The sequence below is a fragment of the Streptomyces sp. NPDC026377 genome (genome assembly GCF_055567715.1).
This window is the reverse complement of sequence record NZ_JBVHPV010000021.1, coordinates 1-56225: the sequence shown is the minus strand read 5'-3', so window position 1 is coordinate 56225 and position 56225 is coordinate 1. Positions and strand designations below refer to the sequence as shown.

Sequence of the window (56225 nt, the reverse complement as noted above, 5' to 3'; positions counted from 1 at the left end):
AGGCGCTCACAGTCCGTACTCCTTCCACCGTCGGGTCACCCGTTCGGAGGTCTCGGGGTCCGACTCGACCATGTGGGGCCAGCCGCCGTCGCGGGTGTAGCCCTCCTCGGGCCACTTCGCGGTCGCGTCGATGCCCGCCTTGCCGCCCCAGAACTGCTGGTACGAGGCGTGATCGAGGTGGTCGACCGGGCCCTCGACGACGGTGAGGTCACGGGCGTAGTCGGTGTTGCCGAGCGCACGCCAGGACACCTCGTGCAGATCGTGGACGTCGCAGTCGGCGTCGACGACGACGATCAGCTTGGTGAGCGACATCATGTGCGCCCCCCAGATCGCGTGCATCACCTTCTGCGCGTGCTTGGGGTACTTCTTCTCGATCGAGACGATCGCGCAGTTGTGGAAGCCGCCGGACTCCGGCAGGTGGTAGTCGACGATGTCCGGCACGATGATCTTCAGGAGCGGCAGGAAGAACCGCTCGGTGGCGCGGCCCAGCGGCCCGTCCTCGGTGGGCGGGCGGCCCACGACGATGGACTGGAGCAGCGGGCGCCGACGCATGGTCACGCAGTCGATGGTGAGCGCGGGGAACGGCTCCTGCGGCGTGTAGAAGCCGGTGTGGTCGCCGAACGGGCCCTCGGGCAGCATCTCGCCCGGCTCCAGCCACCCCTCGATGACGACCTCGGCGTTGGCCGGGACCTGGAGGGGCACGGTCTTGCAGTCGACCATCTCCACGCGCTTGCCCTGGATGAACCCGGCGAGCATGTACTCGTCCATGTCACCGGGCAGCGGCGCGGTCGAGGCGTAGGTCACGGCGGGCGGGCAGCCGAAGGCGATGGCGACGGGCAGCCGCTCGCCGCGCCGGGCGGCCACCGCGTAGTGGTTGCGGCTGTCCTTGTGGATCTGCCAGTGCATCCCGATGGTGCGCTTGTCGTGGCGCTGGAGGCGGTAGAGCCCGAGGTTGCGCACGCCCGTCTCGGGGTGCTTGGTGTGGGTGAGTCCGAGGTTGAAGAAGGACCCGCCGTCCTCCGGCCAGGTGAACAGGGCGGGCAACTGCTCCAGGTCGACGTCGTCGCCGGTGAGGACGACCTCCTGGACCGGGGCCTCCTTCACCTTCTTCGGCGGGACGTGGACCATCGAGCCGAGCTTGCCGAACGCCTCGCGCACGCCGACGAAGCCCTGCGGGAGTTCGGGCTTGAGCAGCCCGCCGATCTTCTCGCTGATCTCGTCGTACGAGGCGAGCCCGAGCGCCTTGAGCAGGCGCCGGTCGGTGCCGTACACGTTCATGGCGAGCGGCATGGCCGCGCCCTTGACGTTCTCGAAGAGGAGCGCGGGGCCCCCGGCCTTGTTGACGCGGTCGACGATCTCCCCGATCTCCAGGTACGGGTCGACTTCGGCCTTGATGCGGATGAGGTCGCCCTCACGCTCCAGCGCCCTCAGGAGCGAGCGAAGATCGTCGTAAGCCATGGGGTCAAGTATCGGGCACCGGTTACCCTGGGCCCGTCACCGGGGCTCCCGCGGGCCCCGCCGCCGATCCCCGGGGGGACCACCCGAACATGCTCAGGTATCTGCCGTTCCTGCTGGTCCTGGCGCTGTGGATCTACGCCTTCGTCGACTGCCTGAACACCCCCGAGGAGGAGGTCCGCGGCCTGCCGAAGGTGGTGTGGGTCATCGTGATCCTGCTCTTCGGCGAGGTGCTGCTGGGCCCCGTCGCCTGGCTCTTCGCGGGCCGCCCGCGCCGCGCGCCGGGCCACCGGGGCGGCTGGACGGCGCCGGACGACAACCCGGAGTTCCTGGCGGGCCTGAACCGTCCGAAGCCGAAGGAGGATCCGGACGGGCGGGGGTAGGTCCGTTTCCGGGGCGCGGGACGGTGGTGCCAGGTCCGCTTCCGCCTGCGGGCCGGTGGCGGGTCGCTCGCGCAGTTCCCCGCGCCGCTAAAAGCCTGTGGCTGAGCTGGGCTTTTCGGCTGCGGCGACGAGGGGCCCGGGTCGAGTCGGCGTCTCGGGCTGCGCCGACCCCCTGAGGGGCGCGGGGAACTGCGCGAGCAACCCCCACCGGCCCGCAGACGGTATCCGGACCCTGAAGGGGCGCGGGGAACTGCGCGACCAGCCCCCGCCGGGCCGCAGGTGAACCCCGGGGCCCAGTTCAGCGCAGCTCAGCCTCCGCGTACTCCTTGCGAAGCTCCACCCACCGCCCCGGCGACCACACCCCCCACTCCACGGGGCGCCCCCGCAAGGCCTCCCCCAGGAACTCCAAGTGGTTGTGCCACCCCGCCAGACAGTCCAGCCGCAGCGCGTCGTCCCCGGGGAACTCGTTGGTGAAGCGCAGCACCGTGTCCGAGGGCCCCACGGCCTCCAGGTGGAAGCGGATCCGGCCGTGCAGATCCACCGTGTACTCCGCGACCCGCTCCACGTCCCACGCCGTGACATGCCCGTGGTGCACCCCCTCCGGCCCCGCGTTCAGCCAGCGCAGCGTCACCGCGCCGCCGAGCCGGGGCTCCAGGACATCGGCCGCGCACAGCCACCCGGGCAGGCCCTCGGGGGTGGCCACGGCCGCCCAGACCCGTTCCGGCGGGTGGGGAAGAGAGAGCTCGTAGCGCAGCAGCCAGGCGCCGTCGTGGGGCTCACTGGTGCCATGAGGGATCACATCCGTCATGGCACCAGTGTCACTCGAACGGGCGCGCCGCGCCCGCGCACACCTGGTACGGGGGCTCAGGGGCTACACGCCCGCGTACGAGTGCTTGCCGTTCACGAAGATGTTGACTCCGTAGTAGTTGAAGAGCCAGCAGCCGAACGCCAGCAGCGCCAGCGTCGCCGCCTTGCGGCCCTTCCAGCCCGCCGTGGCGCGCGCGTGCAGGTAGCAGGCGTACGCGACCCAGGTGATGAAGGACCAGACCTCCTTGGGGTCCCAGCCCCAGTACCGGCCCCACGCGTCGCCCGCCCAGATCGCGCCCGCGATGATCGTGAACGTCCAGAGCGGGAAGACCGCCGCGTTGACCCGGTAGGCGAACTTGTCCAGCGAGGCCGCCGCGGGCAGCCGCTCCAGGACCGAGGTGGCGAAGCTGCCGGGCTTGCCGCCCTCGGCGAGCTTCGCCTCGTAGCGGTCGCGGAAGAGGTAGAGCACGGTGGCGACGGCGCCCACGTAGAACACCGCGCCGCAGAAGATCGCGGTGGAGACGTGGATCCACAGCCAGTACGAGTGCAGGGCCGGGACCAGCTGGTCGCTGGCGGTGTAGAGGACCGTGACCGCGAGACCGAGGTCGAGGAGGACCGAGGTGACCAGCGGCAGGCCGAGCCAGCGCACGTTCTTCTTCAGCGCGAGGAGCGTGACGTACACGCCCACGGCGACCGTGGAGAAGGTGATGTTGAACTCGTACATGTTGCCCCACGGCGCCCGCTGCACGGACAGCGCGCGGGTGAGCACCCCGGCGGCCTCGACGAGGAAGGCGAGGACCGTGAAGGACACGGCGATACGGCCGTAGAGGTCGCCCTTCACGTCGCCCGCCGCCGCGCCGGGCCCGTCCGGCACGTCACGGTTGCCCGCGGAGGAGCGGGTGACGACCTTGGGCCGCTCCAGGACGGCGGTGCCGCCGCCCTTCTTGGCGACCCGGACCTTCACCGTGCCCGCGCCGTCCTGCTCTGCGGCCCCGGCGGTGAGGGCCGCCGCGGTACGGGCGACCTTGCTGCGGCTGCCGAGGATCCACTCGGCCATGTGCGCGAAGAAGGCCAGCAGATAGACCGCCATCGCCGAATAGATCAGGTAGTTGCTGGTGTGCGCCAGGCTCTCGTTGGTCGTGGCGGCGAGGATCACTTCTCGGCCCCTTCGGCTTCGGCGGGTTCTGCCACCTGGTCCCCGGCGGGTTCAGGTGCGGGATCGGGCGCGGTCGGCGCCTGCGGGATGAGCGTGACCGCGAGATCGGCCAGCTCCTCGGGGAGCTTCGCGGACTCGCTCCGCCCAAGCCCCGCCATCTCGACGACGGTGACGCCGTCCTTACCGGGCACGGCGCGGACCCACACCCGGCGCCGCTGGATGAACAGCGACCCGGCCAGGCCCGCGATGGCCAGGACCGAGCCGGCCAGGGCCAGGTCGTTGCCCGGCTGCTGGGAGATCTGGAAGCTCGCCCACTGCTTGATGTCCTTGTCGAAGGTGATCGACCCGGCACCCTCGGGAAGGTCCAGCGTCTCGCCCGGCAGCAGGGTCTTCTTGAGGACCTTGCCCTGGTCGTCCTTGAACGGCTTCATCTTGTCGGTGTCGAGCTGGTACACGTTCTGCGGCAGCCCGGAGTTGACCCCGAGGCTGCCGTGGTACGCGCCGACGTTGAGTACGGGGAAGTCCAGCGCGGGGAACTGGGAGAACATCGTCCCGTTGCCCTTGCCGCCGTAGGTCGGCACGAAGAACGCGGCGAAGCCGAGCTGGTCCCACTTGCCCTTGGCGTCGGTGTAGCCGTCGTACACCTTGATCGCGCCGCTGGAGGAGATGTTGTTGTCGATGGGCAGCAGCGGCACCGCGCCGTGGAAGACGACCTTGCCGCGGCCGTCCTTGACGGTGACGGTCGGCGCGTAGCCGTGGGCCAGGAGGTAGACCTTGGAGCCGTCCACCACCAGCGGCTTGTTGACCTCGATGGCCTTCTTGCGCGGCTTGCCGTCGGCGCCCTCGGAGTAGGTGACGTGCGCGGTGAACTCGCGGGCGGTGCCGCGGTTGGGCCCGCTGCGCTCGTACGTGGCGTCGAAGCGGTCCAGGGTGAAGCTGAAGGGGGCGAGGTCGTCCGTCTTGAAGAGCGAGCCGGACTTGAAGTCGTCGTACTGGGTGAGCGTGTTGGAGAACCCGTCGCCCTGGACGATCAGCTTGCCGCCCTCGGACTTGAAGAGCTGGCCGACGGCGAACGCCACCAGGATCAGGATCAGCGAGACATGGAAGATCAGGTTCCCGGCCTCGCGGAGATAGCCCTTCTCCGCCGCGACCGCGTCGCCCACCACGTGCGTACGGAAGCGGCGCTTCTTCAGCATCGCCGCCGCGGCCGCGCGCACCTGCTCGGGCTCGGCCTCGGTGCGCCAAGTGGTGTACGCGGGCAGCCGGGTCAGCATCCGGGGCGCGGCCGGCGGCCGGCCGCGCAGCTGGCCGACGAACTGCCAGGTGCGCGGGACGATGCAGCCGATGAGGGAGACGAACAGCAGGATGTAGATCGCGGAGAACCACACCGAGCTGTACACGTGGAACATGCCGAGCTTCTCGTACAGCGGCGAGATCGTGTCGTGCCGCTTCTGGAAGTCGGCGACCTTCAGCTCGTCCACATTGGTCTGCGGGATCAGCGAGCCCGGGATCGAGCCGAGGGAGAGCAGGAGCAGCAGGACGAGGGCGACCCGCATCGAGGTCAGCTGGCGCCAGAACCAGCGCACCCAGCCGAGCACGCCGATGCCGACGGGGCCGCTGGAGAGGTCCTCGGCCGGGGCCGTGGAGAGCTGGGAGCCGGCCGCGCCGAGGTCCCGCTCGTCGGCGGAGCGTTCCGCCGCCGTGCGCGGCGCCCCTTCGGGGGCCGCTTCGGTCTTGCTCATGTTCAGACACCCACCTGGAAGCCGTTGGACCACACCTGCACCTGCTGGATGAGCTCCGCCCAGGCCCCGGTGAGCAGCAGCAGACCGGTCGCGATCATCATCACGCCTCCGGTGCGCATCACCCACGCGTAGTGCCGCTTCACCCAGCCGAAGGCGCCGAGGGCCTTGCGGAAGGCGACCGCCGCCAGCACGAACGGCAGTCCGAGACCGACGCAGTAGGCGACGGTCAGTATGGCCCCGCGGCCCGCGCTCGCCTGGTCCATCGCCAGCACGTTCACCGAGGTGAGCGTCGGCCCCAGACACGGCGTCCAGCCGACACCGAAGAGCGCGCCCAGCACCGGCGCCCCCGCGAGCCCGGTCACCGGCCGCTTGTGGAACCGGAACTCGCGCTGGGTGAGCCAGGGCATCAGGCCCATGAAGAAGACGCCCATCAGGATCATCAGCACGCCCAGGATCTTGGAGAGCGTGCCGTTGTAGTCCTGGAGCGTCTGGCCGAAGAAACCGAACAGGGCCCCGCCGGAGACGAAGACGGCGGTGAACCCGAGGACGAACAGGCTTGCCCCGGCGACCATCCGGCCGCGCCTGGCCTCCGCGAGATCGGTGCCGGTGACGCCGGTCACGTAACTGAGGTAGCCGGGCACCAGCGGCAGGACGCAGGGCGAGAAGAACGAGATCAGCCCGCCCAGCACGGCCACCGGAAGGGCGACGAGCAGGGCACCGCTGAGGACCGTGTCGTTCACGCCGGGCGTCGACTGGGCGGCGGCCAGAGCCGGGTGCGCGGCGGTTACGGTCAGGGTCGCGTCCACGACATCACTTCTCCGCGATCAGCGGGTCGATCATCTGGTGGAGCTTCTTGTCGTCGAGCGCCATCAGCGCCCGGGCCGCGATCTTCCCGTCCCTGTCGAGCACGATCGTCGACGGAATGGCCTGCGGATTCAGGCTTCCCTTGGGGAAGCGCAGAATCAGCTTGCCGATCGGGTCGTACAGGCTCGGGTAGTCCGCCTCGAATTGCTTCTCGAACGCGACAGCCGGGCCCTTGTCCGTGTCCCGGGTGTTTATCCCGACGAACTCGACGCCCTGGGCCCGGGTCTCCTTGGCGACCTTGCTGAGATAGGGCGCCTCGGCCCGGCAGGGCGCGCACCACGAGCCCCAGACGTTCAGCACGACGACCTTGCCCTTGAGGTCGGCCACGTCGAGCTGCTTGCCGTCGACGGTCTCGCCGGACAGCTTGGGCGCGGCGTGCCGGCCGCTCTTGGCGACGGTGGAGATGCCACCGGTGCCGGTGACGAACTTGGTGTCGCCCGAGCCGCCGGACGTACCGCCGGACCCGCACGAGGTGAGGGTCAGCGCACCGGCGGCCGCGACTGCCGTGACCAGCGGAAAGGCGCGGCGGCGTGGAAAGGCGGGACTCACGGACATGTGAAAAGTTTCGCATGACCGTTTGGGGGATCTTGGGCACCCCCCTGGGTGCCCGTAAAGACCCTTGTCAAGGCCGCCTAAAAAGCCGCCCCGCCGCGTCCTCACGCCTGCCGGAGGAACGTGTTCCAGCCGCCCGCCGGCTTCTCGCCGACGCCCAGCGTCCGCAGCTTGGCGAGGACCTTGGGGTCCTGGACGTCGAGCCAGTCGCAGTACTGCCGGAAGGAGACCAGGCGTACGTCCTTCTTCCCGGCCATCCCCTTGAGCGCCTCTTCGACGGCGTCCATGTAGATGCCGCCGTTCCACTGCTCGAAGTGGTTGCCTATGTAGAAGGGCGCGCGATTGGTCTCGTACGCGCGCGTGAATCCCTTGAGGTACGCCTGGGTGGCCTGCTTGCGCCAGCCCGGGTAGTTCGCCGGCGGCGCCTTGGTCGAGTTCTTCGACTGGTTGGCGAGGATGTTGTAGTCCATCGACAGCACCTCGAAGGAGTGCCCGGGGAACGGGATCGCCTGGAGCGGCAGGTCCCACAGGCCGTGGCGCTTGACCGGCCAGACCTGGGTGCCGCCGGGCGAGGAGGCGTCGTAGCGCCAGCCGAGCTTCTGCGCGGTGGGCAGCAGGTGGTCCTGGCCGCGCAGGCACGGGGTGCGGCCGCCGATGAGCTCGCGCTTGTAGTCGAAGGGCAGGGGGGCCTCGTCGGTCCAGCCGGTGTTCGTCTTCCAGTTGGTGACGAACGACATGGCCTGGTCGATCTCGCTCTGCCACTGGGCCGGGGTCCAGTTGGCCACGTCGCCGCGTCCGGCGCAGAAGTGCCCGTTGAAGTGCGTGCCTATCTCGTGGCCCTCGTTCCAGGCCCGGCGCACATTGGTCAGGGTCGCCTTGATGTGGTCGTCGCTGAGGTAGCCGATGTCCGAGGCGCCGACCTTGTTGTTCGGCGGGTGGTAGAGCCGCTTCTTGGACTCGGGCAGCAGATAGAGCCCGGAGAGGAAGAAGGTCATCGACGCGCCGTGGTCCTTGGCGAGGTCGAGGAAGCGCGGGAAGAGGCCGTTGCCGACCTCGCCGGCACCGTCCCAGGAGAAGACCACGAACTGCGGCGGGGTCTGACCGGGTTCGAGGGGGACGGGCCTGGGGGGCTGGTGCGGCTGCTTGCCGGTGTCGGCGGTGGAGCCGTCGCCGATGAGTTTGACGTCCGGCTTCTTGCCGGATCCCTGGGTGCCCTTGCCGCTGCCGGTACCGGCCTTGCCGCTGTCCGAACCGTCACCGCCGCCGCAACCGGCCACACCGACCGCTGCCGCGGCCCCCAGTCCCAGTCCGAGCATTCCCCTTCGGCTGATCCCACGCATACCGTTCGTCCCCATCGCATCGTCGTCCCCGGTGTCCACACCGGCCACAGCCCTGTGGACATCAGATGAGATGCCTGTGGGCCCGCGATGGTTCCGTACAGTCGCACAAAACTTCGCAAATCGTACGCGTCGTCAGTTTTGTTCTACGGAGAGCGACGAAGCGGTCGCGGGGGGGGGGGGGGCCCCCCCCCGCCGCCCCCCCCGCCCCCCCCCCCCGGCGGCCCCCCCCCCCCCCCCCCCCCCCCCCCCCCCCCCCCCCCCCCCCCCCCCGGCGGGGCCCTCAGGCCCCGAACGCCTTCGGCTTCCCCTTGGCCGGCTTGGCGCCCGCCAGCAGGTGCGCCGGGACCAGATCCCGCGCGGGCTCGCTGTACCCCACCGAGACGATCGCGTCGCCGCGGTACGTGAACGACGTCAGCGAGGCGAGCGTGCACTGCCGCTTGCGCGGGTCGTGCCACAGCCGCCGCCGCTCCACGAACGAGCGCACGGTCCAGATCGGCAGCTGATGGCTGACCAGCACCGCCTCATGGCCACGGGCCGCGTCGCGGGCCGCGTCCAGGGCGCCCATCATCCGGACGACCTGCTCGACGTACGGCTCGCCCCAGGACGGGCGGAACGGGTTGGTGAGGTGCTTCCAGTTGGCGGGCTTGCGCAGGGCGCCGTCGCCGACGCCGAAGGTCTTGCCCTCGAAGACGTTGCCCGCCTCGATCAGCCGCGCGTCGGTGCCGAGGTCGAGGCCGTGGGCCTTGGCGATCGGGGTGGCCGTCTCCTGGGCGCGCTCCAGCGGGGACGCGGCCACGTGCGTGATGTCCCGGGCCGCCAGGTGCTCCGCGACCCGGTCGGCCATCTGCCGGCCGAGCTCGGAGAGGTGGAAGCCGGAGCGGCGGCCGTAGAGCACGCCGTCGGGGTTGTGTACCTCGCCGTGGCGCATCAGGTGGACGACGGTGAACTCGCTGTCGTGGGTGCTGTCACTCATGCGGTGGCCTCCGCGGCGGCACGGGCGGCGGCGGGCAGCGCGGCCGCGACGCGCTCGATCGCGCGCTCGTCGTGGGCGGTCGAGACGAACCAGGACTCGAAGGCGGACGGCGGCAGGTAGACGCCGTTCGCCAGCATCGCGTGGAAGAAGGCGGTGAAGCGGAACGCTTCCTGCTTCTTCGCGTCCTCGTAGTCGCGGACCTCGTCGGGGGTGAAGAAGACGGAGAACATGTTGCTCGCCGTCTGGACCCGGTGGGCGACGCCCTCCTTGCCGAGCGCGTCCGAGACCAGCTGCTGGATCTGCGTCGACACCGCGTCGACCTTCTCGTACGCGGCGTCGTCGAGCAGCCGCAGCTGGGCGAGGCCCGCGGCGGTGGCGACCGGGTTCCCGGAGAGGGTGCCCGCCTGGTAGACGGGGCCGGCCGGGGCGAGGTGGGCCATCACGTCCGCGCGCCCGCCGAAGGCCGCGGCCGGGAAGCCGCCGCCCATGACCTTGCCGAAGGTCATCAGGTCCGGCCTGACGCCGTCGACGCCGTACCAGCCGGCCCTGCTGGTCCGGAAGCCGGTCATGACCTCGTCGGAGATGAAGAGCGCGCCGTTCTTGGCGCAGGCGGCCTTGAGCCCCGCGTTGAAGCCCTCGGCGGGCGGGACGACGCCCATGTTGCCGGGCGATGCCTCGGTGATCACACAGGCGATCTCGCCCGGGTGGGCGTGGAAGGCCGCGTGCACCGCGTCCAGGTCGTTGTAGGGCAGGACGATCGTGTCGCCGGCCTGGGCGCCGGTGACGCCCGGGGTGTCCGGCAGGGCGAACGTGGCGAGACCGGAACCGGCGGCGGCCAGCAGCGCGTCGACATGACCGTGGTAGCAACCGGCGAACTTGATGACCTTGGCGCGGCCGGTGAAGCCGCGGGCGAGCCGGATCGCGGACATGGTCGCCTCGGTGCCGGACGACACCAGACGGACCTGCTCGACGGGCTCGATCCGCTCGACGATCTCCTCGGCGAGCGCGACCTCGCCCTCACCCGGCGTACCGAAGGAGGTACCGCGCGCGACCGCCGCTTGGACGGCCCCGACCACCTCGGGGTGCGCGTGCCCGAGGATCATCGGTCCCCACGAACACACCAGGTCGACGTACTCGCGCCCGTCGGCGTCGGTCAGATAGGGCCCCGTACCCGACACCATGAACCGGGGCGTACCGCCCACGGCGCGGAAGGCACGGACGGGGGAGTTCACGCCGCCGGGCGTCACAAGGGACGCGCGGTCGAATAGCGTCTGCGAAACTGGGGCGTCGTATTCGTACGGATAGCTCACACAGCCATGGTGGCAGAGGCCCGGACGTTCTTGCGGACAGGTGTTTCACCGCACCCCGGTGGGGGAGGTCACTGACACGATGATCGGGTTGCGCGGCGGGGGTCGCGCCGTCTACAAAGCAGTCGGGCTACAAGCAATCGGGTGAAAGATATGCATCGCGGTGGCGGACTGGGCGAGGGGACCGATGACCGGGGTCCCGAACGCGCCCGTCGGCGGGGACGGCACCGGCGCGACGCGGAGGAACGGGTCGAACGGATCGAACGCATCGACCGCGTCACGAGTCCGGGAAACGGGAGTGGCCGAGTGGGGGTGACCTACAAGTACTTCGGCGCGCCCGATGGAGCCACCGCGGCCCGGGTGCCGATCTCGATGCGCCCCGAGGAGCTGGGCGGCGACGAGCTCGGCATGGGCGGCATGTTCACCAAGATCAAGCCGGAGACGGTCGCGGCGATGGTCCTCACGGGCATCCAGGGCATACCGCTGCACAGGGTCCCCCCGCTGGAACTGGTCGTCCTCCACCCCGACTACGCGGTGGTCAAGCTCCCGATGACGGTGGTGGACCCGCTGCGGGGCGTCGGCGAGGAGACGGTCGGCGCGGCGGCCTTCATCTGGTCCACGGTCCCGGACCGGGGCGGCCCGCGCGACGCCTTCAACGTCTACCAGCTGCTGCACGAGTGGCAGGACTTCTCGGTGCGGCTGCATGAGGCGGGGCATCAGCCTTATTGCTTGGTGTGGCCGTGAGCGGCCGCGCCGGCTCCCGCTAGTCCCTTTCCGCCTCAGCCCCTTCCCGCCTCAGCCCGCCCCCTCCTTCGGACGCCTTACGGCGGCGGGCGCGGCACGCCTTCGCACACCCCTGGAGCTTCCTCCACCCCCGGCCGCAGCTGCGATGTATATAACCCCAAAGCCTCTGTATGCGCGGCCTGAACTGGCCTATCTTGTCGCACATGCAGTCCTACACGATCGGCCAGGCCGCCCGCCTGCTCGGGGTCAGCCCCGACACCGCACGCCGCTGGGCGGACGCGGGGCGCGTCGCCACCCACCGCGACGACAGCGGGCGCCGTCTCATCGACGGCCGCGACCTGGCCGCGTTCTCCGTCGAGGTCGCCAAGAGCGGCACCGGCGAGGACGACGTTCCGTACACCTCCGCCCGCAACGCCTTCCCCGGGATCGTCACCGCCGTGAAGCTCGGTGACGTCGCCGCCCAGGTCGAGATCCAGGCCGGGCCCCACCGGCTCGTCTCGCTGCTCACCCGGGAGGCCGTCGAGGAGCTGGGGCTTGAGGTCGGCGTGCAGGCCACCGCCCGTGTGAAGTCGACCAGCGTGCACATCGATCGCGCTTAGCGGCCCGTTCGCTCGCTCGTCCATTCGCGTACGTCTCGTACCTCTCGTACGTCCGTCTTCCAGCGGCGTCGCCGTCACCGGCGCGGCTCGACACCGGAGGAGTTCGTCCCATGGCCCCCATGGCCCCCTTCCCCACCCGCCGCCGGGCCGCGGCCGCCGTCCTCGGCGCGGCCCTGCTCGTCCCCCTCGCCGCCTGCGGCAAGGACGACGACACGAGCGACCCGGGCGCCACCGAGGTATCGGCGGTGAAGCTGACCGTCCTCGCCGCCGCCTCGCTCACCGATGTGTTCAAGCAGGCGGGCGCCACGTACGAGAAGGAGCACCCCGGCACCCGGGTCACCTTCTCCTTTGCCGGGTCGCAGGAGCTCGCCGCTCAGGTCAGGCAGGGCGCCCCCGCCGACGCCCTGGTCACCGCCGACGCCAGGACCATGGACGGTCTGAAGGCGGACACCGGCGCCCCGACCGTCATCGCCAGGAACAGGCTGGTCATCGCGGTCGGCAAGGGCAACCCGAAGCAGGTGGGCGCGCTCAAGGACCTGGCCGACACCAAGCTGAAGGTCGTGCTCGCCGCGCCCGAGGTGCCGGTGGGCCGCTACAGCAAGAAGGTGCTGGACGCGCAGAAGATCACGGTCAGGCCGGTCTCGCTGGAGCCGAACGTACGGGCCGTCCTGACCAAGGTCGAGCTCGGTGAGGCCGACGCGGGCATCGTCTACAAGACGGATGCCGCCTCCGCCTCCGGCAGGGCCGACGCCGTGGAGATCCCGGACGCCCAGAACGCGGTCGCCCAGTACCCGGCCGCCACGCTGAAGTCCGCAAGGAACGCCGCCGAGGCAGACGCCTTCGTACGGTGGCTCAGCGGCCCCGAGGCGCAGAAGATCCTCAAGGACGCGGGCTTCCAGAAGCCGTGACGCCCCTGCGGGGGCGGCCCGTTGTTCACGGGGGCGCGACGGGCCGCCCCGCACTACCCCCAGGAAGCCGCGATGAAGAACAGCAGCCGGCCGCGCCGCTGGAACGGGCACGCCCGCCCCGGCGGTCTGCGGGCCCCCGTCACGCTCCTGGTGCCCGCACTGCTCGCCGTGGCGTTCCTGCTGATGCCGCTCGTCGGCATCCTGGCCCGCGCCTCGTGGGGCGACCTCGGTACGCATCTGGGCAGCCCGGGCGTCACCGAGGCGCTGAAGCTGTCGCTGCTCGTCTCGTTCTGGGCGCTCGGCCTCTCCCTCGTGCTGGGCGTGCCGCTGGCGTGGCTCCTCGCGCGCGTGGACTTCCCCGGCAAGGCGCTGGTGCGCTCGCTGGTGCTGCTGCCGATGGTGCTGCCGCCGACCGTCGGCGGGGTGGCGCTGCTGCTCTCCTTCGGGCGGCGCGGGCTGCTCGGGCCGTGGCTGGAGGACACGTTCGGCGTCACGCTGCCGTTCCACACCTCGGGCGCGGTGGTGGCCGCCACCTTCGTGGCCATGCCGTTCCTGGTCATCAGCCTGGAGGGCGCGCTCGGCGGGCTGCGCCCCGGCTACGAGGAGACGGCGGCCTCGCTCGGCGCGTCCCCGTTCCGGGTCTTCCTCACCGTCACGCTGCCGATGGTCGCGCCCGGACTGGCCGCCGGGGCCGCGCTGACGTGGGCGCGCGCGCTGGGCGAGTTCGGCGCCACGATCACCTTCGCGGGCAACCTCCCCGGCACCACCCAGACCCTCCCCCTCCAGGTGTATCTGCTGCTTCAGAACTCCCCCGAGGCCGCGACCTCCGTCTCCCTGCTGCTCCTCGCGATCGCGATGGCGGTGCTGGTCGCGCTGCGGGGCCGCTGGACGGGCGGGGGGGTGCGGTCCGGGGCGGGGCGTGCCGGGGGCGTACGTAGCGGGGCGGTGCGTTTCGGGGCCCACCGTTCCGCTTCCGGGCCTCCCGCCTCCGAGCCCCCCGCCCCCGGACTTCCCGCCTCCGGGCCTCCCGCCTCCGTACGGAGGGTGGACGAGGGCCGGGCGGGCGCGTACGCGTACGAGTCCGAGCAGCCCGTCGCCGCCGACGCCTCCACCCTCCCCGTCCCCTCGGCTGCGTGGCCGCTGCACGCCCAGGTAACCGGGTTCACCGAACTGACCCTGGACGCGGCCCCCGGCACCACCATCGCCGTCGTCGGCGAGAACGGCGCGGGCAAGACCACCCTCCTGCGCGCCCTCCTGGGTCTCACCCCACGCGCGCGTGCCGTACTGCGCCTGGGCGACCAGGACGTCACCGGCCTCCCGCCGCACCGGCGCGGGGTCGCCTGGGTCCCGCAGGACGGGGCGCTGTTCCCGCACATGACGGCCCTCGCCAACACGGCGTACGGGCTCCGGGCCCAGGGCGTCGCGCGCGCCGAGGCCCGGCGGCAGGCGCAGGCGTGGCTGGACCGGCTCGGCGTGGGCCACCTCGCCCAGCGCAGGCCCGGACAGCTCTCCGGCGGCCAGGCCCAGCGGGTCGCGCTGGCCCGGGCGCTCGCGGCCCGGCCCCGTCTGCTCCTGCTCGACGAACCGCTCGCGGCCCTCGACCAGACGACCCGCGCCCGCGTCCGGCACACCCTGCGCACCCATCTCGACGGTTTCGCCGGGGTCTGTCTGATCGTCACCCACGACCCGGTCGAGGCGGTGTCGCTGGCGGACCGCGTCCTCGTCCTGGACGCCGGCCGCGCCCTCCAGGACGCGCCGCCCGCCGAGGTGACCCGCCATCCGCGCTCCCCGTGGGTGGCCCGGATGCTGGGCCGCAACGCCTGGCCGGGCGAGGCCGGGGCGGACGGGCTCGCGCTGACCGGCGGCGGCCGGATCGTGGCGGCCGAGCAACTGCCCGCCGGAAGCCGCGCGTTGGCGATCATCGCGCCGGAGTCGGTCTCGGTCCACCGCGACCGGCCCGGCGGCAGCCCCCGCAACACCTGGCCCGGCACGGTCCGCGAGATCACCGCGTCCGGCAGCCGGCTGCGCGTCCTGATCGGCTCGCCGGACGCCCCCGACCTGGTCGCGGAGATCACCCCGGAGGCGGCGGCCGAGTTGCGCCTGTCGGAGGGGACGGCGGTCTGGTCGAGCGTGAAGGCGACGGAGGTCACGCTCGTCCCGCTGTAGCCCGGGGGCAGGGCCGAGGCCCAGGTCAGGGGCGGTGTCAGTGGCCGCCCCTAGACTGGCGGCCCGACTTCATTCGCGTACGTGACGTGATCGCGAGCGGGCGCGTACGGACCGTGCGCATGGCCCGTGCGCATGGACCATGTGTACGAACCATGTGTACGGACCGTACGTGCGGACAGGGCCACATCCGGGGGTCTGGCCGGTGACAGGGCCGGACGCGGTCATGGGCACGGACGCGGTCACGGGCGCGGACGCGGGCGCGGGTTTGGACACGGACATGGGCTTGGACATGGGCAGGGGCAGGAGGTGGCGGTGATGAAGCTGACCGGCTCGTCGGGCGAGGCGCCCGCCGATCCGTCCCCCGAGGTGCTCGGGGAGGCGGCCGGGGTCTTCGGGCTGCTCGCCTCGCCCGCGCGGCTGCACATCGTCTGGGCGCTCAGCCACGGTGAGTCGGACGTGACCGGGCTCGCCGAGCGCGTCGGCGGGGCGCTGCCCGCCGTCAGCCAGCACCTGGCGAAGCTCAAGCTCGCCGGGCTGGTCCGCTCCCGCCGCGAGGGCCGCCGGGTGGTCTACCTGGTGGCCGACCCCGAGGCGGCCGAGCTGGTGCGCTGGCTAGTGGCCCACCTGGGCGACCGGGTGGGGCCGGGAGTGCGGGCGACTCCGGGACTCGTCCGTGACCTGGGCGCCTGAGCGGCGGGACCCGCTACAGGCGGTGTGCGCGCCCGACTCCGGGCCGCGCGCTGCTGAACGCTGACGCCGACGCCCGCCTCGCGCGCGCCGACGAGAACGCGCTGCCCGCCCCGCGCACCCCCTCCCGGCCGCTCCTGGGGTCAGCCCCCGCCCCGCCCCTTCCCTAAACCCTCCGGGGGCCGAGGGCTGCGGCCCGGTGGGGGCTGCGCCTTCGGCATCTGGGTCACCTGTCGGCCGGTGGGGGCTGGTCGCGCAGTTCCCCGCGCCCCTGAAGCCCTGGGCCTCCGGCCCGGGCCCCTCCTGAACCGCGCCCTGAAGGGGCCCGGGGACCCCCCACCGCCCCGCAGACAAAACCGGGCCCCGAAGGGGCGCGGGGAACTGCGCGAGCAACTCCCACCGCCCCGCAGACAACCACCGGGCCCCGAAAGGGCGCGGGGAACTGCGCGAGCAACCCCCACCGGCCCGCAGACGAACCCCGGGCACAACAGGGGCGCGGGGAACTGCGCGGCCGGCCACCCCCAACCCGCAGACGAACCCCCGGCCCCAAGCCCCCCCCACCGCGACGCCGATGTCACCCCCGCCACCTACAGTCGACCCCATGGACACCCCCCTCTCCCCCATCACCCTCACCCCCTGGTCCCCCGACGACCTCCCCCTCCTCCACCACTCCAACTCCCCCGCCATGACCGCCCACACCGGCGGCCCGGAGGACGACGAGAAGCTGACGGCCCGCCAGCAGCGCTATGTCGCCCTCAGTGCGCGCGACGCCACCGAGGGCCGCATGTTCCGGATCTCGCTCACGGAGAGCGGCGAGGCCGTCGGATCCATCGGGTACTGGCCGCGCGAGTGGCAGGGCAAGGAGGTCTACGAGACGGGGTACGGGATCCTGCCCGAGTTCCAGGGGCGCGGGCTCGCCCTCGCCGCCCTGGTGGCCGTGGCCCAGGCCGCCCGCGAGGCCGGCGGCCCCAGGGAGCTGCACGCGTACCCGTCCGTGGACAACGCCGCCTCGAACGGCGTTCTGCGCAGGGCGGGCTTCCACCTGCTGGGCGAGGTCGAGTTCGAGTACCCGCCGGGCCACCTGATGAGGTCCCAGGACTGGTGCCTGGAACTGACGGCGCCCCGGGCGTGAAGCGCTACCCCTCCCTCACACGGAGCAGCCCCCCGAGCGGGAGGCGGTCACCCTCACACGGGACAGCCCCCCCGAGCGGGAAGCGGCACCCCGCCCCTCACCCCAGCGGCTTGTTGAAGTTGAACGCCGTGACCGCCATCCGCTCCCGGAAGTAGAAGCGGTGCGCGTCCGTCCGGTGCGTCCCGGAGTCCAGGTTCAGGGACGTGCACCCGGCGGCCCGCGCGATCGCCTCCAGATGGGCGAGGAGCGCGTGGCCGACCCCCCGGGACCGCGCCGCCTCGGCCGTCACCAGGTCGTCCACGTACAGCTTGCGCACCGCGACCGTGGTGGCGACGATCCGCCACCCGGCCGCGCCCACGCACACCCCGCCCTCGCCGTACGCCGGGGAGTACGCGGCGGAGAAGCGCAGCCCCTGCCCGTACCCCTCGGCGTAGATCTCGCGGAACAGGTCCTCCGTGAGGTGCGGACGCAGTTCGCGCAGGACGGGCAGCAGGTCGTCCGTCAGGCGCGGATCGCCGGGCTCAAGGTCGATGATCTCCATCAAGGCACTGTAGGCACACCGCTCGACGCGTGACCAGCGCCGCCCCGGGACCCCCTCACCGAGCCCCCGACCGAACGGGCCGCGCCCACATGATCGGCTCTTGTCCCACCGCCGGGCACGCCCTAGAGTCCTAGCGTCCTTGCGCCCTAATGGGAGTTCTGCGGACAAGCATTAGCCAAACGTCAGTCAGCCCAGGGGGGATTCCGTGCTGCTTGCCCAGATCAGCGATCTGCACCTCGACGGGGGCGCGCGAGCCGCCGAGCGCGCCGCGCGGGTTGTCACGTACATCAACGCGATGCACCGCCGCCCGGACGCCGTCCTCGTGACCGGCGACATCGCGGACCACGGCAGCGCGGCCGAGTACGCCGAGGCGGCCGAGCTGCTCGCCCGTATCGACGCGCCCGTCCTGACCTGCCCCGGCAACCACGACGACCGCGCCGCGTACCGCAAGGGCCTGCTCGACCTGCCGGGCGGGCCGGGCGGCACGGCCCAGGACCCGTACGCGCCGGTCAACCGCCTGCACCGAGTGGGCGGTTACGCGATCCTGATGTGCGACTCGACGATCCCCGGCGAGGACGGGGGCGTCCTGGAGGACACCACCCTGGAGTGGATCGCCCGGACGCTCGACGGGCTCGGCGACACCCCGGCGCTGATCGCCTTCCACCACCCGCCGACCGTGATCCACCACGAGTACCTGGACTCGATCGGCCTCGCCAACGCCGACCGGCTGGCCGAGATCCTGACGGAACGCGGCCAAGAACGCGGCGCCCAGGGGCACACCCCGGCGCCCGCCGCACCCGCCGCGCCCCCTGTGCCCGCCCTCCTCGTGGGTCACGCCCACACCTCCGGCGCGACCACCTTCGCCGGTCTTCCCCTGCTCGTCGCGCCGGGCGTGACATCGACGCTGCGGATGCCGTGGGAGGCCGGAGAGGGCCTGGTCAACATCGTTTCGCCGCCCGGCGTCGCCTTCCACTTCCTCGACGGGGACCGGCGGATCATGACGCACTTCCGGGTCGTGGAGCACCCGGGCGGCCATCACATCGAGTAGAGCCGAGCCGCGCGGGACGCGAAGGCCCACCGGAACGCACTTGACCGGTGGGCCTTCTTCACGGATATTTATCTGCGTAGCGCAGACTTTGCGGGGCGCAGCTCCTGCGGGGCATGCGCCCTATAGCGTCACCGCGAGCCACTTCCCCGCTCCCGCCCCCTTGGCCTTCCTCACGCCCTTCCACCCCCTCGGCCCTTTCTCCGGCCCCCTCGCCCCTCCTCGTCCCCCTCGCCCCCTCTGCCTCGTACGCATCCGCACCCCCTCACAAGGAGAATCCCCATGACCGTCCTCGTCACCGGCAGCCGTGGCACCGTCGGCTCCACCCTCATCGCCCGCCTCCACGCCGCCGGCACCCCCGTGCGCGCCGCCTCCGCCGCCCCCGAGAAGCTCGATCTGCCCCCGGACATCGCGGCCGTACGACTCGATCTCGACGACCCCGCCACCTTCCCGGCCGCGCTCGCCGGGGTGGACCAGGTCTTCCTCTACGCCAACCCCGCCCACATCGGCGCCTTCCTCGCCGAGGCCCGGGCCGCCGGAGTCGAGCACATCGCGCTGCTCTCCTCCAGCTCCGTCCTGTACGCGGGCGCCGAGGACAACCCGATCGCGCACCACCACCTCGCGGTCGAACAGGCCCTGAAGTCCTCGGGCATCGACGCCACGCTGCTGCGGCCGGGCGCCTTCGCGGGCAACGCGATGGGGTGGGCCTGGTCGGCCAAGGCCACCGGCACCGTCGCCATCCCCTACCCCGGCACCCAGGCCAGCCCCATCCACGAGGCGGACGTCGCCGACGCCGCCCACGCGGTGCTCGCCGAACCCCGGCTGCGCGGCGCCGCTTACCACCTGACCGGCCCGGAATCCCTCAGCGCCATCGAGCAGATCGCCGTCATCGCCGCCGCGACCGGCCGCGAGATCGCCGTCGAGACGGTGAGCCCCGAGGCGTGGAAGGAGTCGATGGCGGCGTACATGGACAGCGCCGTCGCCGACGCGCTGCTCGCCTACTTCGCCGCCTACGACGGCCGCCCCGACACCGTCACGCGCGGCGTCGAGGAACTGACGGCCCGTCCGGCCCGTACGTTCGCGAGCTGGGCGGCCGAGAACGCCGACGCGTTCCGGCCGTAGGCCGCGGGCCGGGGGCCGCGCCCGGGCCGTGAGGCTCGGCCCGGGACCAACGGGCTCGGCCGGGACCAGGCGGCCAGGCCCGGCCAAATACGTGGCTACCACCCACCCCCCGATGGCATCCTGACCTCGTGAACGGACCGGAGATCCACTGTCGATTCGCCGCCGAGCTGCACCTCTTCGTCCCGGCGGCCCGCCGCGCGGGGCCCACGGCCGTCGTCACGGACGGCTCCTCCACGCTCGGCCACGTCGTCGAGTCGCTCGGCGTGCCGCTGACCGAGATCGGGCGGCTGCTCGTGGACGGCCACGAGGTGCCGGTCTCGCACGTCCCGCGCGCGGGAGAGAGCGTCGAGGTGTGCGCCGTCGACCGCCCCCAGCAGGTGCCCGGCGCCCCGCTCCGCTTCCTCCTCGACGTCCATCTCGGCACCCTGGCCCGCCGGTTGCGGCTCCTCGGCGTCGACGCGGCGTACGAGAGCGAGGACATCGGCGACCCCGCCCTCGCCACGCTCTCCGCGACCGAACAGCGGGTGCTGCTCTCGCGGGACCGGGGGCTGCTGCGGCGCCGCGAGCTCTGGGCAGGCGCGTACGTCTACAGCCACCACCCCGAGGAGCAACTCCGGGACGTACTGGAGCGGTTCGCTCCCGTGCTCGCCCCATGGACCCGCTGCACCGCCTGCAACGCGGCGCTGCGGGTGACGGACAAGGACTCCGTGCACGCGCTCCTGGAGCACGGGACGCGCAGCGCGTACGACGTCTTCGCCCAGTGCACGGCGTGCGAGCGCGTGTACTGGCGCGGCGCCCACCACGCCAGGCTGGAGGCGATCGTCGAGGAGGCGATGGCGGAGTTCGGCGGGGCGACGACGGCCCCCGGCCCCTGACGCCGGGCGGACGTCCGATCAGACGATCAATCAGACGGCCGACCACACAACCACACGGCTGACCAGACGACCGGTCAGACCGCGATCAGAGGACGTGCGGGTCGCGGCTGTTCACAGCCGGCCGCCCCTGAGCCGCTCGATCTGCGCCCCGGAGAGCTCGACCGTACGCCGCATATGGGCGATGAGCAGCTCGATCTCGCTGTCCTGGTACGCGTCGAACATCTCGAACCACGCCCCGTTCAGCTTCCCCCACACCGCGCCGAACTCCGCCATCCGCTCGGGCACCGCCTCCACCAGCACCTTGCGCCGGTCCTCGGTGTCGCGGCGCCGCGTGACGTATCCGGCCCGCTCCAGACGGTCGACGAGCCGGGTGGCCGAACCGGTGGTCAGCCCGGTCAGCTCCGCGATCCGCCCCGTGGTGACGGGCTCCGGCTCCAGCCCCAGCAGGTTGAGGCACTGGAGGTCGGTGGGGTGCAGTCCCAGACGGTCCGCGAGCGCCTGGTTGAACAGGGCGTACGACGCCATGTAGCGGCGGGACGCGGCACCGAGCTCGGTCATGAGACGGGCCCGGCCCTCCTTCTTCTGCGGCATGCAGCAATTGTACGACGCAGCGGCAGCGTACGGCCCGTACCCGGCGGGGCGCGGCGGACGGAGCCCCGCTCAGTACGCGTACTTGTCCCCGGTGGCGGGTGCCAGCACCCGGTGTGTGTTGTTGCCCGGGTTGCGGTCGCCCGCCCCGCCGCTCCAGGAGGTGTTGATGTTCACCACGATCTCGGCCGGGCTGCCCGCGATCCGCAGGTCCAGCGCGATCGGCCGCCCCGCCCCGGCCGCCCGCATCGCACCCGTCGAGCACAGCACGGTCTCCGTACTGCCGCGCAGACACCCCGGGGGCAACGGCTCGGCGCCGATGAGCGGCGAGGAGAACCGCAGCCGGAGCGTGGCGTCCGGGACGGCGGTCGGCCCGTGGTTCGACGGCTCGACCCAGACGCCGACGCGCCCGGACCAGAGGGAGATGTGCCCGTGGTAGGAGATGTCGGCCTCGGCGCCGGACGGGGCCGCGGCGACGGCGCCCGGGTCCAGAGCGGCCGGAGCCGCCGGGGCCGGGGAGCCGGGAGTGGCCCGCGCGGCCACCGAACCCGTGGCCGCGACCGCACCCGCCGCCGCCCCCGACCCCGCCGCGGTCCTCGGGCCCACGGGCACGGCCCCGGCGCCCGGACGCGCCACGGGATCACCCACGGCCCCCTGCGCCACGCCTCCCGGCGCCACACCTCCCCGCGCCGCGCCGCCATGCGCCACTCCCGCCGAAAGCGACAGCGACAGCCCGCACACCGCCGGCGCCGCCAGCACGGCGGCGGCGACCGCCGACAGCCCCCCGAACCGCCTGAACACCTTGAACTGCTTGAACCGCTCGAACCCCCTACGCATCCCAGCCATGACCGGAAGATACCTTTAGCGGCTTATATTCCCGGGTTGCCACCCCGAAGCGTGCGACGCTGGCCGCATGCTCGTCGCCCGCTCCTTGCTCCTCTTCCTCCTCGCCGCCCTCTGCGAGATCGGCGGGGCCTGGCTCGTCTGGCAGGGCGTCAAGGAGCACCGGGGGCTGCTGTGGATCGGCGCGGGTGTCCTCGCGCTCGGCGTGTACGGGTTCGTGGCGACGCTCCAGCCGGACGCCGAGTTCGGGCGGGTCCTCGCCGCGTACGGAGGGGTGTTCGTCGCGGGCTCGCTGGCCTGGGGCGCGGTCGCCGACGGATACCGGCCGGACCGCTGGGACGTCACCGGCGCGCTGGTCTGCCTGGCCGGGATGGCGGTCATCATGTACGCCCCGCGCGGCCACTGAGACGTGCCGGACGACCACCGCGAGGACCCACGCGACGACCGACACGACGCCCCGCGCCAGGGCCCGCGCGGCAGCGCGCCCGGCCGTCCGCCGCCAGGCCCCGGCGCCCGGCCCCCCACCGCGCCCGTCCTATCCTGGCCGCATTCCGATCATTCGCGCGAGGAGTACGCCATGACCGCCACCGGGACCCCCATCGCCGTCGTCACGGGCGCGAGCAGCGGTATCGGCGCCGCCACCGCACGGCAGCTGGCCGCCGCCGGTTACCGCGTGGTGCTCACCGCGCGCCGCAAGGACCGCATCGAGGCGCTGGCCGCCGAGATCAACGAGGCGGGCCACCAGGCCACGGCGTACGCCCTCGACGTCACCGACCGCGCGGCCGTCGACGCCTTCGCCGGCGCCTTCCGCACCATCGGCGTCCTCGTCAACAACGCGGGCGGCGCGCTCGGCGCCGACCCCGTCGCCACCGGCGACCCGGCCGACTGGCGCCAGATGTACGAGACGAACGTCATCGGCACGCTCAACGTCACCCAGGCCCTGCTCCCCGCCCTCGACGCGTCCGGCGACGGCACGGTGGTCGTCCTGTCCTCCACGGCCGGGCACGGCACGTACGAGGGCGGCGCGGGCTATGTCGCCGCCAAGAACGGCGCCCGGGTCATCGCCGAGACCCTGCGCCTGGAGATCGTGGGGCGCCCGGTGCGCGTGATCGAGATCGCGCCCGGCATGGTGAAGACGGAGGAGTTCGCCACGACCCGCTTCCGCGGCGACGACGAGAAGGCGGCGAAGGTCTACGCGGGCGTGGCGGAGCCCCTCACCGCCGACGACGTGGCGGACACGATCACCTGGGCGGTCACCCGCCCCCCGCACGTCAACATCGACCTCCTGGTGGTCCGCCCCCGAGCCCAGGCCTCCAACACGAAGGTCCACCGGGAGCTGTAGCCGGCGAGGCCGGACCCGGGAGGCCCAGGCGGCGCGGGGGCCCCAGAGCTGCGGGGCGGGCGGTCGGACGGCACCCGGCCACCCGGCTCCCCCGAGCGCCCCTCAGCCCTCCGCCCCTCAGCCCTCCGCCCTTCAGCCCTTCAGCCCTTCAGCCCTTCAGCCCTTCACGCAAACGACCTGCTTCAGCTTCGCGACGACCTCCACCAAATCCCGCTGCTGGTCGATGACCTGCTCGATCGGCTTGTACGCGGCCGGGATCTCGTCCACGACGCCCGAGTCCTTGCGGCACTCGACGCCCCGCGTCTGCTCTTCGAGGTCCCGGGTGGTGAACGCCCGCTTCGCCGCGTTCCGGCTCATCCTGCGGCCGGCGCCGTGCGAGGCGGAGTTGAAGGACGCCGGGTTGCCGAGGCCCTTCACGATGTACGAGCCGGTGCCCATCGAGCCCGGAATGATCCCGTAGTCCCCGGAGCCGGCGCGGATCGCGCCCTTCCGGGTGACCAGCAGGTCCATGCCGTCGTACCGCTCCTCCGACACGTAGTTGTGGTGGCAGGAGATGACCTCGCCGAACGTCACGTTGGCCTTCTTGAACTCGCGCCGGACCACGTCCTGCGAGAGCGCCATCATGATCGCGCGGTTGTGCTTGGCGTACTCCTGCGCCCAGAAGAGGTCGTTGCGGTAGGCCGCCATCTGCGGGGTGTCCGCGATGAACACCGCCAGGTCCCGGTCGACCAGACCCTGGTTGTGCGGCAGCTTCTGGGCCTCGCCGATATGGAAGTCGGCGAGCTCCTTGCCGATGTTCCGGGAGCCGGAGTGCAGCATGATCCACACCGAATCGTCCGAATCAAGACAAAATTCCCAAAAGTGGTTTCCCCCGCCAAGCGTCCCCATCTGCTTGACCGCCCGCTCCTGCCGGAACTTCACCGCGTCCGCCACTCCCCCGAACCGGCGCCAGAAGTCGTCCCAGCCCGCCGTGGCGAAGCCGTGGAGGCGGGAGGGGTCCACCGCGTCGTCGTGCATCGCGCGGCCGACCGGGATCACCGCCTCGATCCTGGAGCGGAGGCGGGAGAGGTCACCCGGGAGGTCGTTCGCGGTCAGGGACGTCCTGACCGCGGACATCCCGCAGCCGATGTCGACGCCGACCGCGGCCGGGCAGACGGCCCCGTGCATCGCGATCACCGAGCCGACCGTCGCGCCCTTGCCGTAGTGGACGTCCGGCATCACGGCCAGGCCCTTGATCCAGGGCAGCGTGGCGGTGTTGCGCAGCTGCTGCATCGCGCCCTCGTCGACCGCCGCCGGGTCCGCCCACATCCGGATCGGGACCCGCGCGCCCGGTACCTCTACGTACGACATGATTCCTCGTTCCCCCGAGACTCCCGTATCTCCCGTGTCTCCACAGTCACCCGCATTGAGTGATTTGACCGGTTTTCCCGAAACAGCTCTTTGCGCCATCATGCGCCTGGTGCGCAAAAACCGTCACCAAGGGCCACAAACAGGACAGTGGACCGGCGTTCACGGCAGCGCGTGCGATAGACATTGTGTCCAGCCGCCGCACTGCGGCGGCAACAGCTTTTCTCCCGAAAGGAGCCTGGGAACCGTGCAGCGAAAGGCGTACGTGCCCGGTGTGGCTCTCCTCGTGGCGCTGGTCGCGGGCTGCTCCTCGGGCTCCGGCACCGACGGCACCACCACGGACTCCAAGGCGGGCGTGCCCAAGGCGGCCGCCGCGCCGCCCGGGCGCTACCGCACGCTGCCCGAGCCGTGCCGCGCCGTGAACAAGAGCGTCCTCAAGGACATGCTGCCGGGCGCCGCCGAGCTGCCGGACGACCAGCGGGCGAAGGCGTACGCGGGGGCCGCCGAGCTCACGTACGACACGGACCGGCGGGTGGGCTGCCGCTGGAAGGACGAGGCGCCGGAGGGCGTGCACCGGCTGTACGTCGACTTCGAGCGGGTCGTGTCGTACGACCCGGCCGTCAGCGACGACGACCGGGCCAAGGCCGTCTACGGGAAGAAGGAGTCGGCCGCCAAGCTCACCGGCCCGAAGGACGGCGGCAGGGACGCCACCCGCCCCGGCGGAACCGGCGGCAGCACCGGGCCCGGCTCCGGCAAGTCGGGGACCAAGCCGGGGACGCCCTCCGGCAAGCCGGTGACGCCCTCCGCCAAGCCCTCCGCCGGGCTGCGCGTCCAGAACCAGGCCGCCTCCCCCGCCACCCCTCCCGCCTCGTCCACCCCGTCGGCCTCCGCCACCCCGCCCGCCTCCACCCCGGCCGGGCTCCAGCCGCGTATCCTCACCGGGCTCGGCGACGCCGCGTTTCTGGACGACGCGCTCACGGCGAGCGGGTCGGCCGCCCAGCGCCGTACCGTCACCGTCGTCTTCCGTACGTCCAATGTGATCGTGACCGTCGAGTACACGGAACAGCCCACCGGCTCGGACGCCGGCCTCCCCGACAGCCAGGAACTCCAGGAGAAGACCCAGGTCCTGGCCGCCAAGCTCGCCGAGCTCTTCGGCGAGTGAGCCCGCCGGGCCGCCCGGGCGGCCCCGACACGCGACCAGCCAGCAGCGATCAGCCAACAGCGACCAGCGACCAGCGAAGGAACGCGTAGAACCATGCACCGACCCGCCCCCGCCACCGCCCCGCGCACGCGGCTCGCCCGTGTGCTCGCCTGCGCCGCCGTCCCCGTGATGCTCGTCGCCGTCGGCTGCTCCTCGGACTCCGGCGACGGGGAGAAGAAGGACTCGGGCGCCTCGTCCTCGGCGGCGACGCCCAGCGGCAAGCAGTCCGCGTCGCCGTCGGTGGCCCCGGCCAAGTACGCCAAGCTGCCCGACCCGTGCAAGGCGCTGTCGGAGAAGACCATCGACCGGCTCGTGCCGAAGGCGAAGTCGAAGTCGGGCACGGCGGGCAAGTCGACGGACGCGGCCTCGCAGGGCACCTGCTCGTGGAACGGGCTGGACGACAAGGGCGTGAAGGGCTCGCAGTACCGCTGGCTGGACGTCTCGTTCAAGCGGTACGGCTCGGACACGGCGATCGGCAGCGGCGACCAGCGCGCGGCGAAGGAGTACGCCCGGCTGCTGGCCTCGACGAAGGCGACGGACGGCGCCAAGAACGTGAAGGCGGCGCCGGTCGAGGGCATCGGCGACGAGGCGACGGCGGTCAGCTACGACCTGCACAAGACCGACGAGGACTTCAAGTACGCGGTGATCGTGGTGCGTACGGCGAACGCGGCGGTCGTGCTGGACTACAACGGCGCGGGCTACCAGGGCGCGGACGCGCCGGACGCGGATGATCTGATGAAGGACGCGCAGAGCGCGGCCAAGGAGGCGGTGGCCTCGGTCGTCACCGCCAACGGGGGCGGGCAGTAGGGGCTGCCGGACGGGACCGCCAGACCGCCAGAGCGGGAAGCGGCCGGTAACGAGCCGGGCTCGATACGGAGTCCCGCCCTCCCCTGTGGGTGGGACCCGCGTATCCATGTGCCAGGCTTTGCGCGCCGGTTGTCGACAACGGAGGGGGATCGCGGGTGGCCGCGACGGAGCTGACGCGCACGCATCGCATACTCATCGGAGTGGTGGTCGCGGGCGCGGTCGTCATTGCCGGGATCGGGTTCGCGGGTTCTTACGCGGCGGTGCGCGCCCTCGCGGAGAAGAAAGGTTTCGGGAACTTCTCCCTCGTCTTCCCGATCGGCATCGACGCGGGGATCTGCGTGCTCCTCGCGCTCGACCTGCTGCTGACCTGGATCCGCATCCCGTTCCCGCTGCTGCGGCAGACGGCGTGGCTGCTCACCGCCGCCACGATCGCCTTCAACGGCGCCGCCGCCTGGCCCGACCCGCTGGGCGTCGGGATGCACGCGGTGATCCCGGTGCTGTTCGTCGTCGCCGTCGAGGCGGCCCGCCACGCGGTCGGGCGGATCGCGGATATCACCGCCGACAAGCACATGGAGGGCGTGCGCCTCACGCGCTGGCTGCTCTCGCCCGTGCCGACGTTCCGGCTGTGGCGCCGGATGAAGCTGTGGGAGCTGCGCTCGTACGAGCAGGTCATCAAGCTGGAGCAGGACCGGCTCGTCTACCGCGCCCGGCTCCAGGCCCGCTACGGCCGCGGCTGGCGCCGCAAGGCGCCCGTGGAGTCGCTGATGCCGCTGCGGCTCGCCCGCTTCGGCGTCCCGCTGGCCGAGACAGGCCCGGCGGGGCTCGCCGCCGCCGGGATCGAGCCGACGCTGCTGCCGACGGCTCCGCCGGTGACGCCCGTGATGAGCGCTGCCCCGCAGCCGGTGGAGCTTCCGGCGGGGCCGGGCGGCGCGGCTTCGGCCCAGTCCCCGGGTCCCGCTCCGGCCCCAGCCCCGGCCCCGACTCAGGGTGTGCCCGCGCCGGTGCCGCAGCAGGGATATGCCGCCCATGGGCAGCAGGCCCCGCACCAGGAGCCGGAGCCCCAGTCGGCTGCGGGTCCGGCTCCCGATCCGGCTGTGGAAGAGGTCGTTCCGGTCGAGAGCCCCTGGTTCGCGGCGCAGCAGCTGTCCCAGGAGGCGTACGAGGGTACGTACGACCCCCAGTACGTCGAGGGGCTTGAGCCCACCCCGGTGATGGTCCCGGCGGGTCCGGGGCGTACCCGCCCGATGGGCAGCGCGACGGAGCAGCAGGCGCCGGTGTACGCGGAGGAGGCGACGCCGGAGGACGTGGCGTTCGCGGACATGGCGTACAAGGTCTTCGTGGAGTACGTGAACGAGCGCAGCGACTATCCGACCGTCGAGGCGCTGGAGATACACCTCGCGGACGGGCAGGGGGTGTCGCATCCGCGGGGGGCGGGGTTGCTGCGGCGGCTGATGCCGGAGTTCAAGCAGCGGTATCACGCGGAGCTGGAGGCGGAGCACATCGCGTAGGGGGGCCGTGGGGGCCGTTGTCCGCCTACGGGCCGGTGCGGCCGGGGGCCGTACAGCCCCCGCACCCCTGAAGCCCCGGGGCTGCGCCCCGACCCCCCTCTTTCGCCTGCGGACCGTGCTCGGACGCTCGCGCAGTTCCCCGCGCCCCCAAGCACTGCGGGGCTGCGCCCCTACACCCGTCTTTCGTCCGCGGCCCGGCGGTGGCTGGTCGCGCAGTTCCCCGCGCCCCTGAGCACCACGGGGCTGCGCCCCTGTGCCCCTCTTTCGCCTGCGGACCGTGCTGGCTTGCTCGCGCAGTTCCCCGCGCCCCCAGGCACCCAGGGGCGCGGGGAACTGCGCGCTCAGCCACAGACAACCCGCAGACGACCACCGGCCCCCGAAGGGGCGCGAGGAACGGCGCGGGGAACTGCGCGACCAGCCCACCACCGCCCCGCAGCCAAACACCCGGCCGGCCCATTTAGGGGCGCGGGGAACTGCGCGACCAGCCCACCACCGCCCCGCAGCCGAAGTCCGGGCCCTGAAGGGGCGCGAGGAACTGCGCGACCAGCCACCCGACGACCCGCACACAAACACCCGCCCGGCCCGTTCAGGGGCGCGGGGAACTGCGCGACCAGCCCACCACCGCCCCGCAGCCGAAGTCCGGGCCCTGAAGGGGCGCGGGGAACTGCGCGACCAGCCCACCACCGGCCCGCAGCCAAACACCCAGCCCGGCAAGCGCACCCCCCAGGCACAAAAGGGGCCCAGGGCGAAAGCCCCGGGCCCCCTTGGTGTGGCGGCTACGCCGCCAGGAGCTTGCGGACGCGGTCCGCGCCCACCGCCAGCAGCAGCGTGGGCAGACGCGGCCCCGTGTCACGCCCCACCAGCAGGTGGTACAGGAGCGCGAAGAACGTCCGCTGAGCCGTCTTGATCTCCGGCGGCAGCTCCTTGGGCGTGGCGTCCGCCGAGAACCCGGCCTGGACCTTCGGCACGCCGTACACCAGGTGGGTCAGACCGTCGAGCGACCAGTGATCGTCGAGCCCGTCCACGAGCAGCCGCAGCGACTCGCGGGCCGCCTCGTCGAGCGTGGCGAGCAGCTCGGTGTCGGGCTCCTCGCGCACCACGGTCCGCTGGTCGGCGGGGACCTGCGTGTTGATCCACGCCTCGGCCCTGTCGAGCCGGGGGCGCACCTCCTCCAGGGAGGACAGCGGGTTCGCCGGGTCCAGGTCGCTCAGGATGCGCAGGGTCTGCTCGTCGTGGCCGGCGGTGATGTCGGCGACCGAGGCGAGCGTGCGGTACGGCATGGGGCGCGGGGTGCGCGGCAGCTCCCCGGCGGCGGTGCGGGCGGCGCGCGCGTGGGCCGCGGCGTCGGCGGGCAGCGCGCTGCCGTCGGCGACCTTGGCCTCCAGCTTGTCCCACTCGTCGTAGAGCCGCTGGATCTCCTGGTCGAAGGCGATCTTGAAGGACTGGTTGGGCCTGCGGCGCGCGTACAGCCAGCGCAGCAGCTGCGGCTCCATGATCTTCAGCGCGTCGCCCGGGGTCGGCACACCGCCCTTGGACGAGGACATCTTGGCCATGCCGCTGATGCCGACGAACGCGTACATCGGACCGATCGGCTGCTCCCCGCCGAAGATCGACACGATCTGGCCGCCGACCTGGAACGAGGAGCCCGGGGAGGAGTGGTCGACGCCGGACGGCTCGAAGATGACGCCCTCGTACGCCCAGCGCATCGGCCAGTCGACCTTCCAGACAAGCTTGCCGCGGTTGAACTCGCTCAGCCGGACTGTCTCGGCGAAGCCGCACGCGGAGCAGGTGTACGTCAGCTCGGTGGTCTCGTCGTCATAGGCGCTGACGACCGTGAGGTCCTTGTTGCAGCCGCCGCAGTAGGGCTTGTACGGGAAGTAGCCCGCGGAGCCCGTGCCGTCGTCCTCGGCGGCGGCGCCGGAGCCCTCGGCGGCCTCCAGCTCGGCCTCGTCGACCGGCTTCTGGCCCTGCTGCTTCTTGGCCGGGGCCTTCTTGGTGCGGTACTGCTCCAGGATCGCGTCGATGTCGCCGCGGTGGCGCATCGCGTGCAGGATCTGCTCGCGGTAGGCGCCCGAGGTGTACTGCTCGGTCTGGCTGATCCCGTCGTACTCGACGCCGAGATCGGCCAGCGCCTCGGTCATCGCGGCCTTGAAGTGCTCGGCCCAGTTCGGGTACGCCGAGCCGGCCGGGGCCGGGACCGAGGTGAGCGGGCGGCCGATGTGCTCGGCCCACGACTCGTCGACACCGGGGACGCCGTTCGGCACCTTGCGGTACCGGTCGTAGTCGTCCCAGGAGATCAGGTGGCGCACCTCGTGCCCCCGCCGGCGGATCTCGTCCGCGACCAGGTGCGGGGTCATGACCTCACGGAGGTTGCCCAGGTGGATGGGGCCGGAGGGGGACAGGCCGGACGCCACGACGACCGGTTTGCCAGGCGCACGACGCTCCGAGTCGGCAATGACCTCGTCCGCGAAACGGGAGACCCAGTCGGTCTCGGTGCTGCTCTGAGCCACGGTCGGCACGTCCTTCTTTCTCGTACGCCTTGAAGGGCTTGGCCCGCCCATTGTCCCAGACGGAACCACCCCCTCCGGGGTTGCGCGAATTCCCGGAGAAGCGGGAGACGCTCGCATGGGAGAATCCCCCGTACGCATCCCGCCCGCAAACCCTTTCGCGGGCGGCCGACCGACAGGAAACGGAACCCATGGCTTCGGTCCCTTCCCTCGCTTCCACTGTCCAGCAGCGCCTGGCGGACGCTCTCTCGGCAGCCCTGCCGGAGGCCGGCTCCACCGACCCGCTGCTGCGACGAAGCGACCGGGCCGACTTCCAGGCCAACGGCATCCTGGCGCTCGCCAAGAAGCTCAAGGGCAACCCCCGTGAGCTGGCGGCGAAGGTCACCGCCGCGCTGGACTCCGGCGACCTCCTGAAGGACGTCGAGGTCTCCGGCCCCGGATTCCTCAACATCACGCTCACCGACGCGGCGATCACCAGGACGCTGGCCGGGCGCGCCGCCGACGACCGGCTCGGCGTGCCGCTGAAGGAGAACCCGGGCATCACGGTCGTCGACTACGCCCAGCCCAATGTGGCCAAGGAGATGCACGTCGGCCATCTGCGCTCGGCGGTCATCGGCGACGCGCTGCGCGGCATGCTCGACTTCACCGGCGAGAAGACGATCGGCCGCCACCACATCGGCGACTGGGGCACCCAGTTCGGCATGCTCATCCAGTACCTGATCGAGCATCCGGACGCGCTGGCCCCCGCCGATGAGGTCGACGGCGAGCAGGCCATGTCGAACCTGAACCGGGTCTACAAGGCCTCCCGCGCGGTCTTCGACACCGACGAGGAGTTCAAGGAGCGCGCCCGCAGGCGGGTCGTGGACCTCCAGTCCGGTGACAAGGAGACGCTGGAGCTGTGGCAGCGGTTCGTGGACGAGTCGAAGGTCTACTTCTACTCGGTCTTCGAGAAGCTGGACATGGAGATCCGCGACGACGAGATCGTCGGCGAGTCCGCGTACAACGAGGGCATGCCCGAGACCGCCCGCCTCCTGGAGGAGATGGGCGTCGCGGTCCGCTCCGAGGGCGCGCTCGTGGTGTTCTTCGACGACATCCGCGGCAAGGACGACCAGCCCGTCCCGCTGATCGTCCAGAAGGCCGACGGCGGCTTCGGCTACGCGGCCTCCGACCTGACCGCGATCCGCAACCGCGTCGCCGACCTGCACGCGACCTCGCTGATCTACGTCGTGGACGTGCGCCAGTCGCTGCACTTCAAGATGGTCTTCGAGGCCGCGCGACGCGCGGGCTGGCTGACCGACGACGTCACCGCGCACAACATGGGCTACGGCACGGTGCTCGGCGCGGACGGCAAGCCGTTCAAGACCCGTGAGGGCGAGACGGTGAAGCTGGAGGACCTCCTCGACGAGGCCGTCGAGCGGGCCACCGCCGTCGTGCGCGAGAAGGCCGAGAAGGTGGGCCTCAGCGAGGAGGAGATCGTCGAGAACGGCCGGTACGTCGGCATCGGCGCCGTGAAGTACGCCGACCTGTCGACCTCGGCCAACCGCGACTACAAGTTCGACCTGGACCAGATGGTGTCGCTCAACGGCGACACGTCCGTCTACCTCCAGTACGCGTACGCCCGGATCAGGTCGATCCTGCGCAAGGCCGCCGAGGCGACCCCGGCCGCCCACCCGGAGCTCCCCCTCGCCCCGGCCGAGCGCGCCCTGGGTCTGCACCTGGACGCGTTCGGCGAGCTGCTCGCGGAGGCCACGGCCGAGTACGCGCCGCACAAGCTGGCGGCGTACCTCTACCAGCTGGCGTCGCTGTACACGACGTTCTACGACCAGTGCCCGGTCCTCAAGGCCGAGTCGCCGGAGCTGGTGGAGAACCGCCTGTTCCTGTGCGACCTGACCGCCCGGACGCTCCACCGGGGCATGGCCCTGCTCGGCATCCGGACGCCCGAGCGCCTCTGACCGGCCCGCGTACGGGAGCGGCTCGACGACTCACGTCACGAGCCGCTCCCACACGTTGGTGTCCGTCCGGTACTCGTACGCCGGACGCCCCTCGACCGCGCTGCTGTGGAACGGCCTGCCGCCGTCGAGGACCTTGACCTTGCCGGAGCGGTCGCCGCTGCTCCACTCCACCTCCAGGTACCAGGTCACGTCGTGCGCGTCCGTGTGCACATCGAGGTTGAGCACCTGCGGGTCCGTCGTCGACACCTTGTACGGGAAGTCCGTGGCGGGCACCTTCGTGTCGCCCTGCTGGCCCCCGACGGGCTTGGCGACCGGCTGGCCCGCGTCCAGGTCGATGTCGAAGTACTGCGGGGTGACCCCGCCCCCGCACCCCGACCCCATCGAGTACGCGGTCCAGTCGAGCGGCGCCTGGCGCTCGACGACCCGTACGTGCACGGCGTTGATGACGACCGACTCCTGCGTCCGGCCGGTCGCGGTGAGCTGCACCATGAGGTGTCCGCCGTCGACGCCGTTCAGCGCCCGCGCCCAGGAGCGCCCGTCCAGCGGGGCGGGCGGCGGCACCGCCGAGGGCTTCTGGTCCAGCAGATAGAACTTCCCGCAGGGCCCGTCCCACTGGTACGAGCTGACGCCGACGCGCAGCGGGTCCCCGGCCGGGGCGGGCTTGTGCGAGGCGGGCCTGGACGGCCGCGGCGACGAGGACGCCGTACCCGAGGCGGACGCGGACGGGCTCGGTGAGGAGGAGGCGCTCGGCGAGAGCGACTTGGGGGCGGCGGTCCCGGGCAGGGTCTCCGCGCTCGCCCTGGCGTCCGTGACGGTCTCGCTCCCGGCGCCCTTGTCGCCCGTCGGCCCGTTCCCCAGGTTCGCGAAGGCGGCGGCGGGCACGCCGAGCGCGACGACGACCCCCGCGGCGATGAGCGCGAGACGGGTGCGGCGGGTCGTCCGGGGGGTGGTGGCCGGGGGGCGGGTGGTGACGATTTGGGGGGCGGGGTCGGGGTCGGGGCCCGCGGTGGTGGGGGCCGGGTTGGGGTTCGACCGCGACCCCGGTTCCGCTTCCGGTTCCGGTTCTGGGCGTGGCTCCGGGGTCTCGGCGGCAGGGGTCGCGGCGGCCGGAGCGGACTCCTGGGGGGAGTCGGGGGCGGGCCTCGTTGCCGCCCCGGCCGTCCCGGCCGTGGCGGTTCCCGCGCGGGCGCGCCTGCGGGCCTCGTCGGCCAGGATCCAGCGGCGGTGGAGCTCGACCGACTCCTCCCGGGTGGCCCCGCAGAGCCGGGCGAGCCGGTCGACGGGGGCGTACTCATTGGGCACGGCGTCACCGTTGCAGTACCGGTGGAGCGTCGACGTGCTCACGTGGAGCTTGCCCGCGAGGACGCCGTAACTCCGTCCCGAACGGTCCTTCAACTCCCTGAGCAATGCCGCGAAATCCTCGGACTCAGCCGTAGCCACGAGCCGTTTCCCTCCCCTGTCCGTCCCGGGAACGCGTTCCAGGGGAAGGCAGTTTCCCCAGGTCAGAGCGTGTTCCCGCGTTCCAGCTTCCCCCATTGTCCCTTGCTGATTGCGGTGGGCGCAGACCGGCCCGCAAGGTGAGTGCAGCAACCAGCCAAACCGGCCCACCGGGGGGAGCAGGCAATGCGATTCCGTATCCGGGTCAACCTGGCGGACTCGATGGCCGCCGCGATGCTGGCCGCCTCGGTGGCCACCGTGATCGCGCTGGTCCTCAGTCTTCAGAACTGACCGCGGCCACACACCGCTCGTCACCACGCACCACTCACGTACGACTCACGCACCTAGCAACGGGGAGCCGATCCACCATGCGTACCAACCTCCGCATCACCGCCGCCGCGACCACCGCGCTCATCGCCGCACTGTCCCTCACCGCCTGCGGCAGCGACTCCGGGCCGAAGGCGGCGGACAAGGCGTCCACGCCTTCCGCCTCGGCGCCCGCCTCCACGCCGGCTTCTTCGACCGGCGGGGACACGGCCGGGACGACGGGGGGTACGGGTTCGGCGGGCGGCTCCGGCTCGGCCGGCGGTGGCCACGGGACGGCCAAGCCGGCCAAGTCCACCGGCAAGCACACGGGGGGCCAGTCCGGGTCCGGTTCTTCCGGTTCCGGTTCCGGTTCCGGCGCTGGCTCGTCCAAGCGCGTCACCTGCACCGGCTCCAACGTGAAGCTGACGGCGACGCCGGTCTCCCGTCCGATCAACCACGTCCTGCTGACGGCCACCAACATCGGCAAGACGGTCTGCGACGCGTACGACGCTCCGGCGGTGAAGTTCTCCAACGCCCAGTCGCCGATCCCGGTCGACAAGGACACGATCCCGCAGGCGGTGGTCTCGCTGGCGCCGGGCCAGTCGGCGTACGCGATGGTGCGCACGCAGGGGGAGCCGGACGGGACCGACCCGTACATGACGAGCCAGGTCGTCGTGTACTTCCGGGGGGCGGTCGGCATGGAGTCCGTGGGGCGCTCGGCGTACGCGTCGCTGCCGAAGCCGGTGGGGGTGGTGGATGCGCAGGCGATGGCGACGTACTGGCAGGCGGATCTTGGGGCGATCAGCGCGTGGTAGCCCCCTCCGGGGGAGAGCCCCCCACCCCGCCCCTTCCCTAAACCCTCCGGGGGCGGGGGTGGGCCCCAAGCCCCCTGTTCGTCTGCGGACCGTGCTGGGTTGCTCGCGCAGTTCCCCGCGCCCCTGGGCAGTCAGGGGCGCGGGGAACTGCGCGCTCAGCCACAGACAACCCGCAGACGACCACCGGCCCCCCAAGGGGCGCGAGGAACGGCGCGAGCAACCCAAGACGACCCGCACCCGAAGTCCCGACCCGATAAGGGGCGCGGGGAACTGCGCGACCAGCCCACCACCGCCCCGCAGCCAAATACCCGGCCCAATAGGGGCGCGGGGAACTGCGCGAGCAACCCACCACCCGCCCGCACACGAACCCCCGGCCAAACGGGGATGCGGGCAACCCTCCCCCACCCCCCTCGTTAACCCGGGAAACATCAACCAGGGAAGTGGGTGGCTGTGCGCCGGCACGAGGAGTGGTGGGGGGAGGGCGACGGGGCCGTGCGGGCGGAGCTCGCCGTGCACCCCGCCGCCACATGGCTGTACATCGGCGAACCCCACGGCATCCTCCGCGTCCCCCTCGGCGGGGACGGCCGCCCGGAGGCCCCCGCCGAATGGACCCCGGGCATCCGCCCGTACGGGCTCGCGGTGGACGCGAAGGGCGCCTGCCTGTACGTCACCGACCCGCCCGGCGGACGCCTGCTGTGGCACGCCCTCGACCCCGCAGGACGCCCCGTACGCCATGTCGGCTGGCAGGAGTACACCCCCACGGGCGCGGACCCCGCCGCAACGGCCGTGGCCCACCCCGCCCTCCCCCTCCTCTACTTCGCCGACCGCACGGAGAACCCGGCCGTCACCCGTCTGCCCCTGGGCCCCGGCGGCCGGCCCGACGACGAAGGCACGACCGCGCTCCGGGTACGCGGCGCCGCCCCGCTCCACAAGGGCCTCGCCGTCCACCCGGCCGGCACCCACCTCTACGTGAGCGACCCGGACGGCCACGCCCTGCACGTCCTCCCGCTCCGCCCGGACGGCCACGCCGACCCCGAAGCCCCCGAAGGGACCGAAGGCCCTGCAAGGCACTCCCCCGTCCTCCAGGTGCCGTCCGCCCCGGGCCCCCTCGCAGTCCACCCGTCGGCCCGCTGCCTCTACTTCGCGGACCGTGAGACCGGCGCGCTCCACCGCGCCGCCCTCACCCCCGACGGCCCGCTCGACCCGGGCGCCGAACCCGAGCGGCTGCCGGGCCTGACGGTCCCGCGCTGCACGGGCGTCGCGGTCCACCCCCGGGGCACGTACCTCTACGCCTGCACGACGGTCACACTCACCGTGACGGCCCTGGACCCGCGCACGGGCCTGCCGTCCGGGCGCCCGGTCACCCTCCCGCTGCCGCGCCGCCGACCGTGACGGTGATCTCGTGCACCGAGTTGCGCACCCCCGGCGGCGGCTGGACGCGCCCGTCGCGGTCGGTGGCGCGGGCGCGGACGCGGTGACGGCCGGGCGGCAGCCGCAGGGTGAGGGTGAAGGGCTGCCAGGCGGGGTCGGGCCCGAGCGGTTCGAGCGCGGCGGGGAGCCAGGGCCCGTCGTCCACGCTCACATCGAGCGAGACGACCTCCCCGACGCTCCACGCCCGCCCCACCAGCTCCACGTACTCCCCGGGCAGCTGCTCCCCGTCCGCCGGGCTGAGGATCTTGCTGCCGACGTCGACCGCGCGTACGGGACGGGCCGTGGACTCGCCCGGGTGGACGCGCGTGTAGAAGCGCGTGGTGAACATGTGGTCCGGCCGCTCCTCGGCCAGGACGATCCGAGCCAGCCACTTCACCGAGTTGGTGCCGAACATCCGGGGCACCACGGTCCGCAGCGGATGTCCGTGCCGGACGGTCAGCGGCTCGCCGTTCATCTCGTACGCGAGGAAGACGTCCCGCCGGGCGGTCTCCAGGGGCAGGTCCTTCACGTACGACAGCCCGTCCTCGCCCGCGAACGAGCCGGTGTCCGCGCCCTCGAACCACACGTGCCGCGCGGAGGCGAGCGGCCCGGCCCGGTCGAGGAGCACGGAGAGGTCGAAGCCGGTCCAGCGGAGGTTGGCCACGGCCCGGGTCGGCACGTCCGGCCGGAAGGGGTTGCCGAAGCACTCGTGGAACGCGGTGAAGCGGCGCGCGGGCAGCGCGAGGACGTCGTCGAGGCCCAGCCTCAGCGGCCGCTCGACGAGCCCTTCCACGGACAGGCTCCAGGAGCCGACGTCGAGGTCGGGCACGCCGAGATGGGCGCGGACGAAGACGTGGTCGACGGGGGTGAGGTAGTCGGTGACGTCCGCGAAGTCCCGTACGTCCAGTGCCTGTTCACCCATCGCCCGCCCCCGTCGCCGTTTACAGCTTGCGGGCGACCTCCGTCGCCCAGTACGTCAGGATCATGTTCGCACCGGCCCGCTTGATTCCCGTCAGAGTTTCGAGAATGGCGCGATCGCGGTCGATCCACCCCTTCTCGGCGGCGGCCTCGACCATCGCGTACTCCCCGCTGATCTGGTACGCGGCGACGGGCACGTCCACGGACTCGGCGACCTTGGCCAGGACGTCGAGGTACGGTCCGGCCGGCTTGACCATGACCATGTCGGCGCCCTCCTCCAGGTCGAGGGCGAGCTCGCGCAGGGACTCGCGGACGTTGGCGGGGTCCTGCTGGTAGGTCTTGCGGTCCCCGCGCAGGGACGAGCCGACGGCCTCGCGGAAGGGGCCGTAGAAGGCGGAGGAGTACTTCGCGGTGTAGGCGAGGATGGAGACGTCCTCGTGGCCGGTCTGGTCCAACGCGTCGCGGACGACGCCGACCTGACCGTCCATCATGCCGCTGGGGCCGACGGCATGGACGCCGGCGTCGGCCTGGACCTGGGCCATCTCGGCGTACCGCTCCAGGGTGGCGTCGTTGTCGACGCGGCCCTCGTCGTCCAGGACACCGCAGTGGCCGTGGTCGGTGTACTCGTCGAGGCAGAGGTCGGACATGACGACGAGGTCGTCGCCGACTTCCTCCTTCACGGCCCGGATGGCGACCTGGAGGATCCCGTCCGGGTCCGTTCCGGCGGTCCCGAGGGCGTCCTTCTTCTCGTCCTGCGGCACCCCGAAGAGCATGATCCCGGCGACACCGGTCTCGACGGCCTCCACGGCGGCCTTGCGCAGGGTGTCGAGCGTGTGCTGGACGACGCCGGGCATGGCCTGGATCGGAACGGGCCGGTCGATGCCCTCGCGCACGAAGGCGGGGAGGATCAGGTCGGACGGGTGCAGCCGGTTCTCGGCGACCATGCGGCGCATGGCGGGGGTGGTGCGGAGCCGCCGGGGGCGGGCGCCGGGGAAGGATCCGTAGCTCATGCCCCCACGCTACGCCGCATCCCACCCCCTTTTCCCCCCACCCCGTCCCTCCCCGAAACCCCTCTGGCGGGCACCTGAATCCGGGTGTTTGCCCGCGGGCCGGTGGGCGGCCGATCGCGCGGTTCCCCGCGCCCCTTCGGGGCCCGGTCTGTGGCTGCGGGTCGTGGATGGCTGAGCGCGCGGTTCCCCGCGCCCCCAACTGCCTAGGGACGCGGGGAACTGCGCGAGCAACCCACCACGGTCCGCCGACGAAGGAGGGGCCCCGGGGCGCGGCCCCGCCGGGGTTGGGAGCCCGGGGCCGCCGGGGTTGGGGGTCTGCCCCCGGGAGTGCCCGCCCGGCCCCCGCCCCCGGAGGGGCTCCCCCCGGAGGGGCACCTCACGTCGTGCGGCGCCGCCGCGCCCCAGGACGCCGCTCGCTCGGGCGGGTCACATGCTCCCCCGCCTCCACGGCGGCATCCCGCCGAGCCGCCCCGAACTGCGCCAACGCCTCCGCCAGCTTCAGCACCGACGGCTCGGGAGCCATCACGTCCACCCGCAGCCCGTGCTCCTCGGCCGTCTTCGCCGTGGCCGGGCCGATGCACGCGATCACCGTCACGTTGTGCGGCTTGCCCGCGATCCCGACCAGGTTGCGGACCGTCGAGGACGAGGTGAACAGGACGGCGTCGAAGCCACCGCCCTTGATCGCCTCGCGCGTGTCCGCCGGCGGCGGCGACGCCCGTACGGTCCGGTACGCCGTGACGTCGTCCACCTCCCAGCCCAGCTCGATCAGACCCGCCACCAGCGTCTCGGTGGCGATGTCCGCGCGCGGCAGGAAGACGCGGTCGATCGGGTCGAAGACCGGGTCGTAGGGCGGCCAGTCCTCCAGGAGGCCGGCCGCGGACTGCTCGCCGCTCGGGACGAGGTCCGGCTTCACGCCGAACTCCACCAGCGCCGCCGCGGTCTGCTCACCGACCGCCGCGACCTTGATCCCCGCGAACGCCCGCGCGTCGAGCCCGTACTCCTCGAACTTCTCCCGCACCGCCTTCACGGCGTTGACCGAGGTGAAGGCGATCCACTCGTAGCGGCCCGTCACCAGGCCCTTGACCGCCCGCTCCATCTGCTGCGGGGTGCGCGGCGGTTCGACGGCGATGGTCGGCACCTCGTGCGGCACAGCGCCGTAGGAACGCAGCTGGTCGGAGAGGGACGCGGCCTGCTCCTTCGTCCGCGGTACGAGCACCCGCCAGCCGAACAGCGGCTTGGACTCGAACCACGACAGCCGGTCGCGCTGGGCCGCGGCGGTGCGCTCCCCGACCACGGCTATGACCGGCTGGTGCCCGTCCGGGGACGGCAGCACCTTCGCCTGCTTGAGGACCTGCGCGATGGAGCCGAGCGTGGCGTTCCAGGTGCGCTGGCGCGTGGTCGTACCGGCGACGGTGACCGTCATCGGGGTGTCGGGCTTGCGGCCCGCCGCGACGAGTTCGCCGGCCGCCGCCGCCACCGTCTCCAGGGTCGCGGAGACGACGACCGTGCCGTCGCTCGCGCCGACCTCGGTCCAGCAGCGCTCGCTCGCGCTGCGCGCGTCGACGAAGCGGACGTCGGCGCCGCTGGGGTCGCGGAGCGGGACACCGGCGTACGCGGGTACGCCCACCGCCGTCGCCACACCGGGCACGACCTCGAAGGGGATGCCCTCCGCGGCGCAGGCGAGCATCTCCTCGCCCGCGCTGCCGTCGAGCCCGGGGTCACCGGAGACGGCACGGACGACCCGCCTGCCGGAGCGCGCGGCCTCCATGACAAGATTGGCCGCGTCCCGCAACACGGGGACATCGAAGGTGCTGCCGGTCGCTGACGTGTCGTCAACTACCGTCAGCTGAGGCGTGTCCACACCTGCCCGCGCATGCGCGCGGACCACGTCGAGCACAGCCGGCTCGGCGATCAGGACATCGGCCGACGCCAGCGCTTCCACGGCGCGCAGCGTCAGCAGTCCCGGGTCTCCGGGGCCGGCACCGAGGAAGGTGACGCACCCGTGCGCGGAGACGGCGGGAAGGTTCGAGGACGTGGTGGGGTTCAAAGTGCTCGCTCCCCCATAAGACCGGCCGCACCCTTGGCAAGCATCTCGACCGCGAGTTCGCGACCGAGCGCCACGGCTTCGTCGTGCGACGCAGGTACGGGACCGGTGATGGACAACTGCACCAGCGTCGAGCCGTCGGTGGTACCGACGACGCCGCGCAGGCGCATCTCATGAACAATCTGTCCGTCGGCCTGGGGGTCCCCCTGCCCGGACGGAGCCGAGACGGGAAGAAGGTCGGCGTAGGCACCCACGGGTGCGGAACAGCCGGCCTCCAGGGCGGCGAGCAGGGACCGCTCGGCGGTCACGGCGACCCGGGTGTACGGGTCGTCGAGCTCGGCGAGCGTGGCGGCGAGGCCGGCATCGGCTGCCGTGCACTCGATCGCCAGTGCCCCCTGGCCGGGGGCGGGCAGCATGGTGTCGGCCGACAGGAAGTCGGTCACCTCGCCGGTCCTGCCGATGCGGCTGAGCCCTGCGGCGGCGAGTACCACCGCGTCGAGCTCCCCGGTGTGCGCGAACTTGATCCGGGTGTCGATGTTCCCCCGGATCGGCACGGTCTCGACGGCCAGACCGTGGCTGCGCGCGTAAGCGTTCAGCTGGGCCGTGCGCCGGGGCGAGCCGGTGCCTATGCGGGCCGGGCGGCCCTCGCAGGCGGCGGCCAGCTCGGTCAGGGTGAGCCCGTCGCGCGCCACCAGCACGTCGCGCGGGTCCTCGCGGACCGGCACGGCGGCCAGGACGAGGTCGTCGGGCTGCGCGGTGGGCAGGTCCTTGAGCGAGTGGACGGCGAAATCGACGTCGCCGCGCAGCAGCGCGTCGCGCAGCGCGGTCACGAAGACACCCGTCCCACCGATCTGCGCCAGGTGCTCGCGCGAGGTGTCGCCGTACGTGGTGATCTCCACCAGCTCGACCGGACGCCCGGTCAACCTCCGTACGGCGTCGGCCACCTGGCCGGACTGGGCCATGGCGAGCATGCTCCGCCTGGTCCCCAGCCTCAGTGCTTTCTGGGTCATGACCGCCCTCGGTTCTTCGCGTCTCGGTTCTTGGCCTCGACGTCGTTCAGGTCGGCCCGTGACACGGCGGCGACCGTCTCCGGGTCGAGGTCGAAGAGTGTGCGCAGCGCGTCCGCGTACCCGGCGCCGCCGGGCTCGGCCGCGAGCTGCTTGATCCGCACGGTCGGCGCGTGCAGGAGCTTGTCGACGACGCGGCGCACGGTCTGGGTGACCTCGGCGCGCTGGCGTTCGTCCAGGTCGGGCACGCGTCCCTCCAGTCGGGCCACCTCGCCGGCCACCACGTCGGCGGCCATCGCACGCAGGGCGACGACGGTCGGGGTGATGTGCGCGGCGCGCTGGGCGGCGCCGAAGGCGGCGACCTCGTCGGAGACGATGGCGCGCACCTGGTCGACGTCGGCGGCCATCGGCGCGTCGGCCGACGCCTCGGCGAGCGACTCGATGTCGACCAGGCGCACCCCGGGGATGCGGTGGACGGCGGCGTCGATGTCGCGCGGCATGGCGAGGTCGAGCAGCGCGAGCCGGACGGGGCCGGACTGCGCGGGGATGCGGGTGCGGGCGGCGGGCCGGGCGCCGGTGGCGTTCTCGGCCCAGCTGCCGTGCAGCTCCAGGGAGTCGGCGTCGACGGGCTCGCCCCGCTCGCGCACGGCGTCGGCCTCGGCGACCGCGCTGTACGCGGCGAGCGAGGCGCCCGCGGCGGCCGTCGCGGCGAAGTCGGCGGGGCAGCCCGCGGGGGCGGCGGGCGCCTGACCCGGGGCGGCGGCGGCCTGGGCGCCGACGGCCTCGCCGACGGCCTGGGCGTCCAGGACCAGACCGGTCGCCCCGGTGCAGGAGACGGCCACGTCGACTCGTGTCAGTTCGCGCGCCACGTCACCCATCGCCACCGCGCGGGCGGGCGTGCCGGACTCCGTGAGGATCTCCACCAGGCGCTCGGCGCGGGCGGACGTGCGGTTGGCGACGATCACCTCGCGCACCCCCGCGCGCGCCAGGGTGGCCGCGGCCAGCGAGGACATCGAGCCGGCGCCGATCACCAGGGCGCGCTTGTCCTTGGCCCAGGTCTCCACCGGCGTGCCCTGGGCGATCTGCTCCAGGCCGAAGGTGACCAGGGACTGCCCGGCCCGGTCGATGCCGGTCTCGCTGTGGGCGCGCTTGCCGACCCGCAGGGCCTGCTGGAAGAGGTCGTTGAGCAGGCGCCCCGCGGTGTGTAGCTCCTGCCCCTGCGCCAGGGTGTCCTTGATCTGGCCGAGGATCTGGCCCTCGCCCACGACCATGGAGTCGAGTCCGCACGCCACCGAGAAGAGATGGTGGACGGCCCGGTCCTCATAGTGCACATAGAGATACGGAGTGAGCTCCTCCAGGCCGACGCCGCTGTGCTGGGCGAGCAGCGTGGAGAGCTCGGCGACACCCGCGTGGAACTTGTCCACGTCCGCGTACAGCTCGATGCGGTTACAGGTGGCGAGCACCGCCGCCTCGGCCGCGGGCTCCGCGGCGAGGGTGTCCTGAAGCAGCTTGACCTGCGTGTCCGCCGAGAGCGATGCCCGCTCCAGGATGCTGACGGGTGCGCTGCGGTGGCTGAGGCCGACGACCAGGAGGCTCATGCCGGCATCACGGCGGGCATGTCCCCGTCGGGTCCCTTCCGGTCCACGGCCGCGCCACCGCGCACCACGGGCGCCACGATGTCGGCGGCCTCCGCGGCGGCGGCGTCCTCACCGGCCTTGCGCTGCTCGTGGAAGGCGAGGATCTGCAGCTCGATGGAGAGGTCGACCTTGCGTACGTCCACGCCCTCGGGCACCGACAGGACCGTCGGCGCGAAGTTCAGGATGGAGGTGACCCCGGCGGCGACCAGGCGGTCGCAGACCGGCTGCGCGGCGCCCGCCGGCGTCGCGATGACACCGATGGAGACACCGTTGTCGCTGATGATCTTCTCCAGCTCGTCGGAGTGCTGCACCGGGATCCCGGCGACGGGCTTGCCCGCCATCGCGGGGTCCGCGTCGATCAGCGCGGCGACCCGGAAGCCTCGGGAGGCGAAGCCGCCGTAGTTGGCGAGGGCCGCGCCGAGGTTTCCGATGCCGACGATGACGACGGGCCAGTCCTGGGTGAGGCCCAGCTCGCGGGAGATCTGGTAGACGAGGTACTCGACGTCGTAGCCCACGCCCCTGGTCCCGTAGGAGCCGAGGTAGGAGAAGTCCTTGCGCAGCTTGGCGGAGTTGACCCCCGCGGCCGCGGCCAGCTCCTCGGAGGAGACCGTGGGTACGGAGCGCTCCGACAGTCCGGTCAGCGCACGCAGATACAGCGGAAGCCTGGCGACGGTGGCCTCGGGGATTCCTCGGCTACGGGTCGCCGGTCGGTGAGTTCGGCCAGTTGCCACGGTGCTCCTGCGGGATGAGCGAGGCAGGCGGCCATGTGTCCCAGGACCGCCCCGTCGAATGCAGGCTATGTCTTTGTGAACGCGTGCACAAAGATGGTGTCCGCTTTGTCCGAGCAAAGTGACCGGGCTCACGCGAACCGGTGCCGATTTCCGGGAACCGACAGCGAAGTCGACCCGTTGAAGACCCGAAGGGGGCAAAACCGTACACACCTCTCCACGATGTCACCCCCGAACGCGACAAAACGACCTCGATGGTAACCGCAACTACCGCCGATCACCCATTCGATCACCGGCCCCCGGGACCACGGCCGGGGCACGCGCGCCCCATTCGCCTCACGCGCCCAGGGCACTCCTGAGCCGCGCGGGGTCCACACGCCAGAAGGTGTGCTGCGCCCCGTCGACGAGCACAACCGGAATCTGCTCCCAGTACGCGCGGTGCAGCGCCTCGTCCTGAGTGATGTCCTTCTCCTCCCACGCGGCACCGGTCTCGGCGCAGACGCTCTCGATCACGGCCCGGGCGTCGTCGCAGAGGTGGCAGCCCGGCTTGCCGATGAGCGTGACGAGCGGCGGGGAGGAGGGGTCGGCGCTGCGCGGGGACTTCCCGCGCCGGAAGAGAGGACTCATGCATCCATTCTCCGCCCACGTGAAGGCGGCTGTCCGCCGCCGTTCCCCAGAGTTCACACCCCGGCATCCCGGCGTGTCGGGCGGGACCGAACAGACTGGCTATGCTCACGACATGGCCGTACTGGGATGGCTCACCCCGCGTAGGCGCTCGGCGACAGCCCGCAGCGTGCTGGCCGGCGAGGCCGCAGCCGAGGCAGCCCGCAAGTCCGAGCGGGAACTGGCGGAACTGGCACAAGCGGAAGCGGAAGCGGAAGCCCGGGGCAGGACGAAGCCGCCCTCCCCCTCCTCACCCGCCACCCCCCGCGAACCGGACTTCCCCGTGGTCGGGGACGACCTGGCGGCGGCCTTCTTCGACCTCGACAACACGGTCATGCAGGGCGCGGCGATCTTCCACTTCGGACGGGGCCTGTACAAGCGGAAGTTCTTCCAGCGCCGCGACCTGGCGCGGTTCGCCTGGCAGCAGGCGTGGTTCCGGCTGGCCGGGGTCGAGGACCCCGAGCACATGCAGGACGCGCGCGAGAGCGCCCTGTCGATCGTGAAGGGCCACCGCGTCTCCGAGCTGATGACCATCGGCGAGGAGATCTACGACGAGTACATGGCGGACCGCATCTGGCCCGGCACGCGCGCGCTGGCCCAGGCGCACCTGGACGCGGGTCAGAAGGTGTGGCTGGTGACGGCGGCGCCGGTGGAGACCGCGACGATCATCGCGCGGCGGCTGGGTCTGACGGGCGCGCTGGGGACGGTCGCGGAGTCGGTGAACGGCGTGTACACCGGCCGCCTGGTCGGCGAGCCGCTGCACGGCCCCGCCAAGGCGGAGGCGGTACGCGCCCTGGCGGCGGCGGAGGGCCTGGACCTCTCGCGCTGCGCGGCGTACAGCGACTCCCACAACGACATCCCCATGCTGTCCCTGGTGGGCCACCCCTACGCCATCAACCCCGACGCGAAGCTGCGCAAGCACGCGAGGGCGCGGGAGTGGCGCCTGCGGGACTACCGCACGGGCCGCAAGGCGGCGAAGGTGGGGATTCCGGCGGCGGCCGGTGTGGGTGCCCTGGCGGGCGGCACGGCAGCGGCGATCGCCCTGCACCGCCGCAGGCGCTGACCCCCCGCGCCCTCATTCGGCCGGGGGCCCGCCCGCGGGCAACTGGACGACCACTCACGCAGTTCCCGCCCCTACCAGCCCGGCTCGTTACCTGCGGCCCGGCGGTACGTTGCTCGCGCAGCTCCCCGCGCCGCTTGAGGGCCCGGTGGTCGTCTGCGGGTTGTCTGTGGCCGAGCGCGCAGTTCCCCGCGCCCCTAGGCAGTTAGGGCCGCGGGGAACTGCGCGAGCAACCCACCACGGCCCGCAGACGAACACCGAGCCCCGAAGGGGCGCGGGGAACTGCGCGCTCAGCCACCCACGGCCCGCAGAAGAACACCAGGCCCTCAAGGGGCGCGGGGAACTGCGCGCTCAGCCCACCACCGACCCGCAGACGGAAGAAGCACCCCCAGCGGGCCGGGGCCGCAGGTCCCGCCCCGGGGTGCAGGGGGCGCAGCCCCCGCTCGGGGGTTTGGGGGGCGGAGCCTCCAGAGACCTCGGCCACCCCCCCCGGAGGGTTCAGGGAAGAACCGGGGAGGTGCCCCGATCCGGGACCACATACCCGCCCCCACCCCCCACCAGTCCCCCACCCCCCACTCGGCCACATCCCACCCCCCAACCGATCAACATCGATCACCAACCCACCCCCACCCGCTCACACTCCGCTACCCATTCCGCCCCATAGAGGTAACAGAAGCGACGGAATCGACGATTTGAGCAACTGGGTGTAGCGCTCCCTGCACGAAGCGTTATTCTCCTCAGACGCATACCGGAACCCACACATCGCCACGGCGGGTGAACGGTCCCGCACTGCACGTGATGGAAGCTCTGCCTCTGGGAGTCCCGTGTACCCACACGTCGGGGTTGACGCCTCGGGCCTGGCTACGCTGCGCGCGGCGGTCGTCGACCGTCTGCGCGGCTTCGTCCCCACCGCGTACGCCACCGCCCCCGCCTTCGCCACCGCCACCGCTTCACCCCTCGGTGCCTGCTACGCGCTGGCCGAGGGCGGTGCCGCGGTCGGAAGACGGAGCGGCGGCCGCAGCACGGGCACGTCCGCGACGCCGACCGCCCGCCGCCCCAGCGCGGACAGCGACAGCGCCCGCATGATGGACCTCGTCGAACGCGCCCAGGCGGGCGAGGCCGACGCCTTCGGACGGCTGTACGACCAGTACAGCGACACGGTGTACCGGTACATCTACTACCGCGTCGGCGGCAAGGCCACCGCCGAGGACCTCACCAGCGAGACCTTCCTGCGCGCGCTCCGCAGGATCTCCACCTTCACCTGGCAGGGGCGCGACTTCGGCGCCTGGCTGGTCACGATCGCGCGCAACCTGGTCGCGGACCACTTCAAGTCGAGCCGTTTCCGCCTGGAAGTGACCACAGGCGAAATGCTCGACGCCAATGAAGTGGAGCGCTCGCCCGAGGACTCCGTCCTGGAGTCGCTCTCCAACGCCGCGCTCCTCGAAGCCGTACGCAAGCTGAACCCGCAGCAGCAGGAGTGCGTGACCCTGCGCTTCCTCCAGGGCCTCTCGGTCGCCGAGACCGCCCGCGTCATGGGCAAGAACGAGGGTGCCATCAAGACCCTCCAGTACCGGGCCGTGCGCACCCTCGCCCGGCTCCTCCCCGAAGACGCCCGCTGACGCTCCCCGACGCCCGCCGGGCCGCTCCCCCGTCCCCACGGGGCAGCGGCGCCTCCGGAGCCCCGCCCCGCTCCCCCGGCACCCCGACAACGCACGGTCCGTGAGCGCTCAGCGCTGCCCCGATCACGCTGTGGTCCGATCATCCTTCGTCCGTAACCCAAGTGCCGCGTCTCTCGTTGTGCCGGATGCAGGCTCCCTGTGGTCACGTCATGTTCACTGCCGCTCACTCGATCGTGTGGATGTGCTCAAGACGTGCAACCTTCCAGGCCCCTTGGGGAGTCGACCGTGATGACGAGAGGAGGTGCCGCCAGTGATCGCGAACGTATCGGCGCACCGGCGGGCGAACGCCTTCGCCCAGGCCCTGGAAGAAGCCTCGGCGGCCCAGCAGCCACCCGCCACCCCGGCCGCCCAGGCCGAACAGGCGGCGGAAGCCGACCTGTTGACCCTGGCGACCGTCCTCGGCGAACTGCCGAAACCCGAACTGGACCCGCAGGTGAAGGTGGAGCAGCGGGCACTGCTCGTCGCCGCCATGGAGCAGATGTTCGCTTCTGGTGGCGCCGCCGACCCTCAGGTGCCCGAGCAACGGGCCGGCCGGGGAGCCCACCGGGCGGCCCCGCTCCGGAAATTGCGCCCCCGCTCCCGCTGGTCGAAGGGCATCGCTGCGGGCGGCCTCAGCATCGGTGTGGCCGCGGGCGCGTTCAGCGGCGTGGCCGCTGCCAGCTCCGACGCCCTCCCCGGTGACTCGCTCTACGGGCTGAAGCGCGGCATGGAGGATCTCAAGCTCAACCTGGCGGACGACGACGCCGACCGCGGCCGGATCTACCTCGACCAGGCCTCCACCCGGCTCAGCGAGGCCCGCCGCCTGATGGAGCGCGGCCGCGCCGGCGACCTCGACCACGAACAGCTGAGCGAGGTCCGCCGCGCCCTGAGCGGCATGCAGCACGACGTGACCGAAGGCCACCGCCTCCTCCACGCCGCCTATGCCAAGGACGGCTCGCTCGGCGCCATCGCCGCCCTGTCGTCGTTCGCCTCGGCGCACCGCGACAGCTGGAGCAGGCTGCGCGACAAGCTGCCCGCCCAGCTCACCGACGTCGGCGATCAGGTCACCTCGGTCTTCGTCGCCATAGACCAAGAGGTCGAGCCGCTGCGTTCGATGCTCCCCCCGCCCAAGACCCGAACCCATGGGCGTACGGACACGACGCACCCCGGCCAGGCAAGCCACACGGCCCGCCCGGCCCCGGCCCCCTCGTCCCCGGCGCACGGCACGGCGAGCGGCGGCGGCACCAAGTCGCAGCAGCCCACCACCCCGGGCACCAAGCCCCACGAGGGGCTCATCGGCGGCAACACCGGCGGCCTGCTCGACCCGCCCGCCAAGAGCGCCCCGCCGACCTCCGGCACCACCCCGGCCAAACCGCCGGTCCCGGACGTCACCCTGCCCCCGCTGCTCCCCGGCCTGCTCCCGGGCCTCGGCATCGACGGCGAGGAAGCGAAGTAACTCCACCGGACACAGTTGTGGGGCGCGCCTTGTGCGAAGGTGCGCCCCACAGCCGTAGGACCGGCCGCTAGAAGAACACCGACCGCCGCTGCACCAGCAGCTTGTACAGCGTGTGCTGGATCTGCTCCCGCACCTGGTCCGTCAGGTTGAACATCAGCATCGGATCCTCCGCCGCCTCCGGCGGATATCCGTCGGTCGGGATCGGCTCACCGAACTGGATCGTCCACTTCGTCGGCAGCGGCACAAGACCGGCCGGCCCCAGCCACGGGAACGTGGGCGTGATCGGGAAGTAGGGGAAGCCCAGCAGTCGCGCCAGCGTCCTGGCGTTGCCGATCATCGGGTAGATCTCCTCGGCCCCGACGATCGAGCACGGCACGATCGGCGTCCCGGTCCGCAGCGCGGTCGACACGAACCCACCCCGCCCGAACCGCTGGAGCTTGTACCGCTCGCTGAACGGCTTGCCGATGCCCTTGAAGCCCTCCGGCATCACCCCGACCACCTCGCCGCGCTCCAGCAGCGCCTGCGCGTCCTCCGCGCAGGCCAGCGTGTGCCCGGCCTTGCGCGCCAGCTCGTTGACGACCGGCAGCATGAACACCAGGTCCGCCGCGAGCAGCCGCAGATGCCGCCCCGCCGGATGGTGGTCGTGCACCGCCACCTGCATCATCAGCCCGTCCAGCGGCAGCGTCCCGGAGTGGTTGGCGACGACCAGCGCCCCGCCCTCGGCCGGAATGTTCTCGACGCCCTTCACCTCCACCCGGAAGTACTTCTCGTAGAAGGGGCGGAGCAGCGACATCAGGACCTGGTCGGTGAGCTCCTCGTCGTAGCCGAACTCGTCGACCTCGTACTCGCCGGTGATCCGCCGCCGCAGGAAGGCGAGCCCGCCCGCGATCCTGCGGTCCCAGTGGGCCCCGGGCCGCTCCCGCGCCTCCTCGCCGCCCGTCCGCCGAAGCGCGGCGGCTTCAGCGGCCCCCTGCGGGTCTTGGCCGCCCGGGGGCTCCTGGGCGGCCCGCGGGCCCCGGGAGTCGCCCTGCCGGCCCGGCAGGGCGCTCACCGGAGCGCCAGGCGCGTCCGGGGCCCCGCCTCGCGGGCCGCCGGGGCGGCGGCGGGCCGGGCGCTGCGCGCCACCGCGCGAGCGGTCGTCGTCGAACGGAATGACCTTGGCGTCCGCCATCGTGCTCGATCTCCTCATTCCGCGCCGGGAGTGGACAAGGGGGAAGGGGTCGCCGCGCCGCCGGTGAACGGCCGGAAGGGCAGCGCCGCCACCCCGTCCACGGCCCGCGCCAGCGCGTCCGGCGGCAGCAGCCCGGGACCCCGGCTGCGCGCGAAGTCGGCGAAGGTCTCCGCCGTCGAGTACTTCGGCTCGAACCCGAGGGTCTCCCGCATCTGCACGGTGCTCACCACCCTCCCGTGGGTGAGCAGTCTGATCTGCTCGGGCGAGAAGTCGCTCACGCCCACCGAGCGCAGCGCCGAACCCACCCAGCGCACCGCCGGGAGCAGCACCGGCACGGTCGGCCTGCCCAGGCGCCGCGAGCACTGCGAGAGCAGCAGCACACCGTCGCCCGCCACGTTGAAGGTGCCGCTGTTGAGCGTCCCGCGCCGAGGCTCGTGCGAGGCGATGCGCAGGACGTCGATCACGTCGTCCTCGTGGACGAACTGCAGGCGCGGGTCGTAGCCGAGGACGGTCGGCAGCACCGGCAGCGAGAAGTACTCGGCGAGCGGCGAGTCCGCGCCCGGCCCCAGGATGTTCGCGAACCGCAGCACGCACACCGCCACGTCGGGACGGCGCCGGGCGAAGCCGCGCACATATCCCTCGACCTCGACGGCGTCCTTCGCGAAGCCGCCGCTGGGCAGCGACTTCGGCATCGTCGTCTCGGTGAAGACGGCCGGGTCGCGCGGCGCCGACCCGTACACGCTGGTGCTCGACTTCACCACCAGCCGCCGCACCGACGGCGACTTCTGGCACGCGCCCAGGAGCTGCATGGTGCCGATGACGTTCGTCTCCTTCACGGACGTCCGCCCTCCGGCCCCCAGCGGGGTCCCGGTGACGTCCATGTGCACGACGGTGTCCACGGCGTGCTCGGCCAGTACGCGCGCGATGGCGGGCTGCCGTATGTCCGCCCGTACGAAATCGGCTCCGCCGAGATGGTGGCCGGGTGGCACGGCGTCCACGCCGATCACCCGGTCCACCTCCGGATCACGCTGGATGCGCCGTACGAGACGGCCTCCGAGCTGCCGGGCCACTCCGGTGACGAGCACGACCTTCCCCAAGATCAGCGCCTTCCTTTGGCCTGAGTTGCACCCTGGGCGCCACCGTAGCGGCTGAAGGTCGCGAAGGGACGACCGCGTGGTCGCCCAGGACGCGGAGAGCCGAACGAAAAGGCCGTCGCGAAGCCCGTCGGGAAGTTCCCCGTAAGGCTGGCCGGAATGGACACGGCCCGGGAGGACGGCCCGCCGGAAAGGCATGCGGGACATGCGGCCGGTAAACGCACCGCAGCCCTCCCACCAGGACGGTGGAAGGGCTGCGGGTTCACGTACAGCTGCCGCTTACTTCTTGTTGCGACGCTGAACGCGGGTGCGCTTGAGCAGCTTGCGGTGCTTCTTCTTAGCCATCCGCTTGCGCCGCTTCTTGATAACAGAGCCCACGACTACCCTCGCTCACTTCTCTTCACTCGGTGCGGGGCGTCTGGGCCCACACGACCTACGAGGGGCTAGCCTACCCGCCCGAGCGCAGAGGTCGTAACCGAGGGCTCCGTCAGGCTGTCTCCACCCCCACGAAGGACTCTCGGAGGTACTCCTGCACCGCCTGTTCGGGGACCCGGAAGGACCTGCCCACCCGGATCGCCGGCAGATGACCGCTGTGCACCAAGCGGTACACGGTCATCTTGGACACGCGCATCACCGCGGCTACTTCCGCCACGGTCAGGAACACGACCTCGTTCAGAGGCCTCTGATCAGCAGCCATGACCCACCTGTACCTTCCGCACCCGACGCGCACCGGCTTCCCCTCCGGTGACTCTTCGTCGCTGTGCGCTCACTCCCCAGACTAGGGGCGGGTGGTGCGAGTGGGGAAGAGGAGCTGCGCACGGCCGCCTACCGTGACAGACACGCTCGATTGAGTACATAGCGCGTAAGCGGCCGGTAGTAATCAGACCGCACAGCGTCATCAAGTGGAACGGCTACGGACACGCGCCCCTCGGCCTCCCCGACGAACAGCGCGGGATCGTCCGTATCGGCCAGACCGACCGCCTCAATACCCAGCTGACCTGCTCCGCAGACCCATCCGTGATCGCCGACGACCAGGTCCGGAAGCCGTCCGCGGAGGGTCGCCGCGGCCCCCAGGGCGACCCGTACGGGCAGCGGGGAGTGGGTATGTGCGCCGGTCGCACTCCCGGCGCTCCGCGCGCCGGGTTCCCGCACCAGCGCGACTCCTCGTACGTAGTCAAGGTTGTACGTGCGTACCCCGAACCGGGTCGTTATGTCGACACATCTCCCCTGCGCCGGGGTGAGGACATCACATCCCGCCGCCGACAAAGCGTCCGCGAGAGCGGCGTAGAACCCCAGGAGCCGGTGCGGATGCCCGGTTCCGAAGAGTACGGCTCCGCGCCGCGCGGCCACGTCGCGGATCCGGGCGGCCAGCGCGTGGAGCCCGGCGAGGGTCCGCTCCGGGTCGATCACATCGGGCCCCGACACATGCGCCGGATCCGGGCTCACCCCGCACCTGTCCGCCATCAGCCGCAGCAGGTCCCCCTCGCCCCACCCCCCTTCGGGGTCGAGTCCGAGCGTGACGCGCGGGTCCCGGGCGGCGAAGAGCCGATAACTGCGCAGACTCTCCTCCCGCGAGGTGGCCACGGTCCCGGCCAACCGAGCAGCCAACAAATGCGCCCGCAGCGCCCCGGTACTCAACACCCCCCGATGCTCCCGCACCACCCACCCCCCGGGACCAAAACGCCCCGGAGAACGCACAGTTGGCGTAACGGGGGGGCGTGGTCTGCCGGGGGTTCGCCTGCGACCGGGTGGCGGTTGCCCACGCCCCCAATCCGGCCCGGGCTTCGTCTACAGCCCGGTGGTGGCTTGCTCGCGCAGTTCCCCGCGCCCCTATCGGTACGTCCGGCCGCTGCAAACCGGTTCCTCTGGCGGGCGGGGGGGTGGTTCCGGGCCGAAGGCCCAGGACTTCAGGGCGCGGAGAACTGCGCGAGCAACCAAGCACGGTCCGCAGATAGGCGCACAGCGAAGCTCGGGGGCCGCAGGCCCCGCCTCGGGGTCCGGGGGCGCAGCCCCCGGCAGGAGACCACCTCAACACCCCACTCCCCGGAGGGTCGAGGGAAGGGGCGGGATGGGGAAACACCCCCTACGCCAGCAACCCCCGCAACGGAAACACCGCTCGCCGAGTAGCCAACACAGCCTGATCCAACCGATCCGCCGGGTCATACCCCGACTCCCAGCCCCGCCACAACACCCCCCGCCCATCAGTCATCCGTCCCGGCCCCACCTGCCGCGTACGAGCGAACACCTCATCCCGCCACGAAGCGGGAATCACCGACTCCGGCGGCACAGCCGCATGCGCCGCCACCCCCACCAGATGCGTCCAGGACCGCGGCACGACATCGACCACGGCGTACCCCCCGCCCCCGAGCGCCACCCACTTCCCACCCGCCACATGCTCATGCGCCAGCGCATGGCACGCCTCCTGCACCGCCCGCTGCGCGTCGAGCGAGACCGCCAGATGCGCCAGCGGGTCCTCGAAGTGCGTGTCCGCCCCGTGCTGGGACACCAGCGCCTGGGGCCGGAACTCGGCCAGGAGCTCCGGCACCACGGAGTGGAAGGCCCGCAGCCACCCCTCGTCCCCGGTCCCGGCGGGCAGCGCCACATTCACGGCCGTCCCCTCCGCGCCCCCGGTCTCCTCCGGCCACCCCGTCCCGGGGAACAGCAGCCGGGGATGCTCATGGAGGGAGATCGTCAGCACCCTGGGGTCGTCCCAGAATGCCGCCTGCACCCCGTCCCCGTGGTGCACGTCCACATCCACGTACGCGACCCGCTCGGCCCCCAGCTCCAGGAGCCGCGCGATCGCCAGCGCCGCGTCGTTGTAGACACAGAACCCCGAGGCCGCACCCGGCATCGCGTGGTGCAGCCCGCCCGCGAAGTTCACCGCGTGCGCCGCGTCCCCGCGCCACACCGCCTCCGCGGCCCCCACCGACTGCCCGGCGATCAGCGCGGACGCCTCGTGCATCCCGGCGAAGGCGGGATCGTCCACGGTCCCCAGCCCGTACGCCTGGTCGGCGCGCCCGGGATCCGCCGAGGCGGCCCGTACGGCCGCCACATAGTCCTCCCGGTGGACGAGCCGCAGCGTCGAGTCCCCGGCCGCGGGCGCGGCCACCACGTCGACGGCCCGGTCCAGCCCGAACGCCCGCACCAACCCCATGGTCAGCGAGAGCCGTACCGGGTCCATCGGGTGGCTCGGTCCGAAGTCGTACGCCGTGACGGCGTCATCCCACATCAACAGTGCGCGGCCGCTCATGCCCGCCACCGTATCGGGCCCCTTCCGCGCCGAACGACCGGGCGTACACCAGGGTCAGCAGGACCAGCACCATCGGCACCAGCATCGCGCCCCGGTAGCTCCACGCGTCCCCGAGCCCGCCGACGAGCGGAGAGCCGACGAGGAAGCCCACGTAGTTGAAGATGTTGAGCCGCGCGATCGCCGCGTCGGAGGCATGCGGGAAGAGCCGCCCGGCCGCCGCGAACGTCTGCGGCACGATCACGCACAGCCCGAACCCGAGCAGCGTGAACCCGAGCATCCCCACCCACGGCCCCGGCGCCACCGCGACCACCGCGAACCCGGCCCCCGCCAGCACGGTCCCCAGCCGCACCACGGCCACCGCCCCGAACCGCCGCACCCCAAGGTCCCCGACCGCGCGCCCGAGCAGCGCCGTGATCATGTAGACGTTGTACGGGACGGTCGACAACTGCTCGGAGCTGCCGAGCACGTCCTGGAGGTACTTGGCGCTCCAGTTGGAGACGGTCGAGTCACCGATGTACGCGAAGGACATCACCAGGCAGAGCGGCAGCAGCAGCCGGAACACCACGGGCTTGCCCCCCGGGGCTTCCCCCGCCGGCCCGGAGACCGCCACGCCGACGGCCGCCGCGCCGACCTCAGCCGCGACCTCCCCCGGCTCCCCGTCCACGTACCACCGGCTCCCGGCCAGACACACCGGCGCCAGCACGATCACGACGGGAAGACAGGAGACGAGCAGCGAGAGATCCCAGTGCGCCCCCGCCCAGGCGAGCGAGGCCCCGATGATCCCGCCGAGGCTGTACGTGGCGTGGAAGCCGGTGATGATGCTCCGCCCGTACGCCCGCTGGAGGCTGATCCCCAGCATGTTCATGGAGGCGTCCAGACCCCCGACGGCCAGCCCGAACACCCCGAGCGAGAGCGCCGCCTGCCACATCCGGTCCCCGGCCGCGACCCCGAGCAGCGCCAGCATCACCACCGGCTGCACCCACCGCAGCACCGCACTCGGCGCGACCCGCTTCACCAGGTACTCGGTCGTGACGCTGCCGGCTCCGGCGAGGATCGGCACGGCGGCCAGGAACACGGGCAGCAGGCCGTCGGATATCCCGTACCGGTCCTGGATCGCCGGGATCCGGGTCACCAGGAGAGCGAAGGCGACGCCCTGCGCGAAGAAGCTCAGCGCCAGGGACGCCCGGCCGTGCCGCAGGCGCGCGTCTGTCATGGCCGCTGAGCTTAGGGCCGTGACTTACCCCTGGGTAGATGGATCACCCGAGCAATCCGCGCAGTTGTGCCATGTCGGAAAAGAAGGCGGTGCAGCCGTGGAGCCGCTCCTCGGGCGTCATGGCGGTGAACCCGTACACATCCATTCCGGCGGCCAGCGCTGCCTCCACGCCGAGCGGACTGTCCTCCACGACAGCACACCGCTCGGGAGCGACACCCATGCGCTCGGCCGCGTGCAGGAAGAGATCCGGCGCCGGCTTCCCCCGCCCGACGTCCTGCGAGGAGAACACCCACTCCTCCTCGAACCACTCGTCGAGCCCGGTCGTACGGTGTCCCACCCGGATCCGCTCATGGCTGCCGGAGGAGGCGACGCAGTACGGCACGCCCTCGGCCACCAGCTGAGCGAGTACGTCGGTGACCCCGGCCACCGGCTTCAGCTCGCGCTCGAAGGCGGCGAAGACGCGGGAGTGGAAGATGTCGTCGAAGTCGCCCGGCAACACCTGCCCGGTCCGCTCCTGAACGAGATCGTGGACGCGGTGCATGGCGGAGCCCATGTAGTCGCGGATGGAGTCCTCGTACGAGGTCGGGTGACCGAGTTCCGTGAGGTACTCGGCGAGGATGGTGTTGGAGATGGGCTCGCTGTCGACGAGCACTCCGTCGTTGTCGAAGATGACGAGGTCATAGCGCATGGTTCGACCCTAAGCGCCGGTAAACGCAGAAAAGCCCCGTACCGGAGACCGGTACGGGGCTTTTCCCAAAATTTGTTCGGCGGCGTCCTACTCTCCCACAGGGTCCCCCCTGCAGTACCATCGGCGCTGAAAGGCTTAGCTTCCGGGTTCGGAATGTAACCGGGCGT

The 56225-nt window shown here is 72.1% G+C and carries 52 protein-coding genes and 1 rRNA gene (1 of these 53 running past the window's edge); 21 read left to right on the top strand and 32 right to left on the bottom strand.

The genetic code is table 11. The features are described 5' to 3' along the window. Together mqnP and ACZ4MU_RS31180 are read right to left on the bottom strand one after the other, a co-directional pair. A protein-coding gene (mqnP, locus tag ACZ4MU_RS31185) for a menaquinone biosynthesis prenyltransferase MqnP (protein WP_467882900.1) crosses the window boundary here: on the bottom strand, nt 1–10 show its start. It extends 893 nt beyond the left edge of the window; the window shows 10 of its 903 coding nt (coding positions 1–10); its start codon is at nt 8–10; its stop codon lies beyond the left edge, outside the window. Then, on the bottom strand, nt 7–1458 hold the full coding sequence (locus ACZ4MU_RS31180; protein WP_467882899.1) for a menaquinone biosynthesis decarboxylase: 1452 nt from the start codon (nt 1456–1458) through the stop codon (nt 7–9). The genes mqnP and ACZ4MU_RS31180 overlap by 4 nt, the downstream gene beginning before the upstream one ends. Nucleotides 1459–1547: 89 nt before the next feature. On the opposite strand from ACZ4MU_RS31180, the gene ACZ4MU_RS31175 reads away from it, so the two are divergent. Beyond that, complete coding sequence (locus ACZ4MU_RS31175; protein WP_467882898.1) at nt 1548–1838, top strand: PLD nuclease N-terminal domain-containing protein; 291 nt, start codon at nt 1548–1550, stop codon at nt 1836–1838. A gap of 298 nt (nt 1839–2136) precedes the next feature. Here the strand turns inward: ACZ4MU_RS31175 and ACZ4MU_RS31170 are convergent, their stop codons facing one another. The 8 genes from ACZ4MU_RS31170 to hemL all read right to left on the bottom strand — a co-directional run bounded on the left by ACZ4MU_RS31170 (nt 2137) and on the right by hemL (nt 10582). Further along, on the bottom strand, nt 2137–2646 hold the full coding sequence (locus ACZ4MU_RS31170; RefSeq protein ID WP_467882897.1) for an SRPBCC domain-containing protein: 510 nt from the start codon (nt 2644–2646) through the stop codon (nt 2137–2139). 63 nt (nt 2647–2709) lie between these two features. Beyond that, nucleotides 2710–3801 carry a c-type cytochrome biogenesis protein CcsB gene (ccsB, locus tag ACZ4MU_RS31165; RefSeq protein ID WP_467882896.1) on the bottom strand — a complete coding sequence of 364 codons (1092 nt, stop codon included), beginning with the start codon at nt 3799–3801 and terminating at the stop codon, nt 2710–2712. After that, the gene (gene resB, locus ACZ4MU_RS31160; RefSeq protein WP_467882895.1) at nt 3798–5543 is read right to left on the bottom strand and encodes a cytochrome c biogenesis protein ResB; all 1746 of its coding nucleotides are present in this window, start codon (nt 5541–5543) and stop codon (nt 3798–3800) included. The genes ccsB and resB overlap by 4 nt, the downstream gene beginning before the upstream one ends. 2 nt (nt 5544–5545) lie before the next feature. Beyond that, entirely contained in the window at nt 5546–6310 is a 765-nt protein-coding gene (locus ACZ4MU_RS31155; RefSeq protein WP_358832725.1) for a cytochrome c biogenesis CcdA family protein, read from the bottom strand. 43 nt (nt 6311–6353) lie between these two features. Next, nucleotides 6354–6962, bottom strand: a complete 609-nt coding sequence (locus tag ACZ4MU_RS31150; RefSeq protein ID WP_467882894.1) for a TlpA family protein disulfide reductase — start codon at nt 6960–6962, stop codon at nt 6354–6356. A gap of 101 nt (nt 6963–7063) precedes the next feature. Further along, on the bottom strand, nt 7064–8299 hold the full coding sequence (locus ACZ4MU_RS31145) for a polysaccharide deacetylase family protein (RefSeq protein WP_467882893.1): 1236 nt from the start codon (nt 8297–8299) through the stop codon (nt 7064–7066). Nucleotides 8300–8579: 280 nt separating this feature from the next. Beyond that, the gene (locus ACZ4MU_RS31140) at nt 8580–9272 is read right to left on the bottom strand and encodes a histidine phosphatase family protein (RefSeq protein ID WP_467882892.1); all 693 of its coding nucleotides are present in this window, start codon (nt 9270–9272) and stop codon (nt 8580–8582) included. Continuing rightward, nucleotides 9269–10582: a glutamate-1-semialdehyde 2,1-aminomutase gene (gene hemL, locus ACZ4MU_RS31135; protein WP_467882891.1), complete on the bottom strand. Its 1314-nt coding sequence runs from the start codon at nt 10580–10582 to the stop codon at nt 9269–9271. The genes ACZ4MU_RS31140 and hemL overlap by 4 nt, the downstream gene beginning before the upstream one ends. A gap of 150 nt (nt 10583–10732) precedes the next feature. Between hemL and ACZ4MU_RS31130 the strand changes: the two genes are divergently transcribed. The 6 genes from ACZ4MU_RS31130 (at nt 10733) to ACZ4MU_RS31105 (ending at nt 16815) form a co-directional block, all read left to right on the top strand. Continuing rightward, on the top strand, nt 10733–11323 hold the full coding sequence (locus tag ACZ4MU_RS31130; RefSeq protein WP_467882944.1) for a hypothetical protein: 591 nt from the start codon (nt 10733–10735) through the stop codon (nt 11321–11323). Nucleotides 11324–11526: 203 nt separating this feature from the next. Next, complete coding sequence (locus ACZ4MU_RS31125) at nt 11527–11922, top strand: TOBE domain-containing protein (RefSeq protein WP_467882890.1); 396 nt, start codon at nt 11527–11529, stop codon at nt 11920–11922. A 119-nt stretch (nt 11923–12041) separates the two neighbouring features. After that, nucleotides 12042–12830 (top strand): molybdate ABC transporter substrate-binding protein, encoded by a 789-nt coding sequence (gene modA / locus ACZ4MU_RS31120; protein ID WP_467882943.1) that lies wholly within the window; start codon nt 12042–12044, stop codon nt 12828–12830. A 72-nt stretch (nt 12831–12902) separates the two neighbouring features. Beyond that, a complete protein-coding gene (locus ACZ4MU_RS31115) occupies nt 12903–14996 on the top strand; it encodes an ABC transporter permease (protein ID WP_467882889.1) in 2094 nt (697 codons plus the stop codon). A gap of 321 nt (nt 14997–15317) precedes the next feature. Next, nucleotides 15318–15686, top strand: a complete 369-nt coding sequence (locus tag ACZ4MU_RS31110) for an ArsR/SmtB family transcription factor (RefSeq protein WP_467882942.1) — start codon at nt 15318–15320, stop codon at nt 15684–15686. Nucleotides 15687–16284: 598 nt separating this feature from the next. Then, nucleotides 16285–16815 carry a GNAT family N-acetyltransferase gene (locus ACZ4MU_RS31105; protein WP_467882888.1) on the top strand — a complete coding sequence of 177 codons (531 nt, stop codon included), beginning with the start codon at nt 16285–16287 and terminating at the stop codon, nt 16813–16815. Nucleotides 16816–16912: 97 nt separating this feature from the next. On the opposite strand, the gene ACZ4MU_RS31100 is transcribed toward ACZ4MU_RS31105, so the two are convergent. Further along, nucleotides 16913–17356: a GNAT family N-acetyltransferase gene (locus tag ACZ4MU_RS31100; RefSeq protein WP_467882887.1), complete on the bottom strand. Its 444-nt coding sequence runs from the start codon at nt 17354–17356 to the stop codon at nt 16913–16915. Between the two features lie 205 nt (nt 17357–17561). On the opposite strand from ACZ4MU_RS31100, the gene ACZ4MU_RS31095 reads away from it, so the two are divergent. The 3 genes from ACZ4MU_RS31095 (at nt 17562) to ACZ4MU_RS31085 (ending at nt 20398) form a co-directional block, all read left to right on the top strand. Next, on the top strand, nt 17562–18404 hold the full coding sequence (locus ACZ4MU_RS31095) for a metallophosphoesterase (protein WP_467882886.1): 843 nt from the start codon (nt 17562–17564) through the stop codon (nt 18402–18404). 279 nt (nt 18405–18683) lie between these two features. After that, entirely contained in the window at nt 18684–19523 is an 840-nt protein-coding gene (locus ACZ4MU_RS31090) for an NAD(P)H-binding protein (protein ID WP_467882885.1), read from the top strand. A gap of 128 nt (nt 19524–19651) precedes the next feature. After that, complete coding sequence (locus ACZ4MU_RS31085) at nt 19652–20398, top strand: Mut7-C RNAse domain-containing protein (protein WP_467882884.1); 747 nt, start codon at nt 19652–19654, stop codon at nt 20396–20398. 111 nt (nt 20399–20509) lie between these two features. Here ACZ4MU_RS31085 and ACZ4MU_RS31080 read toward each other — a convergent pair whose 3' ends face one another. Next, nucleotides 20510–20989 carry a MarR family winged helix-turn-helix transcriptional regulator gene (locus ACZ4MU_RS31080; protein WP_467882883.1) on the bottom strand — a complete coding sequence of 160 codons (480 nt, stop codon included), beginning with the start codon at nt 20987–20989 and terminating at the stop codon, nt 20510–20512. Nucleotides 20990–21058: 69 nt separating this feature from the next. Continuing rightward, the gene (locus ACZ4MU_RS31075) at nt 21059–21832 is read right to left on the bottom strand and encodes a hypothetical protein (RefSeq protein ID WP_467882882.1); all 774 of its coding nucleotides are present in this window, start codon (nt 21830–21832) and stop codon (nt 21059–21061) included. 67 nt (nt 21833–21899) lie between these two features. Here ACZ4MU_RS31075 and ACZ4MU_RS31070 point away from each other — a divergent pair, with 67 nt between their 5' ends. Together ACZ4MU_RS31070 and ACZ4MU_RS31065 are read left to right on the top strand one after the other, a co-directional pair. Further along, nucleotides 21900–22235, top strand: coding sequence for a YnfA family protein (locus tag ACZ4MU_RS31070; protein WP_467882881.1), 336 nt, complete (start codon nt 21900–21902; stop codon nt 22233–22235). 171 nt (nt 22236–22406) lie between these two features. After that, the gene (locus ACZ4MU_RS31065) at nt 22407–23171 is read left to right on the top strand and encodes an SDR family NAD(P)-dependent oxidoreductase (protein ID WP_467882880.1); all 765 of its coding nucleotides are present in this window, start codon (nt 22407–22409) and stop codon (nt 23169–23171) included. Nucleotides 23172–23327: 156 nt separating this feature from the next. Here ACZ4MU_RS31065 and ACZ4MU_RS31060 read toward each other — a convergent pair whose 3' ends face one another. Next, nucleotides 23328–24521: an RtcB family protein gene (locus tag ACZ4MU_RS31060; RefSeq protein WP_467882879.1), complete on the bottom strand. Its 1194-nt coding sequence runs from the start codon at nt 24519–24521 to the stop codon at nt 23328–23330. Between the two features lie 244 nt (nt 24522–24765). On the opposite strand from ACZ4MU_RS31060, the gene ACZ4MU_RS31055 reads away from it, so the two are divergent. The 3 genes from ACZ4MU_RS31055 (at nt 24766) to ACZ4MU_RS31045 (ending at nt 28034) form a co-directional block, all read left to right on the top strand. After that, on the top strand, nt 24766–25680 hold the full coding sequence (locus ACZ4MU_RS31055; protein WP_467882878.1) for a DUF3558 domain-containing protein: 915 nt from the start codon (nt 24766–24768) through the stop codon (nt 25678–25680). Between the two features lie 93 nt (nt 25681–25773). After that, a complete protein-coding gene (locus tag ACZ4MU_RS31050; RefSeq protein WP_467882877.1) occupies nt 25774–26526 on the top strand; it encodes a DUF3558 family protein in 753 nt (250 codons plus the stop codon). A gap of 155 nt (nt 26527–26681) precedes the next feature. Further along, nucleotides 26682–28034: a DUF2637 domain-containing protein gene (locus tag ACZ4MU_RS31045; protein WP_467882875.1), complete on the top strand. Its 1353-nt coding sequence runs from the start codon at nt 26682–26684 to the stop codon at nt 28032–28034. A 776-nt stretch (nt 28035–28810) separates the two neighbouring features. Here ACZ4MU_RS31045 and lysS read toward each other — a convergent pair. Then, nucleotides 28811–30553: a lysine--tRNA ligase gene (gene lysS / locus ACZ4MU_RS31040; RefSeq protein WP_467882873.1), complete on the bottom strand. Its 1743-nt coding sequence runs from the start codon at nt 30551–30553 to the stop codon at nt 28811–28813. Between the two features lie 179 nt (nt 30554–30732). On the opposite strand from lysS, the gene argS reads away from it, so the two are divergent. Next, nucleotides 30733–32493 (top strand): arginine--tRNA ligase, encoded by a 1761-nt coding sequence (argS, locus tag ACZ4MU_RS31035; RefSeq protein ID WP_467882872.1) that lies wholly within the window; start codon nt 30733–30735, stop codon nt 32491–32493. 30 nt (nt 32494–32523) lie between these two features. Here argS and ACZ4MU_RS31030 read toward each other — a convergent pair whose 3' ends face one another. Further along, nucleotides 32524–33933, bottom strand: a complete 1410-nt coding sequence (locus ACZ4MU_RS31030; protein WP_467882871.1) for a helix-turn-helix domain-containing protein — start codon at nt 33931–33933, stop codon at nt 32524–32526. A 365-nt stretch (nt 33934–34298) separates the two neighbouring features. Between ACZ4MU_RS31030 and ACZ4MU_RS31025 the strand changes: the two genes are divergently transcribed. Further along, entirely contained in the window at nt 34299–35051 is a 753-nt protein-coding gene (locus tag ACZ4MU_RS31025; RefSeq protein ID WP_467882870.1) for a DUF4232 domain-containing protein, read from the top strand. Nucleotides 35052–35495: 444 nt separating this feature from the next. Beyond that, complete coding sequence (locus ACZ4MU_RS31020) at nt 35496–36443, top strand: lactonase family protein (protein ID WP_467882868.1); 948 nt, start codon at nt 35496–35498, stop codon at nt 36441–36443. Here the strand turns inward: ACZ4MU_RS31020 and ACZ4MU_RS31015 are convergent. From ACZ4MU_RS31015 to ACZ4MU_RS30985, 7 genes are all read right to left on the bottom strand, one after another. After that, on the bottom strand, nt 36412–37383 hold the full coding sequence (locus ACZ4MU_RS31015; protein WP_467882867.1) for a molybdopterin-dependent oxidoreductase: 972 nt from the start codon (nt 37381–37383) through the stop codon (nt 36412–36414). The genes ACZ4MU_RS31020 and ACZ4MU_RS31015 overlap by 32 nt on opposite strands. A 19-nt stretch (nt 37384–37402) precedes the next feature. Continuing rightward, nucleotides 37403–38389: a porphobilinogen synthase gene (gene hemB / locus ACZ4MU_RS31010; protein WP_467882866.1), complete on the bottom strand. Its 987-nt coding sequence runs from the start codon at nt 38387–38389 to the stop codon at nt 37403–37405. A gap of 376 nt (nt 38390–38765) precedes the next feature. Continuing rightward, nucleotides 38766–40436, bottom strand: coding sequence for a bifunctional uroporphyrinogen-III C-methyltransferase/uroporphyrinogen-III synthase (locus ACZ4MU_RS31005; RefSeq protein ID WP_467882864.1), 1671 nt, complete (start codon nt 40434–40436; stop codon nt 38766–38768). After that, nucleotides 40433–41443 (bottom strand): hydroxymethylbilane synthase, encoded by a 1011-nt coding sequence (gene hemC / locus ACZ4MU_RS31000; protein WP_467882863.1) that lies wholly within the window; start codon nt 41441–41443, stop codon nt 40433–40435. The genes ACZ4MU_RS31005 and hemC overlap by 4 nt, the downstream gene beginning before the upstream one ends. Further along, a complete protein-coding gene (locus ACZ4MU_RS30995) occupies nt 41440–43038 on the bottom strand; it encodes a glutamyl-tRNA reductase (protein WP_467882861.1) in 1599 nt (532 codons plus the stop codon). Before ACZ4MU_RS30995 ends, hemC begins: the two co-directional genes overlap by 4 nt. Next, nucleotides 43035–43808 carry a redox-sensing transcriptional repressor Rex gene (locus tag ACZ4MU_RS30990; RefSeq protein WP_467882860.1) on the bottom strand — a complete coding sequence of 258 codons (774 nt, stop codon included), beginning with the start codon at nt 43806–43808 and terminating at the stop codon, nt 43035–43037. The genes ACZ4MU_RS30995 and ACZ4MU_RS30990 overlap by 4 nt, the downstream gene beginning before the upstream one ends. A gap of 333 nt (nt 43809–44141) precedes the next feature. Further along, nucleotides 44142–44432 (bottom strand): glutaredoxin family protein, encoded by a 291-nt coding sequence (locus ACZ4MU_RS30985; protein ID WP_406555518.1) that lies wholly within the window; start codon nt 44430–44432, stop codon nt 44142–44144. A 112-nt stretch (nt 44433–44544) separates the two neighbouring features. On the opposite strand from ACZ4MU_RS30985, the gene ACZ4MU_RS30980 reads away from it, so the two are divergent. From ACZ4MU_RS30980 to ACZ4MU_RS30970, 3 genes are all read left to right on the top strand, one after another. Then, the gene (locus tag ACZ4MU_RS30980; protein ID WP_467882859.1) at nt 44545–45531 is read left to right on the top strand and encodes an HAD family hydrolase; all 987 of its coding nucleotides are present in this window, start codon (nt 44545–44547) and stop codon (nt 45529–45531) included. A gap of 821 nt (nt 45532–46352) precedes the next feature. Next, the gene (locus tag ACZ4MU_RS30975; protein WP_358836241.1) at nt 46353–47147 is read left to right on the top strand and encodes an ECF subfamily RNA polymerase sigma factor, BldN family; all 795 of its coding nucleotides are present in this window, start codon (nt 46353–46355) and stop codon (nt 47145–47147) included. A gap of 310 nt (nt 47148–47457) precedes the next feature. After that, the gene (locus ACZ4MU_RS30970) at nt 47458–48642 is read left to right on the top strand and encodes a DUF5667 domain-containing protein (RefSeq protein WP_467882857.1); all 1185 of its coding nucleotides are present in this window, start codon (nt 47458–47460) and stop codon (nt 48640–48642) included. A 67-nt stretch (nt 48643–48709) separates the two neighbouring features. On the opposite strand, the gene ACZ4MU_RS30965 is transcribed toward ACZ4MU_RS30970, so the two are convergent. The 9 genes from ACZ4MU_RS30965 to rrf form a co-directional block, all read right to left on the bottom strand. Then, nucleotides 48710–49813 carry a lysophospholipid acyltransferase family protein gene (locus tag ACZ4MU_RS30965; RefSeq protein WP_467882856.1) on the bottom strand — a complete coding sequence of 368 codons (1104 nt, stop codon included), beginning with the start codon at nt 49811–49813 and terminating at the stop codon, nt 48710–48712. A 14-nt stretch (nt 49814–49827) separates the two neighbouring features. After that, a complete protein-coding gene (locus ACZ4MU_RS30960; RefSeq protein ID WP_467882855.1) occupies nt 49828–50910 on the bottom strand; it encodes an NAD-dependent epimerase/dehydratase family protein in 1083 nt (360 codons plus the stop codon). A gap of 276 nt (nt 50911–51186) precedes the next feature. Continuing rightward, nucleotides 51187–51285 (bottom strand): 30S ribosomal protein bS22, encoded by a 99-nt coding sequence (locus ACZ4MU_RS30955; RefSeq protein WP_003948845.1) that lies wholly within the window; start codon nt 51283–51285, stop codon nt 51187–51189. Between the two features lie 109 nt (nt 51286–51394). After that, nucleotides 51395–51604: a helix-turn-helix domain-containing protein gene (locus ACZ4MU_RS30950; protein WP_344078925.1), complete on the bottom strand. Its 210-nt coding sequence runs from the start codon at nt 51602–51604 to the stop codon at nt 51395–51397. Between the two features lie 128 nt (nt 51605–51732). Then, nucleotides 51733–52548 carry a phosphatase gene (locus tag ACZ4MU_RS30945; protein ID WP_467882854.1) on the bottom strand — a complete coding sequence of 272 codons (816 nt, stop codon included), beginning with the start codon at nt 52546–52548 and terminating at the stop codon, nt 51733–51735. 442 nt (nt 52549–52990) lie between these two features. Beyond that, nucleotides 52991–54157 carry an acetoin utilization protein AcuC gene (locus ACZ4MU_RS30940; RefSeq protein ID WP_467882852.1) on the bottom strand — a complete coding sequence of 389 codons (1167 nt, stop codon included), beginning with the start codon at nt 54155–54157 and terminating at the stop codon, nt 52991–52993. Next, nucleotides 54126–55370, bottom strand: coding sequence for an MFS transporter (locus tag ACZ4MU_RS30935; RefSeq protein ID WP_467882851.1), 1245 nt, complete (start codon nt 55368–55370; stop codon nt 54126–54128). The genes ACZ4MU_RS30940 and ACZ4MU_RS30935 overlap by 32 nt, the downstream gene beginning before the upstream one ends. A 43-nt stretch (nt 55371–55413) precedes the next feature. Then, nucleotides 55414–56058, bottom strand: a complete 645-nt coding sequence (locus tag ACZ4MU_RS30930) for an HAD family hydrolase (protein WP_467882849.1) — start codon at nt 56056–56058, stop codon at nt 55414–55416. Nucleotides 56059–56132: 74 nt separating this feature from the next. Next, nucleotides 56133–56225: ribosomal RNA gene (gene rrf / locus ACZ4MU_RS30925) — 5S ribosomal RNA — on the bottom strand; the annotation flags it as partial.

What these genes read in the sequence shown, in the direction of transcription:
- ACZ4MU_RS31115 (WP_467882889.1), top strand. Translation starts at nt 12,903, where the DNA reads ATGAAGAACAGCAGCCGGCCGCGCCGCTGGAACGGGCACGCCCGCCCC.
- ACZ4MU_RS31175 (WP_467882898.1), top strand. Translation starts at nt 1,548, where the DNA reads ATGCTCAGGTATCTGCCGTTCCTGCTGGTCCTGGCGCTGTGGATCTAC.
- ACZ4MU_RS31180 (WP_467882899.1), bottom strand. Translation starts at nt 1,458, where the DNA reads ATGGCTTACGACGATCTTCGCTCGCTCCTGAGGGCGCTGGAGCGTGAG.
- ACZ4MU_RS31070 (WP_467882881.1), top strand. Translation starts at nt 21,900, where the DNA reads ATGCTCGTCGCCCGCTCCTTGCTCCTCTTCCTCCTCGCCGCCCTCTGC.
- ACZ4MU_RS30940 (WP_467882852.1), bottom strand. Translation starts at nt 54,157, where the DNA reads ATGAGCGGCCGCGCACTGTTGATGTGGGATGACGCCGTCACGGCGTAC.
- ACZ4MU_RS31060 (WP_467882879.1), bottom strand. Translation starts at nt 24,521, where the DNA reads ATGTCGTACGTAGAGGTACCGGGCGCGCGGGTCCCGATCCGGATGTGG.
- resB (WP_467882895.1), bottom strand. Translation starts at nt 5,543, where the DNA reads ATGAGCAAGACCGAAGCGGCCCCCGAAGGGGCGCCGCGCACGGCGGCG.
- ACZ4MU_RS31065 (WP_467882880.1), top strand. Translation starts at nt 22,407, where the DNA reads ATGACCGCCACCGGGACCCCCATCGCCGTCGTCACGGGCGCGAGCAGC.
- ACZ4MU_RS31080 (WP_467882883.1), bottom strand. Translation starts at nt 20,989, where the DNA reads ATGCCGCAGAAGAAGGAGGGCCGGGCCCGTCTCATGACCGAGCTCGGT.
- ACZ4MU_RS31130 (WP_467882944.1), top strand. Translation starts at nt 10,733, where the DNA reads ATGCATCGCGGTGGCGGACTGGGCGAGGGGACCGATGACCGGGGTCCC.
- ACZ4MU_RS30985 (WP_406555518.1), bottom strand. Translation starts at nt 44,432, where the DNA reads ATGAGTCCTCTCTTCCGGCGCGGGAAGTCCCCGCGCAGCGCCGACCCC.
- ACZ4MU_RS31170 (WP_467882897.1), bottom strand. Translation starts at nt 2,646, where the DNA reads ATGACGGATGTGATCCCTCATGGCACCAGTGAGCCCCACGACGGCGCC.
- ACZ4MU_RS31125 (WP_467882890.1), top strand. Translation starts at nt 11,527, where the DNA reads ATGCAGTCCTACACGATCGGCCAGGCCGCCCGCCTGCTCGGGGTCAGC.
- hemB (WP_467882866.1), bottom strand. Translation starts at nt 38,389, where the DNA reads ATGAGCTACGGATCCTTCCCCGGCGCCCGCCCCCGGCGGCTCCGCACC.
- modA (WP_467882943.1), top strand. Translation starts at nt 12,042, where the DNA reads ATGGCCCCCTTCCCCACCCGCCGCCGGGCCGCGGCCGCCGTCCTCGGC.
- ACZ4MU_RS30930 (WP_467882849.1), bottom strand. Translation starts at nt 56,058, where the DNA reads ATGCGCTATGACCTCGTCATCTTCGACAACGACGGAGTGCTCGTCGAC.
- hemC (WP_467882863.1), bottom strand. Translation starts at nt 41,443, where the DNA reads ATGACCCAGAAAGCACTGAGGCTGGGGACCAGGCGGAGCATGCTCGCC.
- ACZ4MU_RS31090 (WP_467882885.1), top strand. Translation starts at nt 18,684, where the DNA reads ATGACCGTCCTCGTCACCGGCAGCCGTGGCACCGTCGGCTCCACCCTC.
- ACZ4MU_RS31105 (WP_467882888.1), top strand. Translation starts at nt 16,285, where the DNA reads ATGGACACCCCCCTCTCCCCCATCACCCTCACCCCCTGGTCCCCCGAC.
- ACZ4MU_RS31150 (WP_467882894.1), bottom strand. Translation starts at nt 6,962, where the DNA reads ATGTCCGTGAGTCCCGCCTTTCCACGCCGCCGCGCCTTTCCGCTGGTC.
- ACZ4MU_RS31015 (WP_467882867.1), bottom strand. Translation starts at nt 37,383, where the DNA reads ATGGGTGAACAGGCACTGGACGTACGGGACTTCGCGGACGTCACCGAC.
- ACZ4MU_RS30935 (WP_467882851.1), bottom strand. Translation starts at nt 55,370, where the DNA reads ATGACAGACGCGCGCCTGCGGCACGGCCGGGCGTCCCTGGCGCTGAGC.
- ACZ4MU_RS31145 (WP_467882893.1), bottom strand. Translation starts at nt 8,299, where the DNA reads ATGCGTGGGATCAGCCGAAGGGGAATGCTCGGACTGGGACTGGGGGCC.
- ACZ4MU_RS31050 (WP_467882877.1), top strand. Translation starts at nt 25,774, where the DNA reads ATGCACCGACCCGCCCCCGCCACCGCCCCGCGCACGCGGCTCGCCCGT.
- ACZ4MU_RS31100 (WP_467882887.1), bottom strand. Translation starts at nt 17,356, where the DNA reads ATGGAGATCATCGACCTTGAGCCCGGCGATCCGCGCCTGACGGACGAC.
- ACZ4MU_RS30980 (WP_467882859.1), top strand. Translation starts at nt 44,545, where the DNA reads ATGGCCGTACTGGGATGGCTCACCCCGCGTAGGCGCTCGGCGACAGCC.
- ACZ4MU_RS31140 (WP_467882892.1), bottom strand. Translation starts at nt 9,272, where the DNA reads ATGAGTGACAGCACCCACGACAGCGAGTTCACCGTCGTCCACCTGATG.
- ACZ4MU_RS31075 (WP_467882882.1), bottom strand. Translation starts at nt 21,832, where the DNA reads ATGGCTGGGATGCGTAGGGGGTTCGAGCGGTTCAAGCAGTTCAAGGTG.
- argS (WP_467882872.1), top strand. Translation starts at nt 30,733, where the DNA reads ATGGCTTCGGTCCCTTCCCTCGCTTCCACTGTCCAGCAGCGCCTGGCG.
- ACZ4MU_RS30995 (WP_467882861.1), bottom strand. Translation starts at nt 43,038, where the DNA reads ATGAGCCTCCTGGTCGTCGGCCTCAGCCACCGCAGCGCACCCGTCAGC.
- ACZ4MU_RS30950 (WP_344078925.1), bottom strand. Translation starts at nt 51,604, where the DNA reads ATGGCTGCTGATCAGAGGCCTCTGAACGAGGTCGTGTTCCTGACCGTG.
- ACZ4MU_RS30965 (WP_467882856.1), bottom strand. Translation starts at nt 49,813, where the DNA reads ATGGCGGACGCCAAGGTCATTCCGTTCGACGACGACCGCTCGCGCGGT.
- ACZ4MU_RS31025 (WP_467882870.1), top strand. Translation starts at nt 34,299, where the DNA reads ATGCGTACCAACCTCCGCATCACCGCCGCCGCGACCACCGCGCTCATC.